Origin of the sequence: Streptomyces sp. NPDC001744 (genome assembly GCF_042892575.1) — a bacterium.
Lineage (GTDB): Bacteria > Actinomycetota > Actinomycetes > Streptomycetales > Streptomycetaceae > Streptomyces.
The window spans coordinates 1-57,671 of the sequence record NZ_JBIAUG010000029.1 but is presented as its reverse complement, the minus strand read 5'-3'; the positions used below and the strand labels follow the sequence as shown (position 1 = coordinate 57,671).

38 protein-coding genes and 2 pseudogenes (1 of these 40 running past the window's edge) are annotated in these 57,671 nt (G+C 72.2%); 21 read left to right on the top strand and 19 right to left on the bottom strand.

Going from position 1 to position 57,671, the window contains the following annotated elements:
• Positions 1-1,995: the 3' portion of a collagenase gene (locus ACFYZY_RS27450; RefSeq protein WP_388699334.1), read on the top strand. It extends 552 nt beyond the left edge of the window; only the last 1,995 of its 2,547 coding nucleotides appear in the window; the start codon falls outside the window, past its left edge; its stop codon occupies positions 1,993-1,995.
• Positions 1,996-2,089: 94 nt separating this feature from the next.
• Here ACFYZY_RS27450 and ACFYZY_RS27445 read toward each other — a convergent pair whose 3' ends face one another.
• Both ACFYZY_RS27445 and ACFYZY_RS27440 read right to left on the bottom strand, forming a co-directional pair.
• Positions 2,090-3,571, bottom strand: coding sequence for a PAS domain-containing protein (locus tag ACFYZY_RS27445; RefSeq protein WP_388699274.1), 1,482 nt, complete (start codon positions 3,569-3,571; stop codon positions 2,090-2,092).
• A 660-nt stretch (positions 3,572-4,231) separates the two neighbouring features.
• A complete protein-coding gene (locus ACFYZY_RS27440; protein WP_388699271.1) occupies positions 4,232-4,888 on the bottom strand; it encodes a DedA family protein in 657 nt (218 codons plus the stop codon).
• A 468-nt stretch (positions 4,889-5,356) separates the two neighbouring features.
• Here ACFYZY_RS27440 and ACFYZY_RS27435 point away from each other — a divergent pair, with 468 nt between their 5' ends.
• Positions 5,357-6,730 (top strand): bifunctional o-acetylhomoserine/o-acetylserine sulfhydrylase, encoded by a 1,374-nt coding sequence (locus tag ACFYZY_RS27435; RefSeq protein WP_388699269.1) that lies wholly within the window; start codon positions 5,357-5,359, stop codon positions 6,728-6,730.
• Positions 6,727-7,872 (top strand): homoserine O-acetyltransferase, encoded by a 1,146-nt coding sequence (locus ACFYZY_RS27430; RefSeq protein ID WP_388699332.1) that lies wholly within the window; start codon positions 6,727-6,729, stop codon positions 7,870-7,872. Before ACFYZY_RS27435 ends, ACFYZY_RS27430 begins: the two co-directional genes overlap by 4 nt.
• A 98-nt stretch (positions 7,873-7,970) precedes the next feature.
• Here ACFYZY_RS27430 and ACFYZY_RS27425 read toward each other — a convergent pair whose 3' ends face one another.
• Both ACFYZY_RS27425 and ACFYZY_RS27420 read right to left on the bottom strand, forming a co-directional pair.
• Entirely contained in the window at positions 7,971-9,440 is a 1,470-nt protein-coding gene (locus ACFYZY_RS27425) for a purine-cytosine permease family protein (protein WP_388699266.1), read from the bottom strand.
• Positions 9,441-9,538: 98 nt separating this feature from the next.
• Positions 9,539-11,194, bottom strand: a complete 1,656-nt coding sequence (locus ACFYZY_RS27420) for an amidohydrolase (RefSeq protein ID WP_388699263.1) — start codon at positions 11,192-11,194, stop codon at positions 9,539-9,541.
• Positions 11,195-11,518: 324 nt separating this feature from the next.
• Here ACFYZY_RS27420 and ACFYZY_RS27415 point away from each other — a divergent pair, with 324 nt between their 5' ends.
• Together ACFYZY_RS27415 and ACFYZY_RS27410 are read left to right on the top strand one after the other, a co-directional pair.
• Positions 11,519-12,124 carry a TetR/AcrR family transcriptional regulator gene (locus ACFYZY_RS27415; RefSeq protein WP_388699260.1) on the top strand — a complete coding sequence of 202 codons (606 nt, stop codon included), beginning with the start codon at positions 11,519-11,521 and terminating at the stop codon, positions 12,122-12,124.
• Between the two features lie 219 nt (positions 12,125-12,343).
• The gene (locus ACFYZY_RS27410; protein ID WP_388699257.1) at positions 12,344-12,640 is read left to right on the top strand and encodes a hypothetical protein; all 297 of its coding nucleotides are present in this window, start codon (positions 12,344-12,346) and stop codon (positions 12,638-12,640) included.
• Positions 12,641-12,781: 141 nt separating this feature from the next.
• On the opposite strand, the gene ACFYZY_RS27405 is transcribed toward ACFYZY_RS27410, so the two are convergent.
• The 3 genes from ACFYZY_RS27405 to ACFYZY_RS27395 all read right to left on the bottom strand — a co-directional run bounded on the left by ACFYZY_RS27405 (position 12,782) and on the right by ACFYZY_RS27395 (position 15,531).
• Positions 12,782-13,363: a hypothetical protein gene (locus tag ACFYZY_RS27405; protein ID WP_388699254.1), complete on the bottom strand. Its 582-nt coding sequence runs from the start codon at positions 13,361-13,363 to the stop codon at positions 12,782-12,784.
• A 629-nt stretch (positions 13,364-13,992) separates the two neighbouring features.
• Entirely contained in the window at positions 13,993-14,643 is a 651-nt protein-coding gene (locus tag ACFYZY_RS27400; RefSeq protein WP_388699251.1) for an NAD(P)-dependent oxidoreductase, read from the bottom strand.
• A gap of 408 nt (positions 14,644-15,051) precedes the next feature.
• Positions 15,052-15,531 carry an HIT family protein gene (locus tag ACFYZY_RS27395; protein WP_388699248.1) on the bottom strand — a complete coding sequence of 160 codons (480 nt, stop codon included), beginning with the start codon at positions 15,529-15,531 and terminating at the stop codon, positions 15,052-15,054.
• A gap of 481 nt (positions 15,532-16,012) precedes the next feature.
• Between ACFYZY_RS27395 and ACFYZY_RS27390 the strand changes: the two genes are divergently transcribed.
• Both ACFYZY_RS27390 and ACFYZY_RS27385 read left to right on the top strand, forming a co-directional pair.
• Entirely contained in the window at positions 16,013-19,309 is a 3,297-nt protein-coding gene (locus ACFYZY_RS27390) for a S8 family serine peptidase (protein WP_388699245.1), read from the top strand.
• 453 nt (positions 19,310-19,762) lie between these two features.
• Positions 19,763-20,224, top strand: coding sequence for a hypothetical protein (locus ACFYZY_RS27385; protein WP_388699243.1), 462 nt, complete (start codon positions 19,763-19,765; stop codon positions 20,222-20,224).
• Positions 20,225-20,759: 535 nt separating this feature from the next.
• On the opposite strand, the gene ACFYZY_RS27380 is transcribed toward ACFYZY_RS27385, so the two are convergent.
• On the bottom strand, positions 20,760-20,903 hold the full coding sequence (locus ACFYZY_RS27380; protein ID WP_388699240.1) for a hypothetical protein: 144 nt from the start codon (positions 20,901-20,903) through the stop codon (positions 20,760-20,762).
• A 56-nt stretch (positions 20,904-20,959) separates the two neighbouring features.
• On the opposite strand from ACFYZY_RS27380, the gene ACFYZY_RS27375 reads away from it, so the two are divergent.
• Positions 20,960-22,144 (top strand): FG-GAP repeat domain-containing protein, encoded by a 1,185-nt coding sequence (locus ACFYZY_RS27375; RefSeq protein ID WP_388699237.1) that lies wholly within the window; start codon positions 20,960-20,962, stop codon positions 22,142-22,144.
• 820 nt (positions 22,145-22,964) lie between these two features.
• On the opposite strand, the gene ACFYZY_RS27370 is transcribed toward ACFYZY_RS27375, so the two are convergent.
• Positions 22,965-24,044 (bottom strand): glutamate--cysteine ligase, encoded by a 1,080-nt coding sequence (locus ACFYZY_RS27370; protein ID WP_388699234.1) that lies wholly within the window; start codon positions 24,042-24,044, stop codon positions 22,965-22,967.
• Between the two features lie 548 nt (positions 24,045-24,592).
• Between ACFYZY_RS27370 and ACFYZY_RS27365 the strand changes: the two genes are divergently transcribed.
• The 3 genes from ACFYZY_RS27365 to ACFYZY_RS27355 all read left to right on the top strand — a co-directional run bounded on the left by ACFYZY_RS27365 (position 24,593) and on the right by ACFYZY_RS27355 (position 27,696).
• Positions 24,593-24,811 (top strand): hypothetical protein, encoded by a 219-nt coding sequence (locus ACFYZY_RS27365; protein WP_388699231.1) that lies wholly within the window; start codon positions 24,593-24,595, stop codon positions 24,809-24,811.
• A 32-nt stretch (positions 24,812-24,843) separates the two neighbouring features.
• A complete protein-coding gene (locus ACFYZY_RS27360; protein ID WP_388699228.1) occupies positions 24,844-26,913 on the top strand; it encodes an HAD-IIB family hydrolase in 2,070 nt (689 codons plus the stop codon).
• Positions 26,914-27,549: 636 nt separating this feature from the next.
• On the top strand, positions 27,550-27,696 hold the full coding sequence (locus ACFYZY_RS27355) for a hypothetical protein (protein WP_388699225.1): 147 nt from the start codon (positions 27,550-27,552) through the stop codon (positions 27,694-27,696).
• Positions 27,697-28,025: 329 nt separating this feature from the next.
• On the opposite strand, the gene ACFYZY_RS27350 is transcribed toward ACFYZY_RS27355, so the two are convergent.
• A complete protein-coding gene (locus ACFYZY_RS27350) occupies positions 28,026-29,987 on the bottom strand; it encodes a LamG-like jellyroll fold domain-containing protein (protein WP_388699222.1) in 1,962 nt (653 codons plus the stop codon).
• A 540-nt stretch (positions 29,988-30,527) separates the two neighbouring features.
• On the opposite strand from ACFYZY_RS27350, the gene ACFYZY_RS27345 reads away from it, so the two are divergent.
• From ACFYZY_RS27345 to ACFYZY_RS27335, 3 genes are all read left to right on the top strand, one after another.
• Positions 30,528-30,662, top strand: coding sequence for a hypothetical protein (locus ACFYZY_RS27345; protein ID WP_388699220.1), 135 nt, complete (start codon positions 30,528-30,530; stop codon positions 30,660-30,662).
• 227 nt (positions 30,663-30,889) lie between these two features.
• Complete coding sequence (locus ACFYZY_RS27340; RefSeq protein WP_388699217.1) at positions 30,890-31,453, top strand: dihydrofolate reductase family protein; 564 nt, start codon at positions 30,890-30,892, stop codon at positions 31,451-31,453.
• Positions 31,454-32,370: 917 nt separating this feature from the next.
• Positions 32,371-39,690, top strand: coding sequence for a LamG-like jellyroll fold domain-containing protein (locus ACFYZY_RS27335; protein ID WP_388699215.1), 7,320 nt, complete (start codon positions 32,371-32,373; stop codon positions 39,688-39,690).
• Positions 39,691-40,323: 633 nt separating this feature from the next.
• Here ACFYZY_RS27335 and ACFYZY_RS27330 read toward each other — a convergent pair.
• Both ACFYZY_RS27330 and ACFYZY_RS27325 read right to left on the bottom strand, forming a co-directional pair.
• On the bottom strand, positions 40,324-40,893 hold the full coding sequence (locus tag ACFYZY_RS27330) for a hypothetical protein (protein ID WP_388699211.1): 570 nt from the start codon (positions 40,891-40,893) through the stop codon (positions 40,324-40,326).
• Between the two features lie 39 nt (positions 40,894-40,932).
• Positions 40,933-41,976: pseudogene (locus ACFYZY_RS27325) on the bottom strand (protein kinase family protein).
• 151 nt (positions 41,977-42,127) lie between these two features.
• Between ACFYZY_RS27325 and ACFYZY_RS27320 the strand changes: the two are divergent.
• The 3 genes from ACFYZY_RS27320 to ACFYZY_RS27310 all read left to right on the top strand — a co-directional run bounded on the left by ACFYZY_RS27320 (position 42,128) and on the right by ACFYZY_RS27310 (position 44,780).
• Positions 42,128-42,961, top strand: a complete 834-nt coding sequence (locus ACFYZY_RS27320; RefSeq protein WP_388699208.1) for a transposase family protein — start codon at positions 42,128-42,130, stop codon at positions 42,959-42,961.
• 266 nt (positions 42,962-43,227) lie between these two features.
• Positions 43,228-44,187, top strand: a complete 960-nt coding sequence (locus ACFYZY_RS27315) for a threonine/serine dehydratase (RefSeq protein WP_388699329.1) — start codon at positions 43,228-43,230, stop codon at positions 44,185-44,187.
• 392 nt (positions 44,188-44,579) lie between these two features.
• The gene (locus tag ACFYZY_RS27310) at positions 44,580-44,780 is read left to right on the top strand and encodes a hypothetical protein (RefSeq protein WP_388699205.1); all 201 of its coding nucleotides are present in this window, start codon (positions 44,580-44,582) and stop codon (positions 44,778-44,780) included.
• A gap of 326 nt (positions 44,781-45,106) precedes the next feature.
• Here ACFYZY_RS27310 and ACFYZY_RS27305 read toward each other — a convergent pair whose 3' ends face one another.
• The 3 genes from ACFYZY_RS27305 to ACFYZY_RS27295 form a co-directional block, all read right to left on the bottom strand.
• Complete coding sequence (locus ACFYZY_RS27305) at positions 45,107-45,625, bottom strand: proline dehydrogenase (protein WP_388699203.1); 519 nt, start codon at positions 45,623-45,625, stop codon at positions 45,107-45,109.
• Positions 45,626-46,016: 391 nt separating this feature from the next.
• Positions 46,017-47,900, bottom strand: a complete 1,884-nt coding sequence (locus tag ACFYZY_RS27300) for an ABC transporter permease subunit (RefSeq protein ID WP_388699200.1) — start codon at positions 47,898-47,900, stop codon at positions 46,017-46,019.
• 5 nt (positions 47,901-47,905) lie between these two features.
• Positions 47,906-49,435: an ABC transporter substrate-binding protein gene (locus tag ACFYZY_RS27295; RefSeq protein WP_388699198.1), complete on the bottom strand. Its 1,530-nt coding sequence runs from the start codon at positions 49,433-49,435 to the stop codon at positions 47,906-47,908.
• A 208-nt stretch (positions 49,436-49,643) separates the two neighbouring features.
• On the opposite strand from ACFYZY_RS27295, the gene ACFYZY_RS27290 reads away from it, so the two are divergent.
• Positions 49,644-50,882, top strand: coding sequence for an MFS transporter (locus ACFYZY_RS27290; protein ID WP_388699195.1), 1,239 nt, complete (start codon positions 49,644-49,646; stop codon positions 50,880-50,882).
• A 326-nt stretch (positions 50,883-51,208) separates the two neighbouring features.
• Here ACFYZY_RS27290 and ACFYZY_RS27285 read toward each other — a convergent pair whose 3' ends face one another.
• The 3 genes from ACFYZY_RS27285 to ACFYZY_RS27275 form a co-directional block, all read right to left on the bottom strand.
• The gene (locus ACFYZY_RS27285) at positions 51,209-51,370 is read right to left on the bottom strand and encodes a hypothetical protein (protein ID WP_388699192.1); all 162 of its coding nucleotides are present in this window, start codon (positions 51,368-51,370) and stop codon (positions 51,209-51,211) included.
• A 118-nt stretch (positions 51,371-51,488) separates the two neighbouring features.
• Positions 51,489-53,087: a choice-of-anchor P family protein gene (locus ACFYZY_RS27280; protein ID WP_388699189.1), complete on the bottom strand. Its 1,599-nt coding sequence runs from the start codon at positions 53,085-53,087 to the stop codon at positions 51,489-51,491.
• 776 nt (positions 53,088-53,863) lie between these two features.
• Positions 53,864-54,274, bottom strand: coding sequence for a hypothetical protein (locus ACFYZY_RS27275; protein ID WP_388699186.1), 411 nt, complete (start codon positions 54,272-54,274; stop codon positions 53,864-53,866).
• Between the two features lie 753 nt (positions 54,275-55,027).
• On the opposite strand from ACFYZY_RS27275, the gene ACFYZY_RS27270 reads away from it, so the two are divergent.
• From ACFYZY_RS27270 to ACFYZY_RS27260, 3 genes are all read left to right on the top strand, one after another.
• Positions 55,028-55,669, top strand: coding sequence for an RNA polymerase sigma factor (locus ACFYZY_RS27270; RefSeq protein ID WP_388699183.1), 642 nt, complete (start codon positions 55,028-55,030; stop codon positions 55,667-55,669).
• Positions 55,666-56,661 (top strand): CU044_5270 family protein, encoded by a 996-nt coding sequence (locus ACFYZY_RS27265; RefSeq protein WP_388699181.1) that lies wholly within the window; start codon positions 55,666-55,668, stop codon positions 56,659-56,661. Before ACFYZY_RS27270 ends, ACFYZY_RS27265 begins: the two co-directional genes overlap by 4 nt.
• Positions 56,662-56,996: 335 nt before the next feature.
• A complete protein-coding gene (locus tag ACFYZY_RS27260) occupies positions 56,997-57,509 on the top strand; it encodes a hypothetical protein (protein ID WP_388699178.1) in 513 nt (170 codons plus the stop codon).
• Positions 57,510-57,586: 77 nt separating this feature from the next.
• Here ACFYZY_RS27260 and ACFYZY_RS27255 read toward each other — a convergent pair.
• A pseudogene (locus tag ACFYZY_RS27255) lies at positions 57,587-57,671 on the bottom strand (IS5/IS1182 family transposase); the annotation flags it as partial.

Below are 57,671 nucleotides of genomic sequence, written 5' to 3'. Positions count from 1 at the left end.
CTGCGCGCCGGGTACTACGTACAGTGGTACCACCCGGACGCCGTCGGCGATTACGGCAGCACCCTGAAGACCGCGATCCGCTCCGGTCTCGACGCCTTCTTCGCGAGCCCCCGCTCCCGTGACGTCACCGACGCCAACGGCGAGACGCTGGCCGAGGCGGTCACCCTGATCGACAGCGCCCAGGAGAACGCCCGGTACATCCCCGTCGTCGAGCGGCTCCTCACGGACTACGACTCCACCTGGAACGCGTCCTGGTACATGCTCAACGCGGTCAACAACGTGTACACGGTGACCTTCCGCGGCCACCAGGTGCCCGAGTTCGTCAGCGCGGTCCAGTCGGACCCGGGCCTCGTCGACACCCTGTACCGCTTCGCCGCCGACCACCTGGCCCTGCTGGGCACCGACCGGTCGTACCTGACCTCCAACGCCGGCCGCGAACTGGCCCGGTTCACCCAGTACACCGGCCTGCGGAGCAAGGTCCGGCCGCTGGCCGCCGGCCTGCTCGGACAGAGCTCCATGACGGGACGCACCGCACCCCTGTGGGTCGGCGTCGCGGAGATGGTCGACTACTACGACAGGGCGAACTGCTCCGCCTACGGCACCTGTGACCTCCAGGAGCGCCTCAAGAGCGCGGTCCTGCCGATCCGTCACACCTGCGGTCCCGGCCTGCGCATCCTCGCCCAGCAGACGACCCCCGCCGAACTGGGCGCGAGCTGCGCCAGCCTCCTCAAGCAGGACGAGTACTTCCACGCGGTCGCACGGGACGCCGGTCCGGTCGCCGACGACAACAACACCACCCTCGAAGTGATCGTCTACGACTCCAGCACCGACTACCAGACCTACGCCGGCGCGATGTACGGGATCGACACCAACAACGGCGGCATGTACCTGGAGGGCGACCCCGCCGCCGCCGGCAACCAGCCCCGGTTCATCGCCTACGAGGCCGAGTGGCTGCGCCCGGAGTTCCAGATCTGGAACCTCAACCACGAGTACACCCACTACCTCGACGGCCGCTTCACCATGTACGGCGACTTCACCGCCAACATGAGCACCCCCACCGTCTGGTGGGTGGAGGGCTTCGCCGAGTACGTCTCGTACTCCTACCGCGGCCTGCCCTACACGGCGGCGATGACCGAGGCGGGCCTCGGCACGTACTCCCTGAGCACCCTCTTCTCCACCGACTACGACCACGGCACCACGCGGGTCTACCGCTGGGGCTACCTCGCCGTGCGGTACATGCTGGAGAAGCACCCCGGGGACATGGACACGGTGCTCGGCCACTACCGCGCCGGCCGGTGGAGCGCCGCCCGGACCCACCTGACCTCCACCGTGGGCACCCGGTACGACGCCGACTTCCGGACCTGGCTCGCGGGCTGCGCGGCCGGTGACTGCGGCGGCGGCACGACGCCCGGCAACAAGGCTCCCACCGCCGACTTCACCGCGACGGTCCGGGACCTGACGGTCACCCTCACCGACCGCTCCTCCGACCCCGACGGCACCATCGCCTCCCGCGTCTGGGACTTCGGCGACGGCACCACGTCCACCCGGACCGACCCCACCAGGACGTACACCGCCGCGGGCACCTACACCGTCCGGCTGACCGTGACCGACGACAAGGGCGCCACCGCCACCACCACCCGGACGGTCACCGTCGCCCCCGCGGCCGCCGAGTGCACCGGCCCGGACCCCCGCGCCCTGGGCAAGAACTGCCGGCGCGGCAACCTCTCCGCCGCCACCGGCGACTACGCCTACCTCTACCTGAACATCCCGGCCGGAACCACCCAGCTGAAGATCACCGTCAGCGGAGGCACCGGCGACGCCGACCTCTACTACAGCGCCTACGGCTGGGCCACCACCTCCTCGTACGTCAGCCGCGCCGCCGGCCCCGGCAACAGCCACACCCTGACGATCGCCAACCCGCGCGCGGGCGACCACTTCGTCAGCCTCCACGCCGTCGCGGGCTTCACCGGAGCCGCCGTCACGACCACCTACTGATCCCGACCGCGCCCGGCCGCCCGGGACGGCACCGCCGGTGCCGCCCCGGGCGGCCGCCGTCCCCGTTCCCGGACGGCCCGGCGCGCGTCACCGGTCAGGCGGAGTGGTTCCTGAGCTTCGCGAGGATCGTGACGATGCGCCGCTGCGCCTCGGCTTCCGCCGAGGGGGAGAGGCGGGGGACCGAGGGCGGGGGCACGGGAACGGGGCGCGGACGGACCGGGAGGTCACCCACCGGCCGGGCGTGACGGGCCCGGACCGCCGCGCCGATGATCCAGGAACCGGCGACCGGGGCCGGTGCGGGACGCGGGACGGGCACCGGTACGGCCGTGGGGCGAGAGACGGGCGCCGGGACCGGCGCGGGGCGCGGGTCCCGGGAGCGCACGGCGACCGCCGCGGCCGGCAGGGCGGCGGGCGCGGGCGCGTGGGGGAGTTCGACGACGTGGGCGAGGCCGGTTCCGCCGGGCAGGGGCCGTGCGGTGAGGCGCCCGCCGTGCGCCTCGACGATTCCGCTCGCGATCAGCGTGTGGACGGGATCGTCCGCCGCGTGGAGGCCCCGGACCTCGACGCGCAGGGTGTCACCGTGCCGCCCCGCCGTGACGGTGACCGTGGTGCCGGGGCGGACGCCGGGCCGGACCGGTCCCGACGAGGGGAAGCCGGAGGCGTCGGCGATCAGGTGGGCCAGGGCGGTCGTCGCGCGTCCGGGGTCGAGCGGGACGGCGACGGGGGGAGCGTGCACGGCGAACCGGGTGTCGTGCGGGCCGGTGAGCACGGCGGCCCTGTGGACGGCGGCGGTCACGAGGGCGTCCAACGCCGTGGGACGCGGGGCGAGGACGGCCGTGCCCTCCTCAAGGCGCTGGTGGTCCAGGAGGCTCTCGGACAGCCGGCCCAGCTCGCCGCGCAGCGCCTTGGCCAGAACGGCGGTCAGCCGCGCGCTCCGGGCGGCGAGCGCCGCGTACTTTTCGGCCTGGGCCTCGCGCTCGGCGGCGTGCTGTGCGACCCGGTCGGTGAGCGCGCCGAGTTCGGCGGTGTACCGCCGGGTCAGCTGTTCGTGGGGCCTGCGGTCGGTGAACGTCATGACGGCGCCGACGAGCCGGTCGCCGTCGCGGACCGGGGCGGTCGTCAGGTCGACGGGTACGCGCTCGCCGCTCCTGGACCGCAGGACCTGGTCGCGGACCCGGTGTTTGCGGCCGGAGCGCAGGGTGTCGGCGAGCGGGGACTCCTCGTACGGGAAGGGCGTGCCGTCCGGCCGCTCGGGCAGGATCAGCGGGTGCAGCCCGACGCCGTCCAGCTCACCGGCGGGATGTCCGAGGATCTGTGTGAAGGCCGGATTGACGAGGGTGATCCGGCCGTCGGCGTCCGTGCAGACGATGCCTTCGGTGGCGGCCCGCAGGATCGCCTCGGTCCGGGGCCGCGAGCGGAGCGGATCGGCTTCGCCGGAGGGCACGGACACGCCGTGGAGGAGGGTGCCGGCGGTGACGACCGTGCCGTCGCCGGGGCGGACGGGCACGAAGCCGTCGGGGAGGGCGTCGAGTACGGCCGCGAGACGGGCAGTGCCTCGGGGGAGGGACAGGACCACGGCGACGTTTCCTTTCCGGGCCTTGGGACGGGGCGGCGGCGGACGGGGGAGCGCCCCGCGGGCACGGAGGAAGGGGTGCGCGGTCCGCCCGCGGTGGGACCTCTCCGGCCCGCCGTCCGCAACCCAATCACCCGCCGGCCGCCGAACGGAGCCCGTAAGGGGTGCGGGACTGTTTCTTAAGCCTTCCTTGAGATCGTGATCAGGCAGGGATGAGGAGACGCGCCGGCGGGCCCGCCCCGTGGGGTGCCCGTCCCGGTCCCGGCCGGCTCCGTCGGCGGGACCCGGAAGAGCGCACCGGCCACTCGGCGCCTCCCCCTCGCCCGTTGAGCGGCTGATCGCTTCTCTCTGAAACGATCGGCGGCACCCGCCCCGTCCGGCGGCCCCGCTGCCGGACGGGGCGGCCGCCCACGACCATGCACGGAGGTATCCGTGAACGAGTAGGGCACGATCCGGTTTCCGGGCGGAGCGGCCGGCGTGGTGGTGCTGGTCGTAGCCGTGGTCGCCGTCCTGGCGGGGATCGCCACGGGCCGGTTCAAGCGGCGCCGGTAGAGCGCCGCGCACCGGCCGGCCGGCGTCACCCCCTCCGGCGCCGGCCGCGCCCGCGGGCCGGGATCCGCGCGGGGCGAAGGCCCGCTCCACCGGCGGGGCGGGGAGCGGGGATCACGAGGCGCGCCGGTGCCGGGCCCGGCCGCGCAGCCGGACCACCACGCAGGCCGTGACGGCGACGGCGACGACGCCCAGGACGACCTTCGACAGGACGCCGACGTAGGTCTCCACGACGTCCCACCGGTCGCCCAGCCAGTAACCGGCCAGCACGAGGAGGCTGTTCCAGACCAGACTGCCGAGCGTGGTGAGCAGGACGAACACCGGCAGCGGCATCCGCTCGACACCGGCGGGCACCGAGACCAGGCTGCGGAAGACCGGCACCATCCTGCCGAAGAAGACGGCCTTGGTGCCGTGCTCGGCGAACCACTTCTCGGTGCGGGTCAGGTCGGAGTCCTTCACCAGGGGCAGCTTCGCCCAGATCGCGTGCATCCGCTCCCGGCCGAAGAGCGTTCCGATCCAGTAGAGCGCCACCGCGCCGGCCACCGAGCCGAGCGTCGTCCAGAACAGCGCGGAGGGCAGGCTCAGCACGCCCCGGCCCGCGGCGAAGCCGGTCAGCGGCAGGACGACCTCGCTGGGGAGCGGCGGGAAGAGGTTCTCCAGGGCGACGACGAGCCCGGCTCCCGGGCCGCCCAACGTGTCGACGAGGCCGGCGGCCCAGCCGGCGATGCCGCCCGTGGGCTCCTTGGCGAGCACCGTGGTCGTGAGGTTCATGAGGGGACTCCAAGCCATCGGGGACGGGGCGGGTGTCCGGCTCTTCTTCCCGCCGGCCCGGGAAGTCCTCCTCCGCACCGGCAGGAGGATCGCCGTCCGGGCCGGTGGTGTTCTCCGTACTTCCGCCCTGCGGGAAACCGCGGGGTCCGGACGCGGGAACCCGCCGGGGAGGCACCGGACACCGCGCCGGCCGTCCGCCGGGGGAGGGGCGTGTGTGAACGTTGCATGTCACGCTCCGCAGATCACTGGTCCACGCGGCGTGGCCGTGCTTACGTGGACGCGTGATCCTCTCCGCACCCCTCCCGCTCGTTCCCCGTGGGTGTTCCCCGGCGCGCGCCACCGCCGCGTGGTGTCCCGCCGCGCGCTGAACCGGCAGCCTCCCGCCGGCCCGCCGGCCCCCGATTCCTGTTCGCCGCCCCGCCCCGGGCACGGCGCGAAGCCGTGCGCACCCGTACAAGGAGCACCACCATGAGCCAGCCCCTCGACTCCGTCACCGCCGGCCACACCCCCGAGGACGGGCCCGCCGGGCCCGACACCTCGGCCTGGTCCTTCGAGACCAAGCAGATCCACGCGGGCGCGACGCCCGACCCGGCGACCGGAGCGCGGGCGACGCCGATCTACCAGACGACGTCCTTCGTCTTCCGGGACACGCGGCACGCCGCCGACCTCTTCTCGCTGGCCGAGCCCGGCAACATCTACACCCGCATCCACAACCCCACCCAGGACGTCTTCGAGCAGCGGGTCGCCGCCCTGGAGGGCGGTGTCGCGGCCGTCGCGCTGTCCTCCGGGCAGGCCGCGGAGACCCTGGCGATCCTCACCCTGGCCGGCGCCGGCGACCACCTGGTGGCCGGCACCTCGCTGTACGGGGGCACGTACAACCTGTTCCGGCACACCCTGTCCAGGTTCGGCGTCGAGGTCTCCTTCGTGGACGACCCCGACGACGCCGAGGCGTGGCGGGCGGCGATCCGGCCGAACACCAAGGCGCTGTTCGCCGAGACGCTGGGCAACCCGCGCGGCGACGTCCTCGACGTGCGCGCGGTCGCCGACGTGGCGCACGCGGCCGGGATCCCGCTGATCGTGGACAACACCGTCCCCACGCCCTACCTGCTCCGGCCGCTCGAACACGGCGCCGACGTCGTCGTCCACTCGGCGACGAAGTTCCTCGGCGGGCACGGCACGACCGTCGCGGGCGTCGTCGTGGACGGCGGCACCTTCGACTTCGGGGCGCACCCCGACCGCTTCCCCGACTTCACCGAGCCCGACCCCAGCTACCACGGCCTCCGGTACTGGCCGGCGCTCGGCCCCGGAGCCTTCGCGGTCAAGCTGCGCGTGCAGCTGCTGCGCGACCTCGGCCCGGCCCTCTCCCCGCACTCCGCCTTCCTGCTGCTCCAGGGCGTGGAGACGCTGAGCCTGCGCGTCGAGCGGCACTCCGCCAACGCGCAGGCCCTCGCCGAGTGGCTGGAACAGCGCGACGAGGTCGCCGCCGTGCACTACCCGGGCCTGCCGTCCAGCCGCTGGTACGAGGCGGGCCGCCGCTACCTGCCGCGCGGCGCGGGCGCGGTGCTCTCCTTCGAGCTGCGGGACGGCGTGGAGGCGGGCAAGCGGTTCGTGGACGCCGTCGAGCTGTTCAGCCACCTGGCCAACATCGGCGACGTACGCAGTCTGATCATCCACCCGGCGTCCACCACCCACAGCCAGCTGGACGAAGCACAGCTCGCGGCGACCGGCGCCTCGCCCGGCCTGGTGCGCCTGTCGGTGGGCCTGGAGAACCTCGCCGACCTCAAGGCGGACCTGGAGGCGGGCTTCCGGGCGGCCAAGGGCGCGGCCGGAGGCGCGTCCTGAGCACCGTCCTGCCGCCGTCCGAGGTCTCCCTCCCGCCGGCCTCCGGGGCCTGGCGGGAGGGAGACCCGGCCGGGCGGCGCCGCTGGTACGCGCGCGAGACGCCCCTGGGTCTCGAGGCGGGCGGCGAACTGCCCGGCGTGCGGCTGGCGTTCGAGACCTGGGGGACGCTCGCGCCGGACCGCGCCAACGCGGTGCTCGTGCTGCACGCCCTCACCGGCGACAGCCACGCCGCCGGTCCGGCCGGCCCCGGACACCCCACTCCCGGCTGGTGGGACGGGCTCATCGGGCCGGGGCGCGCGCTGGACACGGACCGCCTGTTCGTCGTGGCGCCCAACGTGCTGGGCGGCTGCCAGGGCAGTACCGGGCCGTCCTCGCGCCGGGCGGACGGCCGCCGCTGGGGCGGCGACTTCCCCTTCCTGACCCCCCGTGACCAGGTGGCGGCCGAGGCGGGCCTCGCCGACGCGCTCGGCGTGGAGCGCTGGGCGCTGGTGATCGGCGGTTCCATGGGCGGGATGCGGGCGCTGGAGTGGGCCGTGACCCGCCCGGAACGCACCGGCGCGCTGCTGCTGCTCGCCACGACGGCCGCCGCGAGCGCCGAACAGATCGCCTGGACGTCGGTCCAGCTGCACGCGATCCGCGCCGATCCCCACTGGCGGGGCGGCCACTACCACGACACCGGACGGGGCCCGCACGCCGGACTGAGCCTCGCCCGCCGCCTGGCCCAGGTCACCTACCGGAGCGAGCCCGAACTCGCCGCCCGCTTCGGCCGCGCCGTCCAGGACGCGGAGGACCCCTGGCGCGGCGGCCGCTACCGCGTCGAGTCCTACCTCGACCACCACGCGGCCAAGCTGGCCCACCGCTTCGACGCGGGCAGCTACGTCGTGCTGGCCGAGGCCATGAACGGCCACGACGTCGGCCGGGGCCGGGGCGGCACCCGGGCCGCGCTGCGACGGGTGACCGCGCCGACCCTCGTCGGCGGCATCGACTCCGACCGCCTCTACCCGCCGTCCCAGCAGGCGGAACTGGCGGCCGGCATTCCCGGCGCCGACCGTCCGCGCGTCCTCGGATCGCCCTACGGCCACGACGGGTTCCTCATCGAGGTGGAACAGGTGGGCGGGCTGGTCGCCGAACTGCTCCGCTGACCGGCCCAGGCGCCCGGCATCCCCGGACACCACGACGGCGCGGGCCCGGAGCCACCCGGAACCCGGGCCCGGGGACGGACCCCCGGGGGAGGGCGGCGTCAGCGCGGGGCGGTCTGCCTGCGGATGCCCGGACCGGCCAGCAGCGCGTACAGCACGGTCGAGACGAGCATGCCGACGGGCACGGAGAGGTCGAGCTGACCGAGGGCGGCGCCGAGCGGTCCGGTCCAGACGGTGGTCGAGAGGAACAGGGCGGTGGCGACCGCGCCGGCGACGACGGAGACCAGGCCGGGGCCGCCGAAGCCGCCGGTGTACCAGAACTTCCCGCCGGGGCGCTCGTCGAACAGGTCGCGTCCGTCGTAGCGGTTGCGGCGCAGCACGATGTCGGCCACGTACACGGCCATCGTGGGGGCGGAGATCACGAGCAGGAACTGGAGCATCAGGTTGATCGCGTCGATCAGGCTCGACGACAGCACGAGGACGATCGTGAAGGCCCCGCCGAGCACGCCGATGAGGACCGCCGACGGTATCCGCCGGATCGGCACGCCGATGGACTGCAGCGCCATGCTGGCGGTGTACGTGGTCATGCCGTTGAGCGCGATCGTGTTCACGATGACCCCGAGGACGAAGACCGGGGCGAGCCAGGACGGCAGCTTCTCCAGCAGCGAGTACTCGATGCCGCTCTCGAGGCTCTCGGCTCCCACGGTGCCGCCGAGCACGATCCCGAACCCGGTGATGAGCATTCCCGGGAACAGGTTGCCCAGCGCCGTGGCCCAGACGATCCGCGACGGCTTCGTGTCACGCGGAAGGTAGCGGGCCATGTCGGCGCTGTTGCTGAACGAGAGCGGGGAGGAGGAGAACAGCGCGAAGGCGATCGTGAGGCTGGACCACAGCGGCAGGCCGCTCAGCGGTTCGGGCTGCGCGAAGCCCCAGTCGATCGAGGGGGCGATGAACCCCAGGACCGCGGCGAAGATCAGGGACAGGGCGATCGCGATGCCCATGTAGGCGCGCAGGATCAGGGCGTGCCCGTAGATGGCGACGAGCACGGTGATCGCGGCGGTGACGACGGAGACGAGGACGAGCGCGACCGTGCGGTCGGGAAACCCCCATCGCGTGAGGAGTTCGGCGCCCATGAAGGAGGCGGCGACCCAGTTGAGGGCGAGGAACACGCAGGAGATGAACCACCCGTAGAAGGCGACCACGACCTTGTTGCCGCGGACGCCGTAGATCGCGCGCTGGATCACCGAGCCGGAGGTGCCGGCCGCGGGCCCGGAGATCGCCACGATGCCGGGCAGGATCGCCAGGACCGAGGAGGCGAGCAGCACGAGCAGCCCTTGCCAGACCTCGAGGCCGAGGACGATCGTCAACGACGCTCCCACGGTGAGGTTCAGCACGCTGACGTTGGGAGCCGACCAGACGAAGAAGAGGTCGCGCGCCCTGCCGTGGCGCTCGTCGTCCCCGACGATCTCGATGCCGCGGGTTTCGGGGGCGGTCGCCGTGTCGAGGAACTCGTGCCGCGGCGGGCGGGACTCCCGCCGCGGGTGGTCGGAAGTGGCGGATGTTTCGGACATGGTGGGCCTTCCAGCAAGAGTCTCCGGCCTGCGCCGACGCGGGTGGGCGAGGATGCGGTGGATCGGGTGTCGCGGGATCCCGGGTGAGGGCGGGAGCCTCAGCGGTCGCTCGCCGCGGGCGCGCGGTGGGCGGCGTCGCCGTGGACGAGGGTGAGGAGGACGGAGGCGGACAGCAGGTCCTCGGCCGGCCGGGAGAACGGGTCGAGGTCGAGCACCGCGGCGTTGGCGTAGAACCCGGGGGCGATGCGTCCGTACGCGTCGTCGATCCGCCCGGCGAACGCCGCTCCGCCGGTGACGGCGGCGAGCGCCTGCGCGGCGGTGAACGCGCGCTCGGGGTGGTACGGCGCCAGCTCGGGGGCGAGCGTCGAGCGGCCGGACACGGCGATGAACAGGTTGTGCAGCGCCTCGTGCGGCGCCGTGGGGGCATCCGTGCCGAGCGCGAGCGGCACCTCCGCGTCGCGGAACCAGTTCCACGGGAATCCGTTCTCGGCGCGCCGGTCGCCGAGCACGGCCTTCCAGTTGTCGAGGATCGCCGGATCGCAGTGCACCGGCTGCATCGAGGCGACGACGCCGTGCGCGCGCATCCGGGCGACCGTCTCCGGGGACACCGACTCGAGGTGCTCGATGCGGGGACGGCGCGACGCGTCCGCTCCGTTCGCCTGTTCGCACGCGACGACGACGTCGACCGCGAGCGCGCTCGCCGCGTCGCCGATCGCGTGCATCGCGAGCTGCAGACCCGCTCGGTCCGCGGCGACGGCGACCGGCATCACCGCTCCGCGGTTCCAGATGGGATCCGCGTTCGTCCCGTCGGCGTAAGGGCGCACCATGGCCGCGGTGCACGCGTCGATCACGCCGTCGAGGATGAGCTTGACGCCGGCGATCCGCAGCCACGGGGCGCCTCCGGCGGCGAGCTCGTCGCGCAGCCGCACGGCCCGCTCCACCTGCGCGAGATCGGCGGCGGCGTCGCCGGTCGGACCGACCAGCCAGTGCGCGGACACGGGGAACGGCAGGCGGCCGTCCCGGTCCAGCCGGCGGCGCAGTGCCGTCAGGGAGTTCTCGCCCATCGCCATGTCCACGGCTCCCGTCACCCCGGCCGCGAGATAGGCGTCGAACGCGCGCGCCAGGAACGCGTCCTGCTCCTCGTCCGTGGCGACGCTTTCGAGGTACGGCAGCACGAGGTCCAGCGCGGCCGTCTCGAGGAGGAAACCGGTCGGCTCGCCGTGCTCGTCGCGCACCACCTCGCCGCCGATCGGATCGGCGGTGTCGCGGTCGATGCCCACCGCCCGCAGCGCCGCCGAGTTCACCCACGCCGAGTGCAGGTCGTTCGCGTCGAGGAACACCGGGATGTCGTCGATCACCGCGTCGATCATCGCCGCGGTCGGCTGCGGGACGCCCTCGGGCAGCGCGTCGAACAGCCAGCCCACCCCTTCGATCCGCGCGGCGTCCGGATTCTCGCGGCGGGCCTCCAGAAGCCGCCGCAGGATCTGCTCGACGGTCGCGCAGTCGCGCAGCTGCACCTTCCCCTGCGCGTGGCCGAACATCGACAGGTGCGCGTGCGCCTCGATCACCCCGGGCATCACGAACGCCCCGCACAGGTCCACCTCGGTGGCGTCCGCACCCGCCGCCGCCCGCACCTCGTCCGCGGAGCCGACGGCGAGGAACCGTTCGCCACGCACCGCGAAGGCCTCGTGGCGCGGACCGTCGGCGAGCCCGTCGAAGACGACGGCGTTGACGTACACAGTGCTCTCGGACATGTGCGGATCCTCTTTGATCGAATGCGGGCTGTTCCGGTACGAGTCGGCCGGGCAGCGGTTCCCGGCCGTCGGAAGGAGTGAGGAGCGAGGGGCAGGCGCTCACCACGGGGTGCGGGCGTGTGGCGCTCTCCGCGGGGCCACCGCCGAGGACATGGGCGCGGCGTGCGCCCGGATCGAACACGGCCGTCGCCGAGCTCGCCCAGCGCTGTCCCTCCGGGAGCGTCGTGTCAGGGGCGCAGGTAGCGGCCGACTCTCCGCACCCGTGACGACCGTTATTGATTGGCTGATCAACAGTTCGGCCGAAAGTAGTAGGGTGGTTGAACCATGTCAACAGTCGATCGACCGCGTGCCCGCAGAAAAGCCCCGCAGGAGCGCGCCGCCGACATCGTCGCCGCGGCGTACTCCCTCGCCCGCGAGGCCGGAATCGGCGCCTTGACGCTGCGCGCGGTGGCCACCCGCGCGGGAGTCGCTCCCGCACTCGTCGCGCACTACATCGACGGCATGGACCGCCTCGTCGCCGACACCTTCCAGCGGATCGTCGCCGACGAACGGCGGGAAGTGGCCGCCCTCGTCGCGGCCTCCGACAGCGCCGCGGCGAGCATGGACGCCCTTCTGGACACGATGATCGACCCGGACCGGGACGACGTCACCCTGGTCTGGGTCGAAGCCTGGGCCCACGGCCTGCGCAACGAGGTCCTCGCGAACGCCGTCCGCGCGGAGATGGACGCCTGGCAGGAGCTGATTCTCGCCGTGATCCAACGCGGCGCGGAAACCGGCGAGTTCCGGCCCTCCGATCCTGTCGCCGCCGCCTGGCAGATCCTGGGAATGGTCGACGGGCTGAACGCGCAGAGCCTCGTCCGCTGGGGCGACTCCCAGAGCCGCGGTTCCATGCTCCACGCCGCCGTCGCCGGAGTCCTCGGCACGAAGTGAGCTCCGGCCCGCGCCGGCCCGGGGCCGACGGCCGCACGGCGCGGAACGCGCTCCGCGCCCCCGCCGGTGGGAGACCTGTGCCGGACCGTCCCCGGAGCGGCCCTTCCCGCCGGTGCCGTGCGTCTTCGCCCCGGCCCCACGTCGTGCGGCTCCGGCAACGAGCGGGCCCACCGGAGGTCCCGGGCCGGACTGTCGGTGGCGGCTGGGAGGCTGTCCGGTATGAACGGTGACGAGCAGCTGCTGCGCGGCCGGGTCTACGGCCACGACCACGACGACCCCGACCCGGGCCCCAGGCCGGGCCGTACCTACGCCGAGCTCGTCGGCGGCCCGCTGGACGGCCTCCTGCTGGACATCCACGACCGGCGGGCCGAGGAGGCCGGCGACGGCGTCGCCCTGACCACCGAACTCTCCCGGTGGCCCGGTGGCCGGGCGCTGTACGACCCGCGCCCGGACGAGCCGCGCGGGACGGGCCCGGGCATCGCCTGCCGCTTCTACTACAGCGGGGACACCCCCTGACCGCCGGGGTGACGCGCGAGAGAGCGACTCCCCCGCGGAAGTCCTCGCCGCCTCCCTCCACCGGCACAACGCGGTGACCTGCTCCTGTGCCTTGGTTGTCCCGCAGAGCGGTCCGGGCCGTGCCGCGCGACCCCGCCGGGGTCAGGTCGCGGGGGTGGTGCGGGAACGGGGGCGCTCGGTGGACAGCACCGCCCACACGCGACGGCCGTCCTCAGAGGCGTCGGTGCCGCAGCTGGCGGTACCGGGAACGGCGGCGAGGTCGGTGAGGATCGTCTCGTCGGGTTCGGAGCCGGTGTGGCTGAGGACGGCGATGAGGAGCATGCCGTCCTGGTCGGCGAGGTGGACGCTGATGCGCCGGCCGTGGTCGGCGGTGGCGGCGCCGACGAGGAGACGGACGGCCGCCGCGAGGTTCTCGTCGTCGGGGTGGACGTAGCCCCAGGCGCGGACGGTGCCGGTGACCTTGCCGAGGGTCTGGGTGGCGGTCCACGGGTAGGCCGTGAGCGCCCAGTTCGCGGCACGCCGGGCCCTCACGGTCATCCGGGGCCGACGGGTCTGTACGCGGGCCTTGCCGGGGCCGGGAAGCGGCAGGGAGGTGGCGACGGGCTTCGTCGACGGCTTCGGCCGAGGGGGCTCGACGGGCTTCTTCTGCGGGGGCGGGGTACGGGGAGGGTAGGTCGGCGGCAGCTTCGGGCCCTTGTCGTCCATGGGCAGCGGTTCGTTCACGACAGCCTCCTCGCGTTCCCGGCCATCTTGACAGCCGACGCCCGTCCGGCGGGGTCGATTCGCCGGGTTGCCCACGAGGTAAGGGCAGTATCGGCAGCCTCGGTTCCAACTGGGGAGACGGGAACCGGCAGGCGTCACCGGGGCCCGGTCCGGGGAGCACCCCGTTCAACGACGCCGCGCCCCCGCCGTCACGCGATGACCGGCCGCGGTTCCTCCAGGACCTCGGCCGCTTTCCGTGCCGGCGCCGCGGCGTGCGGCGGCGTGCGGCGGCGGATTCCAGCAGCGCCGGCCCCTCCCGGAACCCGCTCCCCCCACCCTCGCCCTCCACCGCGTCAAGAACGAGCCCCCATCCTGCCCCCCCGACACCGGGGCGGGCGCTCGCGGAGGCACGGAAGCCGGGAGGCGATCCTGCGTACAGCCGCCCGGCCCGCCCTCCGCGAGAGACCCGAGTGCCTGCTCCGGGCCCCGGCCCGAACCGCTGCGTCCCGCTGCCTTTTCGACGCTTCCGGGCCGGCCCGCCGGCCCGCCGGGGGGCCTTCGACTGAACCCCGGTACCGTCCTCACCTCGCACACGAACCGCACGGTGGCACGACGAAGGCCCCGCACGCCGGTGCGGGCGGCGAGGCACTTCAGTAGGCGACGGTGAAGCGTTCGCCGGTGTGCTTGGGCTGTTCGATCTCGTCCACCAGTGCTACCGCGTAGTCTTCGGCGGAGATCCGGCTCTGGCCGTCCGGGCCGATCAGCAGGTCCTCCAGGCTCTCGCGGTAGGTCCCGGTGCGCGGGCCCGGGGCGATGGTGCCCGCGGGGGAGAGGTTGGTCCACCGGATGTCGGTGACGGTGCGCAGGAAGTCCAGTGCGTCGCCGTGCGCGTGCATGATCTGCAGCAGGGACTCCGGCAGGCCCTCGGCGTCCCACACCTGCTTGCCGTCCGGGGTGCGCAGCGAGCCCGCGCCGCCCACCGTGACCAGCCGCGGCGCGTCCGCGCCCAGCGTGCGCAGGCCCGCCACCAGCGACTCGAAGGACGGCTTGACCAGGGCCTGGTGGCCGGGCCCGTCGCCGCCGCCGACCGCGCTGACCAGCACGTCCGCACCTTCGGCGTGCTCGGCCACCGAGGCCGGGTCGAGCACGTCGCCGACTGCCACGGTCAGCGCCGGGTGCCGAGTCGTCAACTTCGCCGGGTCGCGGACCACCGCGGTCACGGTGTGGCCGCGACGCAGCGCCTCGTCCAGCACGCGTGAACCGATGGTGCCGGTGGCGCCGTACAGGGTGATGGTGCTCATCGTGAACTGTCTCCCTCTGCCATGAGCCGTTCCGTACCCGACGGTAGGACGATGGGGATCGGGCGGGTGGGACACCGGGCCGGGGCGGCAGAGTGAAAACGGCTGCCCGTGCGGTCGGACGGTTGCTCCTGCCGCACTCCGCCACCCCGTTCCGTGTCCCCACCGGCCCCCACCTCGCCATCCGCCGTGTCCGGATGGCTTCCGGCGCCCTGACCCCGATCGGCCGGACCGCCGTGCAGCCGTGCCCCGGCCGGGGAAGTGCCGATGGGCCGCCCGGTCCGCCTCACGGCGTGCCGGAGGACGGCACCGAGCCGCTGACCGGACTTCGCGAACGCGGCCGCGGGGCCGAGTACCCCCACGTCCGCCTTCCGGCAGGCTGAAGACAGCCACTTCACGGTCTGCTTGCCGTCAGTTCACCGGGCGAAGACGATCCAGCTCGTCTCCGATCGCCTCGCGCAGCGGGTCGTGCCGCGGTCCGAGTGCGTACCGCCTGTCGGTCCACCTGTCGCGGGGACAGAGCCACACCGGCATGCGCGCCAACTTGGTCGGCTCCCATGCGAACCGGGGCCATACGTGGGCGTGCAGGAACCCGTCGGTGTTGCCCAGGATCTCCAGGTTGACCCGTCGGAAGGCCGCATCCATGCGCCGGGACGCCCGCTCGACCGCCTCTCCGAGCCGGTCCATGTCGGACAGGAAGGCCAACCGCTTCTCTCCGGGCAGGTCCGACAGCCTTTCCACCTTCGGATCGTCCGCCAGGAGCACCGAGTGCCCCGGAAGGAACTGTACGTCGCCGATCGCTGCGAACCCCGCGTCCAAGCGCCGTAGAACCGTGGGGTTCTCGCCTCGCAGGGCACTCCCGATCCGATCCGTCCGCCAGTCGTCAACCATGGCCAGAACCTACCGAGCCGCGACCACCCGCTCCAACGCGAGGGACGTGACGCCGTGTTCCCCCGGACCGGATACGGCCAAGTTGGGTGCCCGCACGTCGGCCGGACCGCTCCCGGGCGCGGAAACGCCGTGGAACCCGTCCCGGAGCGCGCTCCCGAGCGGCCCGTCCGGACCGCCGTCGCACAGGCATCGCAGCGGTGTCATCGTCCGGTCACACACCCGTCGTCGTCCCATCGCACTGCGGGAGCCGACGGTGTCCTGAAACCAACGCTTCCGGCCCGTCGCGCCCCGAGCGGCGTTGATCACGCGTCGCCGACCTCCCCATACTGCGCTGACCGGCGGCGGGCGCCATGACGCGCCGCGGCCGGAACCGACCACTCCACCCCATTCCCAAGCTCCTGGGGGAGACTTGCGCGCACATGTGCGGAAAGCACGCGCCTTCACCGTCGCAGCGGCCACATCGGTGGCCCTGATTGTAGGCATGACCGGCCCCGCGACAGCGATCGTCGCGCACACGGCGGCCTCGTCGGACACCCCGCGCCTCTCGGGCGACCAGCGCGTCCCGCTCGTCACCGGCGACCGCGTGGTGGTGAACGCCGAGGGCCGCATGGTGGGCTTCGAACCCGCCCCCGGCCGTGACCACATACCCGTCCAGGTGCAGCGCGTCGGGGACCGCACCCTCGTGGTCCCCGGCGACGCGCAGCAGCTGATCTCCTCGGGCCGACTGGACCAGCGGCTCTTCGACCTCGGCGTCCTCACCGACCCCCGGCTGCGCGAGAGCCACGGCTCCGGGATGAAGCTGATCGTGCGGTACGCGGGGGGCGCCGCCGCCCGGGCCGAGGTCCGTACCGCCGGCGACACCGAAGTGCGGCGCACCTTCCCGACCCTCGGCGCCGACGCCATCAGCGCCTCCCAGGACGACCTGACCCGTCTCTGGGACGCCCTGACCGACCGCCGCGAGAGCGGCGCCCGCGCCGCCACCACCGGCATCGCCACCGTCTGGCTGGACGGGGTGCGCGCCGCGCGCCTCGACCGCAGCGTTCCGCAGATCGGCGCCGACAAGGCGTGGGCGTCCGGGTACGACGGCACCGGCGTCAAGATCGCCGTCCTCGACACGGGCGTCGACAAGACCCACGACGACCTGAAGACCCAGGTCGTGGGCGAGAAGAACTTCTCCTCCTCTCCCGACGCGGTGGACCGGGTCGGCCACGGCACGCACGTCGCGTCGATCGCCGTGGGCACCGGCGCCAAGTCCGGTGGCCTGTACAAGGGCGTGGCGCCCGGCGCCAGGGTGATCAGCGGGAAGGTCCTCGACGACGAGGGCTTCGGCGACGACTCCTCCGTCATCGCGGGCATGGAGTGGGCCGCCGCCGAGGGCGCGGACGTGATCAACCTCAGCCTGGGCAGCCCCGACAGCCCCGGCGTCGACCCGCTGGAGGCGACGGTCGACCGGCTCTCCGCCGAGAAGGGCATCCTGTTCACCGTCGCGGCGGGCAACGACGGCAAGTACGGTGCCTCGACGGTGGGCTCCCCCGGCAGCGCGGACGCCGCCCTGACCGTCGGCGCCGTGGACAAGGACGACAGGCTGGCACCGTTCTCCAGCACCGGACCGCGCGCCGGCGACGGCGCCGTCAAGCCGGACCTGACCGCGCCGGGCGTCGCCATCACGGCCGCCGCCGCCCCCGGCAGCGCCATCGACACGAACCCCGGCACGCCGCACCCCGCCCCGGGCTACCTCCAGATCGACGGCACCTCCATGGCGACCCCGCACGTCGCGGGCGCCGCCGCGATCCTGAAGCAGCGGCACCCCGACTGGAAGTCCGCCGAGCTGAAGGGCGCCCTGACCGGTTCCACCAAGGGCGGCGCGTACACCGCCTTCCAGCAGGGTTCGGGCCGCGTCCAGGTCGACGAGGCGCTCGGCCAGAGCGTGATCGCCGAACCGGTCTCGCTGAACTACGGCACGGCGCTCTGGCCGCACCAGGACGACAAGCCCGTCACCAAGAAGGTCACCTACCGCAACCTCGGGAAGACCGACGTCACCCTCGACCTGTCGGTGACCACCCTGGACCCGGCGGGCAGGCCCGCCCCGGCCGGCTTCTTCTCGCTCGGCGCCCCGCGGGTGACCGTGCCCGCCGGCGGCACGGCCGACGTCGACCTCGTCGCCGACACCCGGGTGGGTGACGGGGACGGCACGTACTCGGGCTACGTCACCGCCACGGCGGCGGGCCAGACGGTCCGGACGGCCGCGGTGGCCGTCCGTGAGGCGGAGTCGTACGACCTCACGGTCCGGGTGCTCGGCCGCGACGGCACCGACGCCGCCTTCTTCGGCAGCGCCCTGACCGGCGTCTCCGGTCCCGCCGCGGGCTTCCAGACCCGCGTCGACAACGAGCCCGGCGCACACACCCTCCGCGTGCCCAAGGGGTCGTACACCTTCAACACGGCCGTCTACACGGACCCGTCGGACTACTCCAAGGGCACCGACTGGATCGCGCAGCCGAAGCTGGAGGTCACCGGCGACGCCACGCTCGTCGCGGACGCGCGTACCACGAAGCCCGTCGACCTCACCGTGCCGGGCATCGACCGGGCGGACTACGGAGGCACGTACTACGAGCGCGCGACCGAGCTGGGCGGCGTCGGCAACGGCTGGGTCCTGCGGGGCTTCACCGGCTTCCGCACCGCGCACCTGGGCCCGGCCGTCACCGACGGTTCGCTCCTGCAGACCTGGGACGCGCACTTCGTCAAGGACGCCACCAGCCAGTACTCGGTGGCCTTCGGCGGGAAGACCGGCACCGTCTCGACCGGCTACACCAAGCACGTGAAGGCGAACGAACTGGCGACGCTCAAGGTCGCCGTCGGCGCCTCCGCGCCCGGCAGGTCCGCCCTCACCTCGCCGTTCGCGCACCTGCCGGGCGCGCCCGAGGGCAACGGCTACGGCGCGCCGCAGCCCGCGCCGGGCGTCCGCACCTTCTACGTCTCCACCGCGGACGACGTCACCTGGCTCACCAAGACCGAGCAGCTGGGCAAGTCCGCCGAGGGGGACCACCTCGTCTGGGAGGGCGGCCACGAGATGGCCCGGCCGAAGCGCTACGAGGCCGGCCGGACGTACCGGGAGACCTTCAACACCGGTGTCTTCGGTCCCCTCCTGAGCGAGAAGGCCGGTGTCTTCCGCACCGCTCCCGACCCGGAGACCGGCGTCGAGCAGATCGTCGGCTCCCTGCCGCTGCTCGCCGACGGCCAGGGCCACTCGGGGCTCTCCGCGTACGCCTCGGTCACGACGACGCTGTACCGCGACGGCGTCAAGATCGGGGAGAACGCCGTTCCGCTGACCGGCTGGGAGCCGTTCGCGGTCGGCGCGGACGACGCCGAGTACCGGCTGACGTCCTCGGCGGAGCGCGCCGCGGGCACCGCCTCGGTCTCGACCCGGGTGGAGACCGGCTTCACGTTCCGGTCGAAGCGGGTGGCGGCCGACACGGCGCTGCCGGTGTCGACGGTGCGGTTCGCCGCCCCCGTCGACCTCGGCTCGCGGATCGCGGCGGACATCCCGGTCCTGGTGCCGGTGACGGTGCAGGGATCGGCGGCCGGTGACAACCTCAAGTCGCTCTCGCTTTCGGTGAGTTACGACGAGGGGAAGACCTGGAAGCCGGTTCGGGCGCAGAGCGGCCTGATCGCCGTGCGCAGCCCGGCGAAGGACAGCGGCATCTCCTTCTCCGCCAGGGTCACCGACAAGCAGGGCAACGTGTCGACGCTGACGATCCACAACGCGTGGCTCGGCAAGTGACGCCGTACCGCGACCGCTGAACCTTCCCGGCGGGCCCGGCTTCACCACCCGGAGCGGTGGAGCCGGGCCTCCCCCGTGCCACGACGGGCGCCGCACCGCCGGCCACGAGCCGTCCACCGCGGCGTCGCGGTGACGGAGACGGCCGCCCGTCCGGCCCCGCGCCGGCGCGGGCGTCGCTTCCGTCTTCGGGTGCGGCGCGGCCAGTGGCGGGCGCCGGCCCCTCCCGTCCGGCGTCCCGGCGGGGGAGGAGCGGGTGTTCCGGGGATGGTGCCGGACGGTTTCGCCGTTGCCTTGCCCGCCACTGATCCCGCCCCGCGCAACGGGACCGTCGCGCGCGGTGCCCCGCTCTCCTGGGATGCTTCGGGCGTCTTCGCGTGCCACGCTGGTGGTGAGCCGCACATGCCGGGCTGCCCCGGCTGCGCCGGCCCGCGCGGCGCGAAGGAGGCCGCCGAGATGTCCAGCACCGTCAAGGACATGCTCGCCACCTACCCCGCCGACCTCGGCGGCATCGACCGGGCCGGGCTGACCCGCTGTATCGAGGAGTGCATGGCCTGCGCGCAGGCGTGTACCGCGTGCGCGGACGCCTGCCTCTCCGAGGACATGGTCGGCGACCTGGCCAAGTGCGTCCGCACCGACATGGACTGCGCGGACGTGTGCAACGCCACCGCCGCGGTCCTCTCCCGCCGCACTGGTTACGACGCCACCGTCACGGCCGCGAGGGCGCCGTCGACCCCGAACACCTTCGACGACGAGAACCGGCCGGTCTCCTGGGCGGTACGGGCAACCCCGGACCTGACGGACCACGGAAGTTCTTCAGCCCGGCGTACAACCCCGAGGTGCCCCATGAGTCATGCGGCCAGTGGTGTGTCGTCATCCCGTCACGCCCGCGACTCCGAGGGAGACACACTCCGTTGAACCGTACGCTCGCCACCACCGTCGCCTGCGTCCTGGCCGTGACGGCGGGCGGCCTGACGGCCCCGGCACTCGCGGCGCCCCCGCAGACGGCCGCGCCCGTGCCCGCCGAGGCGGTCCCGCCGCTGACCGTCCCCGCCGGTTCGGATCTCCTCGGCGCGGGCAGGACCGGCATGCTCACCCGTACCGGCACGGGCACCCGCGCCGTCCACCGGTGGACGCGGTACGCCGACGGCGCCACGACGACGCTCCCCGCCGGGACCTCCTGGGGCAGCCCGGGCACCGACCTCGTCGCCTCCCGGGCCGGGGCGGTGTACACGCTCACCGACATGAGCGGGGCGGCCGAGCCGGTCGTGATCGACACCGCCGCGCTCGGCCCGGAGGCCGCCGGGTACGTGCTCCGGCAGGTGGTCGGCACCACGCTGGTGATGTCGGGCCGGGTGGACGGGGTGGACCGGCACCACCTGGTCTCCCTGGAAGCCGGCGAGGCCGTCTCCCGGACGGTGCCCCTGCCGCAGGGCTGGGACTCCTGGCGGGACTACGTCACCGGCCCCGGCACCTTCGCGGTGATCCTCCGCTCGACGGGCACCGCGTCGCGCCGGCTCGGGGTGGTGGACGTGGCCACCGGCGAAGTCGTCGAGTCGTACGCCCTCACGTACTCGACCTCCGTCGAATCCGTCACCCTGACACCGACCCACGCGATCTGGCTGGAGAACGCCTACTCCGTGAACAAGAGGCTTGATCGTCGCTCCCAGGGGCACGGACGAGGCCCAGCCGGTGCCGCTGGACTCCCCGGGCACCGCGGACGGCGTCGTGCGCCACGCACTCGGCGACTGGGTCGCGTCCACCAAGCCGGGCGGCGGCACCGCGCTCTCCCCGAACGGCCTCCACCCGGTCGCCGTCCGCTCGGCGAAGACCGGCGCGACGTTCCCGCTCCTGGACCACGCGACGTCCCTCGTCCCCGACGGCGGCCTGCTCGCCGTCGGCGGCACGCTCGCCCAGGGCGAGGGCCTGTACCGGATCGCCCTGGACACCGCCACCGGCAGGCCCGCCGCGACCCTCGTCCGCACCTTCGGGCAGCCGACCGCCCTCACCGCGGTGACGGAGACCCCGCCGCCGGCCGGCACCGTCGACCTCGACCACGCGGGCGGCAGGGTGCCGGCCGGATGGACGTTCAGCCGTTTCAACGCCAAGGTCTCGCTGACGCTGGCACACGGCTTCTGGCCGGACCGTGGAGATCGCCGACAAGACGCCCGGCGAGGGAACGACCGCGTTCCCGCTGGACTGGAACGGCCTGTACGACGACGGCCTCCCGGCCTACAACGGCGCCTACACCTGGACGATGCGCGCCGAGCCCGCCAACGGCATCGGCCCGGCCGTCGAGCGCCGGGGCGCCTTCACGGCGGCCCGCGCGCCCCGCCCCCGCGACTTCGACGGCAAAACGGCTCACCGGACGTGCTCTCCCGCGCGGAGGACGGCTACCTCAGCGCGTACGACCTGCGGCAGCTGCGGAGCGTGAAGGCATTCCAGCAGCCGTACGAGATCCAGGTCGGCGGTGGCTGGAACACCTACGACCGCATCACCTCCACCGGGAACATCGCCGGCACCCGCGACGCCGACCTCGTCGCTCGCGACCGCTCCGGCGTGCTCTGGTTCTGCGCGGGCAAGGGCACCCACGAGGCGCCCTTCGCGGCGCGCACCCGCATCGGCGGCGGCTGGCAGCGTTACCAGGAGATCCTCGGCGTCGGCGACGTGGACGGCGACGGCCGCAACGACGTCGTGGGGGAGGAAGTGGCCGCGGATCCGGCCGCCGGCTCGCCGCAGACCGCCCTTTCCCTCTACCGGGGAACGGGCCGGTGGGCGGGACCGTTCGCCACCTGGCAGCACACCGGCTCACTGTGGAGCGACCACCAGCTCTACTGATGGGCACGGCCGCCCGGACCGTCCTGCCGACCGCGCGACCCCTGCCGCCCCGGGCCGTCGCGAAGGAGGCTACGGGCAGCAGCCCGTAGCCTCGCGGCGTCTCCGCCAGGCGCCCGCGATGCCGTTCGGCGAACTCCTGAAGCCGCTGGGCGTACCCGCCCTGCCCCGCCCGACAGCTTGCGGCCGGCCGCGACGCGGATCCGCTCGAGGGCGTCGGCGAGGTTCAGCGCCTCCGCGGACGCGGGACCCGCGGGTACGGCGAGGGGTGGAGGGGGCAGAGGAGCGGGGCCACAGAGAGGCAGAGCACGGCGGCACCGTGCGGCAGGTTCTTGATCACGACCGCAGAAAGAGTGTTCCAGAACCCCGACACGACCGGCTCCGGCCGGGAGTCCAGCCATCCGGAGGAGCACATTCACCGCGGAAACGCTCCGGCACACAGCGTCAGAGGGACACATCCGTGGTGCAACACGGTGCGGGCCCGGCTGCCGGACCGGCATGCTCCCGGGGATTCGTCCGGGCCCCGGGGGTCTGCCGGAGGAGGGGGCGTCACGGAGGGCGCGGCCCAGGACACTCCAGAATTCCTGGACTGCTGCGTCGGGGTCGTCCCCCGTGGCTGCGGCCCTGGACGACTTCCGGCAGGCAGGCATCGCGTACCCGGCGCCGCATCGGCTCAGTAGAAGACGCTCACCGTGCGCCCCCTGTGCAGAGGCGATGCGCCCCGGGCGGGGGCGGGCCTGACGGCGCTGTCCGAGAGCTTCGCTTCAGGTGACCACAGTCGGCCACGAAAATCCCGGCTGATCAGGCACGCACGTGGGAGAACTCAATCCGATGCGGTGCTCGAGGAGATGAGGTGGTCGACGACGTCGGTGAGACGGCCTCGGCGTTGGTGAGCGGCGCGTTGCCGGTCGGCGCCGCTGCCGGCGGCGCGCAGGCGTGACCAGAGGGTGTTGATCAGTTCCGCGTCGCCGTGCTCCTTCAAAGCGGGTTGCAGCCATGACAGGAGCTGGCCGATCTGGTCGACGGCAGGGACCAGCCGACCGGTGGACAAGTCGATGCCCTGCCCGGCCAGGCCGTCACGGGCGGCTCGCCAGCAAGCCGCGCGCAGTGTCTCCGGCGCGGGCCGCACCACCGGGTCGCCGGCGGCAGCGGCCCGCAGGGCGGTGGCCGTCATCGCCCTGACGAGGCCGGCGAGGAGTACGGTCTCGCCCGGGGTGGCGGTCGCGTCGGCGACGCGGAACTCGAGGGTGGGTACGTGGTGGGAGGGCCGGATGTCCCAGTACAGGCCGCCGCGGTCCATGATGCTGCCGGTGGCGATGAAGCCGGCGACGAGATCCTCGAAATGGGAAGGGGACTCGAAGTACGGGGGAGGCCCGGCAACGGGCCAGCGACCCCAGGTCGTCGTGCGCCAGCTGGCGTATCCGGTGTCCCGACCTGCCCAGAACGGTGAGTTTCCGGTGAGAGCGATCAGTGCCGGGATCCAGGAGCGCAGGCGGTTGCTGACCCGCAATGCCGTGGCGAGATCGGGAACCCCCACATGGACGTGGCAGGCGCAGGCGCACTGCTCGTCGTCCAGGGCACCGAACGCGGCGGCGCTCGCCGTGTAACGGGGGCCGGCGGTCAGCGGCGGCGGGGAAACCTCGCCGAGGACCGGGCTGCCGCTGGAAACCATCCGCAGCCCCTGGCGGGCGGCAGCCCGAACGACCGCCGCCCGCGTGGAACGGACCTGCTCCGCGAAGTCGGCAAGGCTGGAATGCGGATCGGTGCGCACCTCGACCTGGTAACGCGTCAGCTCCAGTCCCACGCGACCACCGAGCTCACCCGCCGCCTCGGCCACCACCGCGCCCGCCTGCGCGCTCACCGCACGCGACACGGGGTCGACCAGGAGGAACTCCTCCTCCACTCCCACCGTCAGCGCGGCCTGCCCGCCCGTGACCGTCCGCCTCCGGTCGTGGCCGGGGAGCAGCTCTCGTGGACCCGTAGAGATACGCCCTGCACTCGTCATAGTCATCATACTGACACGTACGGTGACCCCGAAGCAGGACGTAAAGGCGACATCCCTCGACGACGGGGAGCGGAACGTGCGCGAGGGGACACCGCCCCGATCACCGGGGGCGGCCCCGCAGGGACAGCGGAAGTCACCCGGTCGGCACAGCAGGGCTTCGACAACGGCACGGCTTGGTCCGCGGGAACAGCGCCCTCTACAGCCGGGACGGCCAGGAGCGGCCCCGCGTTTCGGGGAACCCGGCAGGTCGGCCACGCGTCGGGGGCGGTCCGCGCGGCCGGACAGGCCATGTCCTGATCGCCGGTATTGACAGGCAGGTGTGGGGTGTCGGACGTCTGCGCCCACCCGCCGCTTCGGCCGCTCCGGTGCTCGGCGTGCGGGTTCCGCCGTCCGGGCCCATCCTGAAAACCGGGCTTGGTCCCGCCGCCGCGACTTGGAGAGATGCCGTGTCCCAGACCAGTCCTGTCGTCGACGAACTGCTGGCCTCCGCGCACCAGGTGCCCGGGAAGTTGGTGACCTGGTTGCTGGAGAGCGACGACGCCCCCACGGTCCGGCTCGGCAAGGCGATCCGGACCGTACAGAACCTCCCGCTCGAACCTCCGGAGACCGGTGCCCACGGCGGGGCGGTCGTGGGGGACCCAGTGACCCATGACCCCGCGTGGTGAGTGCCCGCGGGAAGGGAGCGGCTGTCTCCAGGGTGCTGGTCACGGATCTGGACGGCACCCTGCTGGGCGGAAGCCCGCACGACCGGCAGCAGCTCCTTGACGTCCTGAACCGGGAACCGGACGTCACCCTCGTCTTCGCGACCGGCCGCAGCCTGACTTCCGTGCGGTCCCTCCTGCGCGAGGACCCGCTGCTGCCGCGTCCGCGCTGGATCATCGCTGACGTCGGCTCCAGCGTCATCGATGCCGAGCGCATGGCGCACGTCCATGCCCTGGAAGCACGGCTGCGGGCCGGATGGCCCGGTGACGCGCGGGTCAGAGCGGCACTGGAGCGATTCCCGTACCTGCGCCACCAGGAGCAGGTGGCCCAGGAGGGCCGCTGCTCGTTCTATCTGGCCCCCGAAAACCTGTCCGATGAGTTGATCAGGGCGGTGGGAACGCTGGGATGCTCCTGGTCCTACGCCTCCGATCAGTACTTCGACGTCCTGCCGCCCCGGGCGGACAAGGGAAACGCGCTGCGCCTGCTCGCCCGTACGCTCCACTGGCCCCGCCAGGCGGTGCTGGTGGCCGGAGACTCCCTCAACGACCTTTCGCTGTTCCGCCTGGGCACGCACGCGGTCGTGGTCGCCAACGCGGAACCCGCCCTGATCAAACAGGCTCCAGCCGATGCCCGCGTCCACCACTCGGCCCTGGACGGCGCGGCCGCCGTGCTCGACGGACTGGAGCGCCTCGGCTGGTCTGCGACACGGTCGGTGGTGATCGGCTATCACCGCCCACCACTACGCTGGGCCGACGGCGTCTGGCAGGCACCATCCAGTCCCAACGGCATCCTGCCGACCCTGCAAGCAGCCCTGACCGACAAGCACCTGAGCGTCGTGTGGGCCGCCGCCCACATCGGCGACGCACCGCCGCCGTCCCCGCCCAGGCCGGCCGCCGGCCCGGCCCTCTCCCTCCTGCCGCTGCCATCCGACCGGTGGGCCGGTTACTTTCACCACACGTGCAAAGAGACCCTCTGGCCGGCCCTGATGTCCCAACCCGGCCTCATCCGGCACCGGCCCGCGCACTGGGCCGCCTACGAGGCCGTCAACACCGATTTCGCCCGCCACATCGCCTCCCTCGCGGGACAGGGCGCCACGGTTTGGCTCCACGACTACAACCTCTGGCTCGTACCCGCCTTCCTCAAGGCCGACCGCCCCGACCTGACCGTCGGGCTCTTCCACCACACACCCTTTCCCCACCCCGACGTCTTCCGGCGCATCCCGGCGGCCGACCAACTGTGCGACTCCCTCGCCCGCCTGGACTGGGCCGGCTTCCACACTCCGGACTGCGCCGACAATTTCCGCCGGCTCCTCGCCGGCGCCGCGGTGCCCGCCCCGCACATCGGCGTGCACCCTCTGGGCATCGACCGCCGGGCCGTCGCCCGTCTCGCCCGCACCAGGGCCGCAGCCCTGCCGCGCCGCCAGGACGACGGGCCCCAACTGGTGCTCTCCGTGGAACGCCTCGACTACGCCAAGGCCCCTGTCCACAAGATCCGCGCGCTGGACACGCTCCTCGCCGAAGAGCCCACACTCCGGCGGCGGGTCCGCTTCCGTCTGATCTGTCCTCCGCCCGAACCCGGCATCCACGCCTACGACGCGACCCGCACCGCGCTGGAGAACGCCATCACCCGCGTCAACCGCCGATGGGGTACGAAAGGCTGGAAGCCCGTCGAGTACATCCCCCACAGTCTCGACTTCCCCGAAGTCGTCGACCACTACCTCGCAGCTGACGTGTTCTGGGTGGCCTCGCTCGCCGACGGCATGAACCTCACCGCCCAGGAATACATCGCCGCCCGCCATGCCGCCCGCCGCCCCGGTGTCCTGGTTCTCTCCCGCCGTGCGGGAATCGCCCAGTGCTTGGGTACCGCGGCCCTGCTGACCGACCCCTTGCACCCGCACGACCTGGTGGACACCCTGCGTGCCGCACTGACCATGCCGGAGGTCGAACGTGCCGCACACCTCACCCGTCTGGCGGCCCTGCTGGACAATCCCGCCCCCACCGACTGGGCGCGCACAGTCATCTCCGCCATCCGCGCCAGCGCCGCCCCGCGGACACGCACCCGCTGAAGGGGCGCCTCGGGGGAACGGCGAACACCGCCCCACCCTGCTGCGACACCGGGACGCCCCGCCGAGCGCCGCCGGCCCCGAGCGCCGCCGGCGCCGGATGGCCGCCTGACGCCGGCTGATGGCGGTAAGGACGGCTCACCAGGCGCGCCGTTTCCTCGCCCTGGTCCAGCGGGGCCGCCGCGAGCCCGGCCTGGACGGGACGATCGTGAACACGGCCGTCACGGCGCACTGCCTGGACATCACCGAACCGAAGACCACCCGCGGCCTGTCGGCGGAGTACCGCTGGGCTCACCCCGACCCGACCCGCGCTCGTCGGCGTTCACCGGAAGCGGCCCCCGGCGCCGGCCCCCGGCCGGCCTCACCACCCCGGACGCCCCGGCGATCGCTACGAGCCCCGTCCCGAAGCTCCCGCTGCCCGGCCGGTCCTCGAGGAGCGGCAGCGCGGTCAGCGTCCCGGGCAGCCCGGTTCCGGTCACGGAGGGGCGAGCCCCTGAAGTGGCCCCCCCACTCCCGTGTTTCTCCTTGACCTGGCTCCCTGGCTCCCTGGCTCCCTGGCTCGCCGTGCGCGTTCGGTCATTCGGGTTCATCCTGGGATCCGGGCCGTGAAGCCCACAGGCCGACCTGCCGGGAGGATCTGTGATTCTGCTCAGCCTGCTCCTGCCTGCTGTGATGGTGGCTTTCCTCTTCGCCACGGACGCGCTCGAAAACCTCCTCTTCCCCTGTCCGGAGGTTCCGGACGCTCTCACCCCTGCGAGTGACGGCGACGAACACCTCACGCTCTGACGGTTCCGAGACGACGAGGTGGAGGTGGAGGAAGTCGGCATCGGCGCTCTTCTGATGCCTCCTGGACTGGACGACCTACGTGCCGAACGTGACGCGCAGCGTGGGCATGAGGGTTTCGGCGCGCTCGCGGGCCGAAGCATCGTGTACGTGCGACGGCCGTGGGACGGCGAGGACGACGAGCCGGTGCACGTCACTGCGGGCTTTCCGGCGCGGGCCTACCGGGCGCTGACCGGGAGCGTGGTGGGCGGGCCGCCGTGTAGGCGTACGGATCGGGGCGTGTCCCGGCCGGAGACCCTCCGGCCGGGACACGCGGGGTTCGCCTGCAAGGATCAGGCGGCGGGCGTCAGGAAGTGACAGTTGGCGGAGACGGGGTTGTTGTTGGTCGTCGCGTCGGCCGTCCGGACCCGCCAGCCGTAGCTGTGGCCGGGGGTGAGCGTCGGGACGGTGAGCGAGACGGTGCCCTGGCCCTTGACCGTGGAACTCTTCGAGCCCGGCGTGCCCAGGCTCAGGATCTGGGTCGAGGTGGTGTTGTCCCACAGGGAGAACTCGGCCCACACGTCCTTGGACGGGTCGGGGTGTCGGACCGTCGCGGTGAGCGTCGGCGTGAGCGTGGCGGCGATGCCGAAGGCGTTCCCGTACAGGCCGCCGTGCTGGTGGCAGCCCTGGGAGTTCATGCCTTCGACGACGGGCATCGCGACGTTCTTGCCGGTCGGGGCCGTCACGGTCCCGGCGTACGAGGCGACCTGGTCGTCGCGCAGGGCGCAGGCGAAGGCCTCGGCCCGCTGGATGCGGCCCTTGAAGCCGGCGTTGCGCACGCCGCTGACGAGGTCGCGGCCGACGACGAAGGGACCGGTCGCGGACCACCTGGCGGTGTGCGTGGTCTCGGCCTTCTTCGTGCCGTCGACGAAGAGGCTCACCTTGCCGGTGGAGGCGTCGTAGACGCCGGTGAGCCTGGTCCACTGGCCCTTGACCGCGCCGGGCGCGACGGCCTGGTCGATGTTCCAGCCGTCGGCGTCGGCCCTCGGCAGGCCGAAGCGCCAGGAGTTGTCGCCCGCGTTGTAGAAGAGGATCATGCCGCTGACCCGGGTGCCGTCCTGGGACACGACGGCGGACGTGCCCGCGTCGGCGTCGGGCCTGCAGTTCCTCTTGCCCAGGTGACACTCCGGCTGGGTCGTGACCAGGTAGTCCGTGCGGTCGCCGAACTCCGTCCGCGAGTCGCAGCCGGTGAAGCCGCCGGTCGAGAAGAGGTAGTCGATCTTGGACGAGGTCATGGTGTACGACGTGTACCCTCCGTCGGTCGACGTGGCCTCGTTGGTCCGGGTGAGCTTCGTGTGTTCGTTGACGGCGTCGCCGGGAAAGTGCGCTCGCTGGTCGCACTCCGCCATCAGGTCGTAGAGCGGCTTGAGCGTTGTCTGGTTGCTGGTGTTGAAGTCACCGCCCAGGACCACGGACGGGAACTGCTTCACGACCCGCTCGACGATGTCGAGCTGCTTCTGGTAGTAGGCCGCGGCCGTCTCCGTCGAGATCGGGACCTCCCAGTGCGGCTTCTCCTTTTTCTTCGTCGTGTCGGAGTGGAAGTTGGAGATGTGCGTGCTGCACAGGTGGCTTTCCCAGCCCTCCACCTCGGCACAGAGGATGGTGCCGCTGTTCATGGAGAGGCCGGTGCCGACCGGAGTCCCGAAGTCGTCCTCCGACCGCCAGGTGATCTTTCCCTTGACGGCGATGGCGTTGCTCAGCGTGCCGGTCAGGTGATCGCCACGGCAGTCCGAGCCCTCGGAGTCGAGGAGCTCGGGGTCCCCGCGCTCGGGCTCTACCCCGTGCGGGTCGTCGGGCCGGGTCACACCTGCCGAGGCGAAGCTCCACTCGCCCGCGGGGAGGAGCTTCTTGAGTTCGTCGAGGTGGCTCGTTCCGGTGGTGTCGCCCGGTGTCCTGCCGACGCAGACCTCCTGGAGCAGCACGGCGTTGAGCTTGTGCTCGTTGATGAGCCGGACGACGCCCTCCATCTTCCTGCGCGGACCGGAGCCGTCGGGGATCGAGAAGCCGTCCTCGTCGTACCGTCCGGTGGCGGCGCCGTTCCGCCAGGGGCAGTACCCGGCATCCGAGGCGGTCCGACCGCCTGCTTCCCCGCACATGTTCCAGGTCGCCGCGCGCACCGACTCGCGGGTGTAGCCGGTCGCCGTCGGGTCCCCGGGGACGAGGGCCGTGGCGGGCGTCGCCTGGCCCCCGACGAGCAGGACGGCGGCCAGAGCGGGAGCCCACGCGTGCAGCCATCGGGCCGCGAATCTTCTCATGTCAACTCACAAACGGACGTATGGGTGTTCTCGTCCCCCCGCCCTGGAGGCCAGGACGGCCCCAGGACTATAGGGAACCCGCTCCTGGACGGACCCCTCCGCCCCGCGTCCGCGTCCACCGCCGTCGTGCGGGCCCGGCGGTGGTTGGCCTTGCCGCTGGGGGAGCGCTGGATGCGGTCGGGCAGGACCGGTTGGCGCGGGACCTTGTAGCCGGCAGTGGGCCCGGATCGCCTCCAGGTCCAGGGGCGGCGCGCCGGCACGAGCCGGCTGCGTGTCGTCCCCGCACTGTCGGAGAAGGCCGGCGGACGGCTGTGGGAGGACACCGCCCTGGCGGACGCCGCAGTACCCCGGAACGGTCCCGCGTCCCCGGCCGCGGAACCTTATGGACTGGACGCGCGGCTCGTACGCGTACCGGGCCGAGCGCACCGGGTTCATCACCACACCGGCGGTCGTCGCCGGCGGTCCGTGCTCGACCGCGCCCCCACCCTGCCGGACACCGGGTGGCGGGACCTGCGCGGCGCATCGTGTGCGCTTGCTGCGGTGCCGACCGAGCGTGAGGCCGTACGGCAGTCGTGGATCGACCGCAATTTCCGCTCCTTCCTGGGCGTCGACCCGCCCCGGATCCACGAGCAGTTCATGGACGGCGTGGGGCAGAATGGTGACCCCGGCCAGTGACCACCGGCTGGTCGGCGCCCGGCCATCCCGGAGGTTGACGGATCGGGAGGGTCCGATGGACCCGTTCGGCAGCCGAACCCCTTACCGCTCCCGCGGAACGACGAGTCTGTGGCCGAGCCACCGAGCACGAGGTCTACCCGCGCACTCAGGTCGCCCACCGATGAGTTTCCCGCACCGCGCCGGTCCGTACGTGTGAGACCGGGGCCGACTCACGGAAGGCTGGAGCCATGCGGAGACTGATCTACGGCATGAACCTGTCCCTGGACGGCTACATCGCCGCGCCCGGCGACGACATCGGCTGGAGCGCGCCGAGCGACGAGCTGTTCCAGTTCTGGTCCGACCAGTTGCAGGCGACTGATCTGACCCTGTACGGGCGCAAGCTGTGGCAGACGATGAGCTCCTACTGGCCGACCGGCGACCAGCAGCCCGACGCCACCCCTGCGGAGGTCGAGTTCGCGCGTCGCTGGCGGAACATGCCGAAGGTGGTGTTCTCCTCCACGATCGACGAGGTCGAGTGGAACACCCGTCTGGTCACGGGCGACGCGGTCGCCGAGATCAGCCGGCTCAAGGCCGAGGACGGCGGCCCGATGGACATCGGCGGCGCGACGCTCGCCGGGGCGGCCATGCGGGCCGGGTTGATCGACGAGTACGTGTTGGCCACCGCGCCGGTCCTGGTGGGCGGCGGCACGCCGTTCTTCACCGCATTGGACAGCTGGGTGAACCTCAACCTGGTGGAGACGCGGACGCTTCCCTGCGGCGTGATCCTGACCAGGTACGAGACGAGGCGCTGAGCGCCCGTCACGCGACTCGAACCTCCGTTCCGAAGAGGGCTCGACGGTGCGACGCGGTACGAGTGACGCTCCTGCCCGCCGGCCGGAACCACCTGAGCCTGACCGTCCGGTCGAACTTCGCCCTGCTCACCCGCAGGCGGGCGGCGGCCTGGTCGGGGCCGAGGGCGGCCGGCGGCGGTGCCGGCCGTGCGGTGGCCGGATGCGCAGGGGCTGGAGGACCTGGCCCGGCTGGATGCCGGTTTCTGCGGTGGCGCGGGCGAGTTGGCCCCGGACGAGGGGTGGACGCGCCGGTGGACGACGGTCTGGCGTTTCGGGGGACTCCGGTGGTCCACCCGGTCCGGGATCTCGCCGGGGCGGAGGCGGTCCGGAGCCGGCCGGTGCGTCGTTTCACTCGGCGGGGACCGGGCAATTGCACCGGCCGGGCCTGGTGCACCGAAGTAGGCCGACGCCACTTCTACCCCCCCGCCTGCGCCCTTGTCGAAGCCGGCCGCCATCGCCCCGGTATCGCTGAACACCTGACAGTCCTCCCGGGCGTCATCCCCTCGCCTTCCCCGCCGCTGACACCGCCTGGGCCCAGGCCCGCGCCCGTTGTACCGCTGCCCCACCCCGGAACACCCCGACGGCGCCGTCGTCGCCACCGCGGACACGCACCGCTGGAAGGGTGGGCCCGCGCGCGTCGTCGCGCTCACCCTGCAGGAGCCCGGGGAGCCTCCTCCACGTAGTCGGACAAGTGAAGTCAGGCCACGCCCGCGGTGTGTTCAAGCCGTGTAGAGCACGAGTAGCCCCGGAACCGACTCTTCACTTCGAACGCACATGCCAGACTCGCTGACGCTCCGCCAGGAGAGATCCGCACACTCGCCGCCGACCCCGGACCGCACGGACCGGGGTCGGCGTTCCATGCGCCCGGAAGGGGAACAGTGGCAGCTCAGGACTCCCTGCTCAAGAAGTACGGGGACCGGTCGTACCGGTACGTGACGATGGTCCGGCACCAGGGCACGACGATCGCGTTCGCGATGGACGCCTCCCGCCGGATCGTCCACACGGTGCTGGACCTGTCCGGTCCGGCGGCCAAGGGGGAGGTGGACTCGGCGTACTGGAGCGACAACCCGGCCGAGGTGGCCTTTCCCCGGGAGATCGCCGAGGTGGGGTACGCCGTGGCCGGCGCGACGGCGATGCCGACGGTCAAGCGGGGCGGGGCAGAGGCCGGTGCCGACGAGCGGCCGACCACCGCGGAGATCGACCCGTTCCTGTCCAGCACGGCTCGGCTGACGGCGGACGCCCCGTTCCACGTGATATCCGACGGCACGTACGTGGTGATCCTGCGGCAGTCGGTCGGCGGGACGCACCCGGACGCGGTGTACAAGCTGACCGGCGGCGGCAGTTCGGGGGACGCGTCCCGCGCCGACTACGTGCTCAGCGCCGCGAAGAAGGTGCCGCTGGTGCGCGACACCCTGCTCGTCGACCGGTTCGTGTTGGTGGACGGGAAGCTGAAGCCGGTGCTGGAGGTGCGCTTCAAGCGCAGCCGGCACGCCACCCGCCCGGAGTCGGCCAAGGACAGCCTGGGCACCGAGGACATGGAGGGCCGCCCGTTCCACGAGCCGACCCAGGAGCTGTCCTTCGTCCGGAACCTGACTCAGGGCCGGTTCGCCGCCGTCCTGGTGCCCACCGCTGTCGCCAACGTGCAGCGCTGGCAGCTGTTCGCCCACAACGACGCCACCGGCCGCGTCGACAGCTTCAACATCGAGCAGGGCGCCCAGGGACTGTTCAACACCCAGGGAACCCGCTTCTGGACCAGCCCGGATGCGGCCTACCGGGACTCGGTGTTCGAGCGCAGCCCGGGCACCTGCCCCTTCACCGGCCGCGAGCTGGTGCCGGTGACCGGCAGTGAGGGCCACGCGGAGACCGCGCTGCGCCTGGACGGCGTCGACGGCCACCTCGACCTGGGCGACCGGGCGCCGCTGCACTTCGGCGGGAAGGCATACTCGATCGAGGCGTGGGTCAAGCCCGCCGCCCTGGAGGGCCCGGTGCTGGGCCGCGGCGGGGAGTACCTGTTCGGCGTGGACGCCAACGGCGCGGTGTTCCTCAGCCACGACGGGGCGCCGACGGCGCTCACCTCCACCGAAACGCTCGCGACGGACAGCTACGCCCACATCGCCGCCACCTTCGACGGCACCACGGCGAAGCTGTACGTCAACGGCAAGCAGGCCGGGAGCGCGGCGCTGCCGTTCACGCCGCTCACCGGCGTGCACACCCTGGTCGGCAAGCGGAGTTCCGGCGGCACCGACAGCTTCTTCAACGGCGACCTCGATGAGCTGCGGATCTGGAACCGGGTGCGCTCGGCGGCCGAACTCACCACGGACCTGAACAACCGGCTGATCGGTAACGAGCCGGGTCTGGTGGCCTACTACCGCTTCGACGAGGGCACGGGCACCACCGCCCACGACCAGACCGACCACGCCGGGCACGGCACGCTCGTGGGCAACGCGCGGTGGACCGGCTCGGACGCCCCGGTCGGCGAGCACCCCGGGGTGCGGCGCGACAGCTTCACCCTCAAGGGCCGCTCGGTGGTCTCCGGCATGTCGGCCCTGCTCTACCACCAGCAGGAGAACGTCGTCGCGGGCTACCGCGCCGACCCCAAGCCGGCCAAGCGGCAGGCCCGGGTGATGCTGGCCTTCGCCGCGAAGTACGGCCAGGAGCCCGCCGTGGCCACCCTGGACTTCGGGGTGGGCCGGGACGGCCGGCTGGCCCAGGTGCCGGACCTCCTGGAGCCGCAGGTGCTCAAGCGCCCGACGAAGGGCCAGGACTCGGAGCAGGTCAGCACCCTGCAGCAGTTGGTCAAGCGGCTGGAGCCGGAGGTCGCCGCCATCGAGGCGGACATCAACCGGCTGAAGGGCGCCGCCGGGCGGCTGGCCGAATACCAGGCGGAGTACGACCGGCTCAAGCCCGGGTTCGACCTCCTGGAGCAGCAGTATTTCGCCGAGAAGGATCTGGTGACTTCCTGGATCTACAACATCGAGCTCAAGACCCCGCGGGTGATGCCCGGCGGCACGTATCAGTGGCTCACCGGCGTCGACAGCCAGGCGGAGAGCGGCGCGGTCCTACTCGTCGAGGGCGCCTTTACGTCCTGGCGGTTCGAGGCCGTCGGCGAGAGCCAGGACGGCAGGCCCTGCTACTGGCTGGTCTCCCACCGGTTCAACAAGGATGTCCGCGTCGTGGGCAATTCGACGTCGGAGAACGCCCAGCTGTACCTGCGCCCCCGCGACCCGGGCAACCGGGCCGCACAGTTCCAGCTGGTCACCGAGGGCGACTGCGTCCGCCTCGTCAACCGGGCGAGCCGGCTCGCGATCGGCTCGCCCTCCACGTACCAGTTCGCCCAGGCGCTCCAGTCGAGCGAGTGCCTCAAGGCGGAGTCGGGGCTGTTCCGGATGACCCAGGTGGCCATGCGGTCGGGAGTCGACCAGCGCTACTTCGCGGCCAAGACGCAGATGGATCCCGCGCGCGAACGCCTCCAGGAGGCGCTCAAGGCCCAGCAGCGCATCGCGGAGCTGCAGATCAACCTGACCGCCAAGCAGGCCGAACTCGCCGACGCACGGACCCAGCTGGCCAAGCTCTCGGGCGCGCTCCAGGGCGACGACGACCTCACGGTCGCGATGCCGCTGCTCGCGGTGGACAGCACCGGCCTGAGCCTGACCGGGGGCCTGCTGGAGTTCGCCCGGGGCACCGACCGGCCCGCACTCCTGGACAGCGGCACCGGCAACCTCGTGCTGTACTTCCGCGGCGCCGACGACCAGTTCTTCGCCGCGTACTACGACACCGCCGTCCTGCGCGGCACCCGGACACTCGCCGCCGACACCGGCACGCTCGTCTTCCTCGCCCGGGACCCGGCCGTCCCCCTGGACAACGCCACGATCACCGTCACCGACGGCGACGCGCCCGGCCGCTGCGACCTGACCGTAACCGTCGGCCCGGACACCGAGACCTGGCGCTCCCTGCCGCGCAAGGCCGAGCAGATGGCCGCCGCACTGGCTGGCAGCCCCGGCCGCCCGGTGACGCTCAGCGCGGTCGCCCGGGTGACGGGCAGCACCGTCGAACTCACCACGCCCACCACCGTCGCCGTCCCGGCCAAGGCCCACCTGCAGATCGGCGGCACCGGCTACGCCGTGGCCACCGACGCCCCGATCGGCGCCAAGTCGCTGGAGCTGACGGCGAAGAACGTCACGGCCAAGCCCGGCGACAAGGTGAGCCTGGTCGGCTACGACTGGGCCAGGGCGCAGTCCACCCGCCCCGGGGTGCTGCTCTCCGCCGGCTCCCGCCTGGTCACGCTGAGCACGGGCGGGGCCGAATCCGTGCCCAACGGCACCGCCAAGGGGGCGATCACCGGGCGCGGCTGCCGCTGGCGGGCCGAGATGCCGGGCCGGGCCTTCCTGTTCGACGGCAAGGAGCAGTACCTGACCCTGCCCGCCGGCAAGCAGCAGAGCATCGCCCCGACCGGTGACCTGAGTCTGGAGGCGTGGGTCAACCCCGAGGCCGGAGGGGGCCGGATCGTCCACGCCAGGACGGACGGGTCGGGCTACTCCCTGGCGCTCGCCCCGGCCGCCCTGCCGGCCTGGCAGTTCGTTAACGGCACCAAGGCCCAGCTGACTCCCTCGCTCGACCTGGCGAACCGGGACTTCACCATCGAGCTGTGGGCCAAGCGCAACCAGTCCCGGGGCCGCGTCGAGCCGCTGCTGTTCCACGGCGCGACGGCCGGCCGGGTCGACCAGTCCCTGCACCTGTGGTTCCACCCCGACGAGACCTTCTACTTCTCGCTGTACGGCGACGACATGAAGACCACCCAGGCATACCCGGACCTGGAGTGGCACCACTGGGCCGCTGTGTACAAGAACGCCACCCGGGAGCAGATCCTCTACCGGGACGGCGTCGAGGTCGGCCGCCGCACCTCCACCGGGGCCTACACCGGCAACGGCCCGCTGATCCTGGGCCACTTCCCCTTCAACGGTGACTACCTCGACGGCCAGATCGACGAGGTCCGGGTCTTCGGCCGGGCTCGCACCAAGCTGGAGATCTCCGCCGAGCGCCACCAGCGCCTCTCCGGCCGGGAACCCGGTCTGCTGGGGTACTGGACCTTCCCCGGCACGAGCGGCCCGGCCTCGCCGATCAAGGGCTATCAGGTGACCGCCCGGGTGGGCGACCGGGTGCTGAAGTCGGGCGAGCGCTTCCCCTGCAACGAGTGGGCGCACCTCGCCGCCACCTTCACCCAGTCCTGGGCGCTGAGCCTGGACGGCGGCGAGGGCCTGTCGGTGGCCGCGCAACCCGCGCTGGACGTGCTGGAGGACCTCACCGTCGAGGCGTTCGTCCGGATCGACAAGCTGGGCACGCCCATCGGCCTGCTCACCAAGGGCACGGTCATCGACGGCGGGCGGGACGGCGTCCCGTACCAGCTCAGCGTCCGGGCCGATGGCCTGGTGGAGTTCGCCTTCGCCGAGGCGAACGGCAAGCCCGTCCGCTACACCTCCGACCGGGCCGTCACGCCCGGCGCGTTCCAGCGCATCACCGTGGTGCGCGAGCGCCGCAAGCCCGCGGTCTCCACCACGGCCCAGACGACCACGAACGCGGTCCAGCCGGAGCAGGAGATCCGCTTCTACCTCGACGGCGGTGCCGTCGGCAGCCACGTGTACAGCGGCCCCGGCGCGCAGTCCAACACCAGCGAGGTGGTGATCGGCCGCGGCCTGACCGGTGTGCTGTGCGAGCTGCGGCTGTGGAACTCCGCCCGGCCGCAGGCCCGGCTCGGGCTGCCGGTCACCTCGCGTGAGAAGGGCCTGCTGGCGCGCTGGGCGTTCAACGAGAACGCCGGCAACGTCACCCTCGATGTGTCCGGTACCTTCCCGGCGAAGCTGCGCGGCGCCCGCTGGACCCGCGACGTCGACCCCCTGGCCAGCCCGCTGCGGCTGTACCGCAACGGCGAGCCGCTCACCGAGGCACCACTGACCGCGCAGGACACCACTGCGGCCTGGGGTGACCCCCAACTCACCCTGGGCGCACGGTTGGAGGGAGGCAAGCCGACAGACCTGCTCACCGGCACGCTGGAGGAGGTCCGCATCTGGCGGACCGTCCGCACCCAGGAGCAGATCCAGGACAACCTGTTCACCCGCCTGCGCGGGGAGAAGCAGGACCTGCTCGGCTACTGGCCCTTCGACCGGGACTCCACCGAGCCCGGCAGCACGTCCGTCCGGGACGAGGGCCTGCGCGGCAACCACCTGGGCTTCTCCGCCAAGCGACCGCGCGTCCTGCTCTCCACCGCGCCCGTCTCCACCGACACCGCCCAGGTCCGCTCGGCCCTCGCCGACGTCCGCACCCCCTTCCACGACACCATCGCCGGCGCCCCCGCCGTCACCGAGTACGCCGACCTGCAGTACGACGCCAAGGGCGAGGCGCTCGGCGTGCTCAAGCGCTGCTACGCCTTCGTCCGGGACGGCCGCTGGCACCTGGTCACCGGTTACAAGGTCGGCGACCTGACCACCGAGTGGGTCGGCCAGGCCCAGTTCGACCCGCAGCTCGTCGGCTACGTCGAGGGCGCCCCGCCGGTGCCGTCCGAGAACCTCACCGACAAGGCCGACGGCTGGGCCGGCGCCTCCTCCGTGGAGTTCGCCGAGGCCGACCAGGTGGTGCGCAGCCTCTCCTCCAGCAGGACCCGCAGCGTCAACGCCGCCTTCAACTTCACCTTCGGCGTCGAGACCGACGCCAGTGTCCTGACGATCACCGCCCCGCTCGGCTTCGGCACCGCGCAGCCACTGGCCGAGGGCCAGATGAAGATCGGCGGGAAGGGCAGCCTGGAGTTCGCCAACACCTGGAGCACCGACACCAAGGTCAGCCAGGGCCAGAACACCGCCCGCAAGACGAAGCTGGCGCTGACCGGGTACACCGAGGACGCGGCCAAGGTGCTGAACACCGCCGTCGGCCGCCGGTACGTGCCCGCCAACACCGGCACCGCCCTGGTCCAGTCCCAGACAGCCGACGTCTTCGCGCTGCGCCTGGCGCACACCGGCGCCCTGGTCGCCTACCGGATGCTGCCCAACCCCGACATCCCGCTGGACTGGAACATCATCCACTTCCCGATCAACCCCCGCTACACCAAGCAGGGCACCCTGGACGGCGCGGTCGGCTTCGACGACCGCGGCAAGGTCCTCGACCCCGACTACCCCACCGCCACCGCGTACGGCGAGTACAGCTACTTCAAACCGCGCGACGCCTACGCGCTCAAGCGCCGCATCACCCGCGACCAGCAGCGCCTGGAAGCCTTCTACGAGTCGGTCTCAACCGAGACCCACCACGCGGACCCGACCGGGGCCCAGGCGCAGTCGGTGCTGCGCTCGATGGGAGTCTCCGGCGGGCAGCAGGAGGCCGGCCGCGGCGCCTCCGGCAGCGCGGCCGCGACCGGCTTCTCGCACCGGGACCTGGTCAACACCTACGTCTGGACGGCCCAGGGCGGCTTCTTCGCCGAGAGCACCGAGGCCACCGACGCCGTCAGCGAGACCACCTCCGGCTCGTACACCTTCAGCGGCTCGTTCGGCGCCAGCTTCGAAGGCAGCTTCGGCGCCCTCGGCCTCGGATGGTTCGGCAGCCTCGACGCCTCCGTGGGCGGCGGTTTCAGCGTCACCAGGGCCAAGGCCAAGGACGCCTCCCGCTCCTTCGGCCTCGACGTCCAGTGCGCGCCCTCCGGCGACCTCCAGCGCCGCGACGGCAACGGCAAGCCGGTCTACAACGCCGCCGGCAAACCCGTGCTGGTGCCCGGCAAGGTCGACGCCTACCGCTTCCTCACCTTCTACCTCGGCGAGAACAGCGCCAACTTCGACGACTTCTACCACAAGGTCGTCGACCCGACCTGGCTGCAGGGCAGCGACGCACCCGACGCCGCCGCCCTCCGCCAGGCCCGCCAGAACACCGCCAAACCCCCGTGCTGGCGCGTCCTGCACCGCGTCACCTACGTCAGCCGCGTCCTCGCCCCCGTACCGCCGCCCGGCGCACCGCCGCTGGAGAAGGCGATGCGCGCCGAGAACATCGACAGCAACTACGAACTGATCAAGCGCCTCGAACCGTACGTCCGCCCGGCCGCCACCACCACCGGCGCCCTTGCCACCGCCACCCGGGAGGTCCTCGCGACCCAGCTGCCCGAACTCCTGCCCCACGCCACCGAGGTCATCGACTACCTCACCCGCTACTTCGGCATGGAGAACTGACTCCCGCCCGGCCCTCCGGCACCCCGGAGGGCCGGGCCCGCCTCGTTCGCACCGCCCCGGCAACAAGGCAACAGGTCCTCTACCTCACCGTCAGGAGCCAGCGGGTGCTGCGCGAGCTGCTCGCAGCGTACGCCGCCGACCTCGCGGCCCGATGCGACCGGAGCCCGTCCCTCACCCCGGACCCGACGACCGCGCGGCCGTGAAGGGCGACGGGCAAACGTGCCGCCCCGCGATGGACCGTCGTCACGCGGCCGCGTAGCTGGCCCTAAGGAGCGGGACCGCCCGGTCAAGGTCTTCCGCCGAGCCGAGCCGATCCGCAGCTCGAGCGAGCCGCTGCCGTGGTGCCCGACATCGGTCACGTCACGGCTGAACCCCGCCTCCAAGGGAATGGACTTGGGGTTCACCCGCAAGAACACCAGGAGCGCGGCCGCGGCCGGCAGGATCTTCACACACGCGAAGTTGGACCGGTGTCGGTAGGCGATGTACTGCCGGAGCTCGACACGGTGGCCATCGCCCAAGGCGAGCAGCCGGGCATCGAGGTCGGCGTACAACTGCTGCAGGGCCGGCGAAGCACGCCCGATCGCCTCACGGACAGTCTTGCGCCCCGGGCCACTGGAGGCACGGCCGGCCCCGTCACCATCGTTCCTGACCAACGTACTTGGACCGCTGGGCACCGAGGCGTGCAGCTCCGGGGCCAGGATGTTCCCGTCGAAGCGCTGGTAGCGGACGAGGTCGATCCGGCGGTTCATCTCGTCGATCGCGTGGACCTCGTAGCGGCTGAATCCCGACGCGACGCACATGATCCGCGGACTGCTCCATTCGACACTGTCGGCAGCCTCGGCCCCGAGCCACCAGCGCCTCGAACTCGACCTTGTGGTCCCGCAACCGGGCAGAATAAAACAATGCCTGGTTGATCACGTTCTCTCTGCGCGAGCGCTTGTACTCGACTACGACCGGGCTGCCGTCCTCGTCGAGGCCCAGTGAGCCGATCCGGCCACCGGGGACCGGGCCGGTGGAGTACTCGGAGGCGAGGAACCGCGTGCCGAGCATGGTGTCCATGTTCTGCTCGATCAGGGTCTGGAGATGCCGCTCCAGTTCCACCTCCGATCCGACGACCTCCTCGGCCGACCCGCCGTCAACCCGGAACAGGCGCAGGCCCGTCATTTCTCCCCCCTGTAGCCAAGCGATCATGGTGACAGTCATCGTCGGTATGTGTCATCTATCGGCGGTAGTCGCAGCTGATCACGTACTTCGCCTCATCCGGCAGATCGTTGCCAGCGGATGGGGATCCGCTCGGCTCTCCTGCTGAAACTCGCGACAGAAGTTGCCCATCACCGCGGCGACCGGTGCGTAACGGACAAGGAGCGCCGCGACCGACGCGGGGACTCCCCCTGGGGGCGCCCCTTGGGCACACGCGTTCACAAACGTTTTGCGTTCTTCCGGTGTGTCCGTAGAGAGCGACGGCCAGCCGGTTCATCAGGTGGGCGACGGCATAGCACTGGTCGTAGGTGCGGTGCTGGTCGAAGAAGTCGGCCTCGTCCCGTGTGAGGTCGAAGCGTGAGGAGATCGCGGGGCCGTAGCTGGTGAAGAAGAGCCGTCGGCCGTCGGTGAGGATGTTCTCGAAGCGGGCGTCGAAGTGCAGAAGTCCGCGGGCGTTCATGAACGAGATGCCGGCTTTCAGCTCGCCGTCGACCATGGCGCAGACCCGTTCGGCCGCCTCGTCGCCGGCCCCGATCTGGACGCCCGGCCAGTCGTGCAGGGTCCGCGGGATGTACTCCGGGAACAGCACAAGGCTTGCCGCGGAACGCTGGAGCGCTTCGGCCCGTCGGCGTACCGCTGATCCGCCTCCCCAGTAGGCGACAGCTCGCTCCACATCGGCCAGTTCCTCGGGCAGTGGCTGGCCAGAGTCTGGGACCACCCGCCAGTGGTACATCAGAGGGAAGCGCTCGTAGTCTCCCGCGACCACCCAGTTCGTCGGCATGGTGTGCGCGGCCAGGCCCCGAACCCCGGGCCTCCGATGGTGCCGATGTCGTAGTGACAGAAGGCCGGGAGTCCGAACGGATTCGCGGTGGAGCGAACATGCTCCGGCCGTCGCTCCAGATCGGTCAGCCGTACCTGCTTGAAGAAGACCCGGGTTCCCTCGACCTCCAGCAGGACCGTCGTCCCACCGGTGCCCGACCCCAGCGGTGCGCCGGCGTCCACGAACTCGCGCAGACTGCGGTCACTGCGCAGCGCCAGCGATGTGGAAACGGCGCCGTGGGCGGCCAGACGAGCACCGCGGGACACGTCAGGGCCCTTCACTCACTCCTCCAACCGTGCCCCGCCTCCTGTTCAACAGCTCCAGCGGACGCCGGGACGGGGTCCAAAGACCACCCTCCCACGCAGAGCCGGTGAGAGGCGGCGTAACTGGAGGTGCTGCAGGTGGGGTTGAGGTCGCATGACGAAAACCGAAGAGCCTGCCGAGAATTCCCGCGCACTTGCTTACCGGCGCCGTTTATCGCTGTCCGCGCGTACCGTCAGCCACCTCGCCGGTCTGCTGCGACGCCATCTGAAGCTGATCCGGTCCAGGTGGCGGATCCTGCCGCCCGGAAGGATCGCGGTGATCGTCCTGGCCGTGCTGCGTCATGACCAGCGCTTGGCCGACACGGCTGGCGGCAACGACGTGTCCGAGTCCACCGTTCGCCGTTGGCGCGACGAGCTGATCGGACTGCTCGCCGCGCAGGCGCCGCGGCTGGACCGTGCCCTGCGGAAGGTCGTCAGGCGGGGTGGGGAGGTGGTCCTGATCGATGGCACCCTCATCCGCACCAGACGCCGTACCGGAAAGGCCGACCGGCGGAACTGCTCCGGCAAGCACCGCAGCCATGGCCTTCACTTCCTCGCCCTGATCGACGAGAACGGGCGCCTGATCTGGGTATCCGCTGCCCGGCCCGGCAGCACCCACGACAACACCGCCGCCCGTCACGACCATATCCTGGTCCCCTGCGCGCCGCCGGCCTCGGAGCGCCGGCCGACCTCGGCTTCCGCGGCCTGGGCAACGACATCCTCGATCCTGTGGTCGTCACCGGCTACATCGCCCCCCCGGACCCACAAGCTCACCCCGGGGCAGAAGCAAGCCAACAAGGTCCTCGCAATCGGACGGTCACCGGTCGAGCACGGCTTCGCCCACCTCAAGAACTGGCGGATCCTTACCAAGCTCCGCACCGATCCCGCTCGCGCCCCCCGCCTCCTGCGTGCTCTGCTCGTCCTGACGAACCTCGAGATCAACCGCTGACGGACGGTCTTCTCCGCGGACTCCCGCCCACGACCAGCACGAGCACCCCGGGGACCGGTCACACCAGTCCTTCGCACTGGAACTTCAGGTTGGCGGAGGCTCTATGACTCGCATCGCTCAGTACCAAGGGCGACGTAGGGTGGTCGGACCGCCGAGTGGATGATCGGGGTGTGCAGGCGCGGCCTCCACGCGAACGCCGCTCCTGTGCGGTGGATGACACGAAACCCGGCCACCGCGGTTCGGACCATGTGACGGAGGCGAATGTGTTGATCACTGTTGCGGACGTGGAAGCTGCGGCCGAGCAGATCAGTGAACATGTCATACGGACCCCGACCGTGCCGAGTCCCGGGCTCGCCGCGCTCCTGGGCGCGGATGTCACCGTGAAACTGGAACTGCTGCAGCACACCGGCTCCTTCAAGGTACGTGGAGCAACGGCAAAGCTGCTCATGCTCAGTGAGGTTGAGCGGGCTGCCGGGGTCGTTGCGGTAAGTGGCGGCAACCATGGCATCGGGGTCGCGGTCACGGCCGGCGCACTGGGCATCAAAGCGACCGTCGTCATGCCACGGTCCGCCCCCGATCGTGCCGTGGGTATCGCCGAGTCCTCCGGAGCGGACGTCATCCTCGCCGACACCATGGAAGGCGCGTTCGGCCTCGTGGACGAGTTCCAGGCCGAGGGGCTCACCCTGATCCACCCCTTCGACGATCCCCTCGTCATTGCCGCTCAGGGCACGGTGGGGCTGGAATTCGCGGAGGATGCCGGGGAACTCACCGATGTACTTGTCAGTATCGGCGGCGGGGGGCTGATCGCCGGAGTCGCCACCGCGCTGCACGCGCGCCGTCCCGGTGTACGGATCTGGGGTGTGGAAACCGAAGGTGCGCGAGCGATGTCGGCGGCTTTGGCCTCCGGCGGTCCGGTGCCGGTCGAGCTGTCCTCGATCGTCTCGACGTTGAGCGCTCCCAGCGTTTCGCAGCTCACCTACGAGCATGTCTCAGCGCTGGTCACCGAGGTCCTCACGGTGACCGATGCCGAGGCGGTACAGGGCACCCTTGACCTGGCTGATCACGCGAAGGTGTGGGCTGAGCCCGCCGCCGGGTGTCTGCTGCCCGCAGCGCGCCGGGTGCTGGAGCGTGTCGGTGAGGGCGCCAGACTTGGCCTGGTGGTCTGCGGTGGCAACGCGGTGACCACTGATGTGGCCGCTTGGTCCAAGCGCTTCGAACTGTGCTGACCGCGCAGGTTCCAGCAGGCACCCGGCCTCCGGCGGGAGAACCTCATGCTCCCGGTATCACGCGGCAGTGCCCAGCTTCTGCCACGGCTGGTCAGCAGTAGGAGAGGCTGGGCCCTCGTCCAAGGCGATCTCAGAGCCGGGTGCAGACGGCGCCGGGCCGTGTCGCCGAACCAGCCCGCGGCCCCGGTCGGGACGTCGCCCCGGGCAACGCCGGTCCGCAGGACGTACATGCTGCGCGGTCACCCCTCCACCCCCCGCCCTGGGCCCGGTGTGACAGACCCGTGTGACAGCGCCCGCCCGCCGACACGCCCCGTCTCGTTGCCCGTTGCCCCTCCCCAGGCGCAACGGGCAACTCCTACCACGCCCCTGGCCGGGCCGGAATCGTGGTGGAGATGAAGACCACGCACCTTCCCGGCCGCGGCCTGGTCGCCGCCGTCATCTCCTCGATCGGTGTCCGCCACGACGGCGCCCACGACCTCGTCACCGACGGGCCCTGCCTCGATCTCCGCTACGCCCCCTGCGCAACCCGGCCGACGACCCCGCGATGCGCTTCCGCACCTGCCTGGACGGCGACGTCTGCGCCCGCGTTCTGAAGACACCCGTGCCCCGGTCCTGATCAACCGGACCGCCGTCCAGCTCCGCGTCCCGGCCCGCGAAGTCCCCCGTGGGCCGCCTCGTCCGCCTCACGGTCGCCTGCCCCGGCGGCCGGCACCGAGGTGTTGACCGGACTGCCGTGAGACATGTCGAGTTGCGGCACACCCGCCCAGCCGACTGTGAGGGAGTGGCTTCGACAGGCGAGCAGAGGGTCGATCACCCTTCCGGACGGGACTGGGCCAGGGGACCGGGCAGCCACGCGAAAGACGACCGCTTTGTGAGCCGACTTTCAGTCCGGCACCGAGGTGCCGTCAGCCCGATGAGGTCACTTCGGGCTGTTGAGGATGTCCCCGGCTGCCGAGCGGAAGCTCTTCACGGCCTGGTGGAGGATGTGTTCTTTCCCGGTGGCAAGGGCAGTGTTTGCTGCCAGGTGAGAGTCGTCTCCCACGTGAGCGTCCTGCACCATCCGCCGCATGACGCCGGAAAGGACGCGGGATGCCTGGGCCACGTGGTCGGCCGCCTCCACCACCGACGAGGGTCCTTCGATGATGACCACTTCGGCCGCGCGGTGCACCTCGCGCGCCAGGGTGATGAACCGCTGAACCTTTTCGTCGACGTCCTGCAGGTCGGGGTCGTGTGCTTTGAGCGCGTCAAGGATGGCGTCCATGGCTATGTCGCGATCGTGCAGTGCACCGAGGTAGTTCGCATAGGCGTCCCTGCGGTGCTGCCTGCGCCACTGGTCGAACTGCGAGCGTGCCGCCACACGCCCACTGACGACTGCCGCGCCGAGAGTGGCGAGGGAGCCGACGACGGTACCGAGTACTGCGGCCAGTCCAGCATCCATGAGCATTCTGCCGTCACTTCGCCGTAGTCCGGTAAAGCAGCGCCGGGGCTGCCGAGAAGGTCGGCCGGCCGGTCTGGGGGTGCGGGGCGGTGGGTGCGGTGTGGAGATCGAGCATCACCATGTCGACCAGCCCGTCCTGACTTCCTCCCCTCCCGCCTGATCCGCCCGGCACACCAGGAGGGGCGGCCACCCGGGCCTGCCGGGCAGCCGCCCCTCGGGGAAGGAGTGTGGGGCGCGCATCAGGCCGAGGGCGCCGAGCACATCGTGGCGGGTGATCAGAGGCACCGCCAGGCAGGAATGCGCCCCGGCTCGGGCGAAGGCGTCGGCGGCTTCCGGGTCGCGGGCGATGCCCGGCGGATCGCCCGGTCCCAAGACGATGGGGTGACCACCGTCATTGCCCCACGCCTCGGTGGCGTCGTCGGCCCAGGGCGTGCCGGAAGAACGAGGCGGGCGTGTACGGGCTCTGAGGGGCTCGGCCGGATCCGGCCGGATCGCCCGATATGGGGGACGTCTGCCGGCGGCGGGCTTCCGGCCAGGCGGCCGAGGCCGTGACGGCGAGGACGGACAGGAGGACGAGGGCCGCGGCCGGGGCGAGCACGGTCCAGGGGGCGAGTTCGGCGTAGGGCTGGTTCTCGGAGAGCAGACGGCCCCATTCGGGGGTGGGGGGCTGCTCGCCGAGGCCGAGGAAGCCGAGTGAGGCCAGGACGAGGACGGTGGTGGGCAGCCGCAGCAGCGCGTTGCGCAGCAGGGGACGGGTGAGCGCGGGCAGCAGGTGGCGGCGGAGGAGGTGGAGCCTGCCCGCGCCGAGGGAGAGGGTGGCGGCGATGTGGCCGCTCGCCCGTTCCTGCTCGTACAGGGCGGCGCTCTGGGCCGCGTACGGGGTCCATCCGACGGCGCAGACGGCGCAGGCGGCCCCCCAGACCGAGGGGCCGGCGGCCGCCGTCACGAGGAGCCCCGCGAGGACGGCGGGGACCGTCGCGACCACCTCGGTCAGCCCCGCGCTCAGGCGCGGGAGGAAGCCCAGGAGCAGGCCGGTCAGGGCACTGGCCAGGGTCACGGCGAGGGCCACCCCCGCGGTCCGCAGCGCGCCGTGGCCGAGCCGGGCGAGCAGGTCGCGGCCCAGGGAGTCGGTGCCCAGCGGATGGGCGGGGCCGGGCGGGAGCAGCCGTGCCGCCGTGTCGACGTGCGAAGGGTCGCGCAGCAGACCCGCTACCACGAGCGCGGCGAGGATCAGGGCGCATCCCGCGGCGATGAGGCTCCGGACGCGTCCGGTGGCCGCCTCGGGCGGCGGTGGCAGGGCGGGCAGGGCCCCGTCGTGCAGCGGGCGCCCGAGGAGGGCCCGGCGCAGTGCCTGAATGAGGAGACCGGCGGCGGTACCGAGCAGCACGAGCGTGAGGGTCGCCGTCTGGAGCGGCGGCAGGTCTTGCGCGAGGGCGGCGTCGAGGGCGAGCCGGCCGAGCCCGGGGACGTTGAAGATCTGCTCCACCGCGACCGCGCCGCCCACCAGGGCGACGACGGTCGGCAGCAGTTGGGGCAGGACGCCGGGCAGGGCCCGGCGCAGCGCGTGCCGGGCGACGTGCCCGGGCGGGAAGCCGACGGCGTGCCAGGTCCTGGCCCAGGGTTCGCGGAAGGCGGCCGGCAGCGCCTGGTCGAGCAGCCCGCCGATCATCGCGCCGGACGGGATGCCCAGGGCGAGCGCGGGCAGCACCATCGACGCCGGGCCCTCCCACCCGCCCGACGGGAACCAGCCAAGCCACACCCCGCCGGCCAGGGCGAGCAGGGAGGCGAGGAGGAACTTGGGCAGCGCGGCCAGCACGGCCGCGGTCGTGCCCGACCGTTCCGCGCGGAGCTTTCGCCGGGCCCCGAGACGCAGGGTGCGGGCACAGATTCCGGCGGAGACCAGGACGGTGACGAGGAGCGCGCCCAGCATGAGGGTCAGCGAGACCCCGAACGCGGCGGTCACCTGCGGCAGCACCGGTTCCCCGGACACCCAGGAGGTGCCGGCGTCGCCGCTCGGCAAGCCGCCGAGCCACGCGGCGAAGTGGGCGAAGGGCCCCTCGTCCAGTCCGAGCTCGTCACGTACGGCGGCGAGTTCGGCCGGTGTGGGGTCCTGGTCGGCGGAGCGGGCCCGCAGCACGGTGAGGGCTGGATCGGTCCGCGACAGCCACGGCAGCAGGGCCACGACGGACAGGACCGCCACCCCGGCCGCCACCCGCCCGGCGCCCGCGCCCAGGCGTGACCGACGAGCGGACGAGGCACCGTGCACGCTTCCCATTCCCGCTACTTGCGGCGGGTGTCGAGGGTGATCAGGGCGCGCTCGCGGGGGTCGAGGGTCACGCCCTCGACGCCGGCGGCGATGCCCTGGACGACCTTCTCGTGGACGAGCGGCACGACTGCGTCCGTCCGCAGGATCACCGCCTCGGCCTCCATGACCTTCCGCTGGCGCTTCGCCGTGTCGCTCTCCTCGGCGGCGGCGCGGACGGCCCTGTCGACCGCCGCGTCCTTCAGGCCGGCGATGTTGTAGACGCCGGTGCCGGTGAAGTCGCTGGCGAGGTAGGCGACGGCGTCACCGGTGTCGAGCAGGGTGACCCGGGAGAAGACGAGGGCGTCGTACTTCCCGGCGAGCAGGTCGGCCTCCATCTGCGTGTACTCGCGGACGTCCTGCTTCACCGTGAACCCGGCCTTCTCCAGATGCTGCTGGAGCACGCTCGCCGCCTCGGGCAGCTCGGCGCGGTTGGTGTACGTGGCCAGGCGCAGCGTCCGGCCCGCGGCCTCGGCCCGCACCTGGTCCGGCGTCGCGGCCCGAGCGCGGCCGGTCACCGCGACGCGCCGGTCGGCGGCCCAGGGGACGGCGGGCCCGAACAGGCCCCGGGCCGGATCGGCGTAGCCGCCGAAGACGGAGTCGACGAGGGCGGAGCCGTCCACGGCTTCCCGGGCAGCCGCGCGCAGCGCGGAATCGGCGAAGAGGCCGCCGCCGGTGTTCAGGACCAGGCTGTCGGTGCGCACGGAGGGCACCTCGTGCCGGGTCGCCTCGTCCAGGAGCTTCGCCTGGGCGGTGGGGATCCACTCGGCGATGTCCACGTCGCCGGACCGCAGGGCGTTGGCGCGGGCGGTGCCGTCGGCGATCCAGGTCACGTCGATGCCGGCGGACTTCGCCTTGCCGCCCCAGTAGCCGTCGTACCGGTCGAGAGCGGCCTTGGTCTTGCCGGTGAGCCTGGTGATGCGGAACGGGCCGGTGCCGGTGCCGACCGGGGTCGCGGTGCCGTCCGTCGCGTACGCCTTCGCCGACAGGATCGCGAGGGCCGGGCTGGCGAGGCGGAGCGGCAGGACGGGATCGGCGCTCTTCGTGGTCAGCGTCACGGTGTCGGCGTCGACGGCGCGGGCGGTCAGGTCCACATCGCTGAGCACGCGGGGCTTGGGGGAGACGTGACCGGCGTGGGCGAGGGCTTCGACCACGGCCTGCGCGGTGACCGGCGTGCCGTCGTGGAAGGTCGCCCGGCGCAGCTCGAAGGTCCAGACGGTGGCGGAGTCCCGCTTCCAGGACGTGGCGAGCGCGGGGGCGGCGGCGCCCTTGGCGTCCAGGGCGGTGAGGCCCTCGGCGACCGAGAGCTTGTTCAGCACGGTGGCGTCGTTGCTGTACGGGGAGAGGGCCTTGACCGGCGGCACGGCGAGGGCGACCCGCAGCCGGCTCGCCGCGTCCTCCTGCCCGTCGCCGTCGGCCCCGCCGGAATTCTGGCTCGGCGCGAAACAGCCGGTCAGCAGGGGAGCGAGGGCCAGGCCCACGAGGAGACCGCGGGTGGTGGTGCGCATGGAGAAGTCCTGTCGGATGAGCGGGGCGAAGCGCCCGGGAAGGGGGAGGGGCCCCGGGTGACAGCAGCCTATAAGGATAGGCTTACCGAACTTTACTCGGGTGGGTCAATTTTCAACCATGGAGACCACCCCCAGCTCCGCCTCCCCGGCAACGCCGCGGACAGCAGTCCGACCGCCCCCTCCCACAGCACCCCGAAGGCACCCACGCATGACCCCGCTCGCCCGGCTCCTCGTCGCCAGTCAGTTCGCCTTCAACGTGGGCTTCTTCGCCGTCCTCCCCTATCTGGCCGACCACCTGGGCGGCACCCTCGGACTCGGCGGCGCCCTCGTGGGGTTCGTCCTCGGCCTGCGGACCTTCAGCCAACAGGGCCTGTTCGTCGTCGGCGGCGCCCTCACCGACCGGTACGGCCCGCGCCCAGCCGTCCTCGTCGGCTGCGCCCTGCGCGTCGCCGGATTCGTCTGGCTCGCCTTCGCCGCCACCGCCTGGACCGTGATCGGAGCGGTGGTCACGGTCGGCTTCGCCGCCGCGCTCTTCTCGCCCGCCGTCGAGTCCGAGATCGCGCGCGAAGCACTCCGGGCCGAACGCGACGGAGGCCCCCGCCGCACCCGCACCCTCGCCCGCTTCTCCGCCGGCGGCCAGGCCGGCGCCCTCCTCGGCCCCGTTCTCGGCACGCTCCTGCTGTACGGCGGCGGCTCCGGCCACTTCCGTACCGCCTGCCTGGCCGGCGCGGGCGTCTTCCTCGTCATCCTGGCCGCCCACGCCGGGCTCCTGCCGCGCCGCACCGCACGCGCGGCGGACGCGGAGCGGCGTGATCCCTGGCGGACGGTCCTCGGCAACCGCTCCTTCCTCCTCCTCGCCCTCGCCTACTCGACCTACCTCCTGGCCTACAACCAGCTCTACCTGGCGCTCCCCGCCGAACTCGACCGCGCGACCGGCTCCCAGGCCGCACTCGGCTGGCTCTTCGCCCTCTCCTCCGTGCTCGTGGTATTCGGATCCACCACGGTCGAACGGCTCACCGCGACCCGGCTCGGCAGCCCGGCCATGATCCGTGCCGGACTGCTGCTGATCGCCGCCGCCTTCGCCACCACCGGAGCCCTGCGGACGCTCGACGGCCCGGCGGGGGCCATCGCCTTCACCGTGCTGCTCACCCTCGGTCAGATGCTGGTCCTGCCCGCCACCCGGGCGCTCCTCCCCGACCTCACCGGCGAGACGCGCATCGGCCTGGCCACCGGGGCGCTCTCCTCGCTCTCCGGCCTCGTCGTCCTTGCCGCGGGCGCCCCCATCGGGGCGCTGCTCGACCACGACGGCCCCGCCCCCTGGCTCCTCCTCGCGACGATTCCCCTCCTGGGACTGGCCCTCGTGCCCCGCCACCGACCGGACGGACCTGGAGCGGCGTCCGCGCCCGGCAGCGGTCGACGGCGGCGGGCAGTTCTTCACCGGGGGTGAGCGCTGCGTCCGGCCCCGGGGGAGTGGTCCCCCGGGGCCGGACGTGGAAGGGGTGGAGATCAGCGGCTGAGGGTCGGCCGCGGCTGTAAGGAAGTGTCCATGAGGCATTCCTGCCGGTACGGCGCCGACCAGAGCATGGGCCGGTAAAGGAGTGTTGGGTCGGCCGGTCCGGGCGGCGTGGGGCGGCGCGTACGGCGTCGATGTCGAGCAGTACCACGTCGACCACCCCGTCCTGACCTCCTCCACCCCCGCCTGATCCCGCCCGGCGCACCGGGAGGGGCGGTCACCCGGACTCCCGGGCGGCCGCCCCTCCCGGCGCCCGGCTCCTACGCCGGTGCCGTCTCCGCCTTCGTCTTCGGGTGCAGTGCGGTGAGCGGTGAACGCCGGCCCTTCCCGACCCGGCGCAGCTCCTCCCCGTCGATCCCGGGGTGCGCGGCGGGCAGGGCGTCGATGTCGGCGGTGCGGTAGAGCGGTACCTGGACCGCCACGGCCCTCGAGGTGCCGAACCGCACCTCGGCCCACTCCGCGGCCCCCTCTCCGTCGGTGTGCGCGGGAGGGGGCCGCGCGGGCCGGCGTCCGGATTCACCGGGTCCGGTGAATCCGGTGTCAGGGGGAGGGGCAGGGTCCCGGGGTCCGGACGAGGGAGGCGCGGGTGCCGCCGACGACGATGTCGGTGCCGTCGGACAGCCGGATGTGCAGGGCGTTGACGACGAGACCGCGCCCGGCGCCGTAGACCTGCTGCTCGTTGAGGGTGACCGTGCCGAGTTGCGCGAGGGTGATGACGGTGTTCGGTGCCGGGTGGGCGGCGAGCGTGGTGTTGCCCACGCGGGCCCCGGTCAGGGTGGTCGCGCCGGTGACGGTGATGGTGCCCAGTGCCGTGGGTGCGGTCGCGGTAGCCGTGGCGGTCGCCGTGCCCGCGCTGACCAGGCCGCCCAGGAGGTGCAGCCCGTTCACGGTGGCGGTGGAGGTGGCCGTACGAGCGCCGCCGGTGCCCGCGGTGCCCGCCGCGTGGGTCGTGGCGGAGTTGAACGAGCCGGTGGAGGAGCCGACATGGGTGTTGCCGAGCTGGGCGTCGTCGACGGCCGGATCCTCGGTGCAGGTGACGTCCGCAGGGGCCAGTGGCGCGGCCGGGGCAGCCGTGACGGCCTGCGCGTGCGCGTCCATGAGCAGCGCCACGAACGTCACCGAGGCGCAACCGGGCGGGTCGATGCCGTGCCGGGCGGTTGTCGCCGCGGCGCACAAGGTGTAGGTGCCGCTGCGGGCCGAGGTCACCCGGACCGTGATCGTGCAGGACTCCTGCCCGGCAACGAGGTCGCCGCCGGAGGTGAGGCCCTGCCCGTCGGGGTTGACGGCGACCGTGCCGGAGGGGCAGTCGGTGGTGGCGGAGCCGGGGACGGCGAGGAGTCCGGACGGCAGCTGCTCGGTGAAGGACCAGCCGCGCTTCGCCGCCCTTTCGGTGGTGTTGGTGACGGTGAAAGTCAGCGTGGTCGAGTCATCGACGCCCACCTGGTCGGGATCGAAGGCCGTGCTGAGCTGCGGAGTGGCGTCCAGGATCCGGAGATTGTCGATCGCGCCGTCGTTGCCGGTCCCGCTGGCCTGCGCGTTGACCATGCGTACGCCGGCCGAGGAACCGGAGAGGAGCACGGCGTCGTCACCCGCGTAGGTGCCGACGTGCGTGCCGTTCCCGGTGACGGTACCGGCGTCGTCGCACGTGTCGACGGGATCGGTGAACGCCGGGACGACCCGCTGCCCGTCGAGGAGCGAGAACTCCAGCAGCGGGTGCGCGGCGAAGCAGTTGACGGCCGCCGCGTCCACCGAGAAGGTCAGGAAGCGGCCGGTCGCCGCCACCGGCACGGGCTGCACCGTCTCCAGCTGTGTCTTGCCGGCTCCCGGATTCCCTGCGGTGTACGCGGTGACGGCGTGGTTGCCGGCCGGATCGCCGCCGGCCCATTCGGCCAATGCCGACGCCATGGCCTGCTGCGAGGGCCAGGACGACCCGCAGCCACTGCCCGCCGGGGCGGTGGCGGGGTCGGCCGCCGAGACCAGCCAGCCGTTGCAGGCGGTCAGCCAGGCCGGGTCGGCGGTGTACGTCTCGGCGAGCGGCGGAGCCCCGGTGTACGCGGTCAGCGGGCGGGGAGCGCCCGGGTCGTTCTCGAATCCCTCCTCGAAGAGCACGGTCGCCGCACGCGGCGCGGGTGCGGACACGGCCGCGGTTCCGGTGGGCGCGGGTGCGTCCGGTGCGGCGGCCGCGGGCAGTGCGGTGGCCAGTGCCGCCGCACACGCCAGACCGGATGACACGGCGGCGCGCAAGAACGGTACGGTCCGGCGCGGCCGACCCGGTAGGTGTCTGTGCACCTCTTCCCCTCCTCGACTTGTCCCGCGTACCGCAACCGTGGCCTGCGGTACGTCCGTCGCCGGGCGGCGCGGGCCCCCGACGGTCGCGGCCGGACCCGACAGGCGGTACCCGGTCGCGAAACGGTGGCCAGTCTGGCTGCCGCGCCCGCACCCGGCATCGGCGCACACAGGAGGGCAGGGTGGCGCACTCCGGGCGCATGCATCCTCAGATCCCCTCTGGCTACGCCAAAAAAGCTGAGTGGATCGACGCCGTCGATCCCACCCAGTGCACCACCGCGGCCGAGCCGGCCGGGCACGGCCTGAACACCGAGTCCGTGCGGATTCCGATCGGCGGCCGCACGGTCCGCCGACGACCGCGCGACGGCGAGGCCCCGGCCGAGTCGTCGCACATCCCCTTCCCCCGGCCCCAGCGGCCCACCGACCCCTGCCCGGGCGCACCCGCCCGGGCTCCGTCCTTCCACATCTCCCGGAGGTCCCCCGTGATGTCGCACCTGCCCGTTTCCCAGGCTCCCCGCCGACTTCCTGCCCGCTCGTCACCTGCCCTCCGAGGAATTCCCCGCGTGCGGGCTCGACGCCCTGCGCGGAACGATCGCCGACGGCGGCACCGTGCTCCTGGAGGACGGCACCTACGAGACGCCGCTGACGACGGGCGAGAGCCCGGTCCCGTACTGGTGGGCGGTGAGCGGACAGCGAGCCCGGCCGCTGCCCGACGGCACCGCCGCCGGTACGGCCTGCCCGATAGCGCACACGGCCGTCTGCCCCAGCCGCCCGTTCCCGCTGGAACACCCGGTCCTCCAGGCTCGCTGGCACCTGAACCAGGACCGGGCCTCCTGCGCACGCGCGCGGATCGTGTCCGCGCCGACGTCGGGGGCCGGGCGGTTCAACTGCTGGGCCCGGAGGTGGCCGCGGCGTTCGGTTTCGGGGATGCGGCGCAGGACGGTGCGGCAGTCCACACCCGCTTCGCGGCCGATCGCGGTCGTGGACTGCCCGGCCCGGAAGCGGGCCAGGATCTCCTCGTCCGAGAGCTCCAGCACCATCCGGACACCGCCTGGCCTCGGCCGCGCAGAACGAGGCAGCGGGACGGGGGCTTCCCCGGGTGTACGGCCGCGCCAGTCGGCGTCGGGGATCCGGGCCCGGATCGTACGGGGAGAGACGCCGAACTCGCGGGCGAGCGCGTAGGCGCTCTCCCCCGCCGCGTACCGGCGGCGGACCTCCTCGTGGACCAGCACCCGCCGAGACCGGGTCCGGGACTTCGCAGTGCGGCTGCGAGAGCGGAACAGGTCGTCGGGAATCCTGCGGCGGATCGTGGAGGGATGCACCCGTAGAGCTTCCCGAGCTCGGCCACGGTCGCGCCCTCCGTGCACCGGGCGACGATCTCATCCTGCGGCAGGAGTTCGCCCTGCCGCTCGACGGCGAGCCAGGCCGCCTCCTGACGGGAACGCCGCTGGGACGGCTCCGGCCGGGCCACCACCGCGAGACTCGCGCCCTCGCGGTACCGGCGCCGGAGCCACGCCGACAGCGCCTTCACGTTCCGTACCACTTTGCCCCCCTTCCGTCTCCGGGCCGACGAGGCGCTTTCGCGAAGGGTGCGTCGGCACGACAACGGCTACGAGGGCGGCGCACCGTTGCGGAAGCAGGTGACCGCCGTGAAGACGGGCACGGAACCGGCACCGCGGGAGGGGCGCACACCAGCTCGCACGGCTCGCGATCACCCTCCGGCTGCTGTTCCGTCCTCTCTGTTCTGCTGGAGGAGAAATGGAACTGGCAGAGCCGTGCGGACACTTCTTGTCGTGGAGCTTCCCTTGAATGAACGGGTCCGGTCCGGTGACCGGGCGGCGTTCGCCGAGATCTTTGACGAGCATGCGCGCGTCGTCTACGCCCATGCCGTTCGCACGACGGGCGACTGGGCCCTCGCCGAGGACGTCATGTCCCTCGCCTTCCTGGGGGCATGGCGGTTACGCGACAAGCTGCGCGACGAGGTCAGAAGCGTCCGGGCATGGCTCTTGGGCATCGCGACCCATGTCATGCGCAACACCTCCAGGTCGGCTCGTCGGCACCGGGAGGCAATGTCCCGCCTGTCCCTTCCCGAACCGTTGCCCGACTTCTCGGACGAGGTGGTCGGGCAGATGGTCGATGCTCAGCGGCTGGCCGCCGCAGCCCGTGCCCTCCAAGGCCTGAAGCGGACCGAGCGCGAGGTCTTCGCTCTGGTGGTCTGGTCCGATCTGGGATACGCCGCAGCGGCCGAGGCTCTGGGAATCCCGGTGGGCACGGTGCGCTCCCGGCTTTCCCGCGCGAGAGAGAAACTGCGCCGGCTCGTTGGCGAGGAGCCGGCAGCGGATCCGCATGCTGTGGAACCGCAGAGCGGCAGCGGACACATACCGGATAACGGGGCGGCAGCAGCCCGCGCTTCCCACAGAAGGGGTACACGATGAACGCGGAGCAGCGGGAACAGGCAGCGCGGGAGCGGGCGAGGCGTGTCCTGCCGCCGGCCGCCCACCCGGATCCGGCGCCTGGACGAACGGAAGCCCGCCGCCGGCATTTCCTGCGCGAGGTCGACCGGCAGACGCGCGCCCGTTCGACCCGCCCTGTCTCGCGGCCGAAGCGACGCATGGCGCTGGTGCCGGGCGCAGTGGTGACCGCCGGCGCCACCGTCGTGGCTCTCAGCCCCGGATCGGGAACCACCGGTGCCCCGAACGTGCCGCCGGCCTCGGCGGCATCGGTCCAGGTGCTGGAGAGGGCCGCACTGGCTGCCAACGCGACGTCGCAGACGAAGGTGCTCGACGGGCAGTTCGTGTACGTCAAGACGGTCGGTTACACGTCGGTGCTGTCCGAGAAAAAGGCCGGGCAGATGGAGCTCCTGCGCGAGGACGAGGGCATGGAACAATGGACGTCGGTGGACGGCAGCAAGCCGACTCTGCAGCGCAAGGCCGGCAAGGAAAAGCTGCTGCCGCGAGAGGGCCCGGCCAATCTGAACTCACCGACGTACAACTTCCTGGCCGCCTTGCCGACCGACCCTCACGCGCTGTTGAAACAGATCCGTGAGGACGCGGAGAAGAACCACGGCGCCGGTTCGGACTCCACGACAGGCCCGGACCAGGAGGCCTTCGTCACGATCGGCGACCTGCTGCGCAACGGAGCGACTCCCCCCGCGACAACTGCTGCGCTCTACCGCGCCGCCGCCCTCATCCCCGGGGGCGACACCGCCCCCGACGCCGTGGATGCCGCCGGACGCCGCGGGGTTGCCGTCGCCCGAGTGCACGATGGCGAACGCAAGGAGTGGATCTTCGGCGCGAGCACGAACCGGCTCCTGGGCGAGCGCACGGTTCTCCTGAAGGACAACGCCTGGGGCAAGGCCGGCGCCGTCGTCACCTCCGTCGCCCTCGTCAGCAGCGGGATCACCACCGAGGCCGGACAGACGCCGTAAGAACTCGCACACAGGGTTTCACGCCGATTACTGGGCGTGTGGGGTCGAACATCAGGATGGTCGACCGCGCTGACAGCCGGGCCGGAAAAGCCTCAATCGTAGAAACCTCACCATTTGAACGAGAGATAATTTCCTGCTGTAACGCCCCGAAGATTACAGAAGTGGTGAGAGTCCCAATGAGCTGGTGTAGCGTGGGTTCGGGGAACAGAGAAGGCTGATGGCGCACGTTCTCCCTCGAACGGGCTGTCAGTGCCGCAACGGGGGAGACTGCGGCTCGAAGGGATTTCCGCACACTCGCCCCCCGTTTTACGCAGGATCAAAGAAAGCACGCGACCATGTCGCCTGTATCTGGGAATCCAGTCCTCGTCCAGAGCAGGTTCGGAAGAAAAGGAAATTTCGAGTTCCTCATCCCGTCCAATTCTGCGGGAATTCACTTCATGTGGCGCAACAACGATGCCGCTGGCATGCCCTGGAGTGCTCCCTTCACCTTCGCCCAGAACGTGGGAAGGGTCGACGCCATCACCATGATCCAGTCCAACTTCGGAAGCCCGGGAAACCTCGAACTCATCGCCCGTTCCGGAGACAAGCTCAACTTCTTCTGGCGCGACTCCGGGCCCGCCTTCCGATGGAGCGGACCATTCCGAATGGTGGTTGGGGCTGCATCCCTTCGAGCAATTCAGACACCGAACGGTCGATTCATTCAAGTGAACGGAACCGGCTTTTCCGAAAACTCAAGCGTCTCGATCGCATGCGATATTTTCACGAACGGTGGGCCCACGACCCATCAGACGGGAGAGCGGAACGACACCACTGAACCTCTTTCATCCTGGCCGCGGTTCGATCTCTAGAGCGCCGCTGACCTGCAGCGATACTCTCGATCTTCACCCTCGGAACCCCAGGATGAAAGAGGTTCACTGAGCCTTTTTCATCCTGAATAGTTGCAGGTCAGGAGGGTGTGGATGGCTTGGACGATGGTGCCGATGCGTCGGGTGGAGCATCTGGCCCGGCGG

Coding starts and splice junctions, on each gene's coding strand:
- ACFYZY_RS27415 (WP_388699260.1), top strand. CDS start 11,519: ATGTCAACAGTCGATCGACCGCGTGCCCGCAGAAAAGCCCCGCAGGAG.
- ACFYZY_RS27420 (WP_388699263.1), bottom strand. CDS start 11,194: ATGTCCGAGAGCACTGTGTACGTCAACGCCGTCGTCTTCGACGGGCTC.
- ACFYZY_RS27295 (WP_388699198.1), bottom strand. CDS start 49,435: ATGCGCACCACCACCCGCGGTCTCCTCGTGGGCCTGGCCCTCGCTCCC.
- ACFYZY_RS27425 (WP_388699266.1), bottom strand. CDS start 9,440: ATGTCCGAAACATCCGCCACTTCCGACCACCCGCGGCGGGAGTCCCGC.
- ACFYZY_RS27340 (WP_388699217.1), top strand. CDS start 30,890: ATGCGGAGACTGATCTACGGCATGAACCTGTCCCTGGACGGCTACATC.
- ACFYZY_RS27390 (WP_388699245.1), top strand. CDS start 16,013: ATGACCGGCCCCGCGACAGCGATCGTCGCGCACACGGCGGCCTCGTCG.
- ACFYZY_RS27385 (WP_388699243.1), top strand. CDS start 19,763: ATGTCCAGCACCGTCAAGGACATGCTCGCCACCTACCCCGCCGACCTC.
- ACFYZY_RS27275 (WP_388699186.1), bottom strand. CDS start 54,274: ATGGTGCTGGAGCTCTCGGACGAGGAGATCCTGGCCCGCTTCCGGGCC.
- ACFYZY_RS27260 (WP_388699178.1), top strand. CDS start 56,997: ATGTCGCCTGTATCTGGGAATCCAGTCCTCGTCCAGAGCAGGTTCGGA.
- ACFYZY_RS27435 (WP_388699269.1), top strand. CDS start 5,357: ATGAGCCAGCCCCTCGACTCCGTCACCGCCGGCCACACCCCCGAGGAC.
- ACFYZY_RS27410 (WP_388699257.1), top strand. CDS start 12,344: ATGAACGGTGACGAGCAGCTGCTGCGCGGCCGGGTCTACGGCCACGAC.
- ACFYZY_RS27320 (WP_388699208.1), top strand. CDS start 42,128: ATGACGAAAACCGAAGAGCCTGCCGAGAATTCCCGCGCACTTGCTTAC.
- ACFYZY_RS27290 (WP_388699195.1), top strand. CDS start 49,644: ATGACCCCGCTCGCCCGGCTCCTCGTCGCCAGTCAGTTCGCCTTCAAC.
- ACFYZY_RS27440 (WP_388699271.1), bottom strand. CDS start 4,888: ATGAACCTCACGACCACGGTGCTCGCCAAGGAGCCCACGGGCGGCATC.
- ACFYZY_RS27400 (WP_388699251.1), bottom strand. CDS start 14,643: ATGAGCACCATCACCCTGTACGGCGCCACCGGCACCATCGGTTCACGC.
- ACFYZY_RS27310 (WP_388699205.1), top strand. CDS start 44,580: ATGAAGACCACGCACCTTCCCGGCCGCGGCCTGGTCGCCGCCGTCATC.
- ACFYZY_RS27330 (WP_388699211.1), bottom strand. CDS start 40,893: ATGACTGTCACCATGATCGCTTGGCTACAGGGGGGAGAAATGACGGGC.
- ACFYZY_RS27395 (WP_388699248.1), bottom strand. CDS start 15,531: ATGGTTGACGACTGGCGGACGGATCGGATCGGGAGTGCCCTGCGAGGC.
- ACFYZY_RS27350 (WP_388699222.1), bottom strand. CDS start 29,987: ATGAGAAGATTCGCGGCCCGATGGCTGCACGCGTGGGCTCCCGCTCTG.
- ACFYZY_RS27265 (WP_388699181.1), top strand. CDS start 55,666: ATGAACGCGGAGCAGCGGGAACAGGCAGCGCGGGAGCGGGCGAGGCGT.
- ACFYZY_RS27305 (WP_388699203.1), bottom strand. CDS start 45,625: ATGGATGCTGGACTGGCCGCAGTACTCGGTACCGTCGTCGGCTCCCTC.
- ACFYZY_RS27300 (WP_388699200.1), bottom strand. CDS start 47,900: ATGGGAAGCGTGCACGGTGCCTCGTCCGCTCGTCGGTCACGCCTGGGC.